Raw genomic sequence first — 57,671 nt, 5'->3', positions numbered from 1 at the left:
CGCAAGTTCCACAGTTCCCGGTTCAAACGCTGGAGCTGTGGTCATACGAGAACCGATTAAGTCAGTTTCAAAAATCGGGAGCTTCAGCATTTGTGCAGGTTCAACAAGCACACCCAATGCAAGAATTTTTGGTGGATGTGTATGAAGAATTGCACGCGCCTTTGGCTGGTTCCGGTAAATTTCTAAATGCATTTCGCCTTCAGAGGATGGTTTGCTTCCTGCCAAAATTTTGCCACTGGCAATATCGACCAGAACAAAGTCTTTTGGCTCAAGGCAGCCTTTAGCGGAGCCTGTTGCAGTCATAAGGCAAGCATCACCGAGGCGAATTGAGGCATTACCGTTGAACCCTGAAAAAAGTCGTCGAGTCCATGCCTTGCTACATATCAGAGTGATTTCGTCGATATCTTCGCGGCGAATATTCACTGGCGTAATCAGGTTAGCTGGCGTTGGTGTCTTTTTGATGTCGATCAGAGGAGTTTTATCTAACGCTTCAAGTAGATCGACACGTAGTTTGTTTTCGGCAATTTCAAGAATTGTTACGGTATGAACCCCAATCGGATTCGGGCGTGATGGGGAGCGGGTAGCAAATACACCGCGTTTAGGGCGTGATCTGTCTCCACGAGGATGAACCTCCAGAGTGGTTCTGTCCGCCTTATGAAACCATGTGAGCAGGTCGATGCTTTGCCCGACGTACAGTTCGGTTAAGCCAGCAGCAAATTCAGGGTTTATTTCAACCCATGCCTCTTTGCCGCCTTCGTTGCCTTGTTTCGGGCATTTTTCCAGATCATCAAATTGGGTACGAACTCTGCCGATGAATTGAACTTCCGCTGTCATGGTATTTTCCTGTTATCAAAAAAATGAGCCACTAGAAGAGATTTGTTGATCGAACGAATGGTCATTGTTTACGGGCGATAACTCGCCTGCACGTTATGCCGGTCAAGGGGGGGCTCCCCCTTGTGGGGTGGAGGGGCAAAGCCCTTCCCCGCCGGAGGCAATAAACTCAAAGATATCCCTTTGCTCGTTAATTACGCGAAATGGTCAAACCCATGTTCTGTGGTGGCTTGTCCATTAACTACAATCTGCCCATTGCTGGTTACGATGCCGAGCTTTTGCATTTGAGGAAGTTTTACAACGAGTTCCGCAAAGATGGAAGCTGGGCACGTTCCCAGAAGCGCATAATCTTCGCCGCCTTTGAAAGCTTCGAAGACGGGATCAAGATTATGCTTCTGTGCATAGGACAGTTGTTCTGCATGCAGCATGTCAGTTGTAATATTGATGCTGGCACCTTTTGTGGACGGTTTGTCAGCTGATGATGCGGTCTTTTCGCCGAGAAGGCGTGGAATATCGCGTGCAAGCCCGTCGGATAAATCCATAAGCGTTATGCTGCTGTAACCAGATAGAATTTGTCCGGCTTCAATTTGAGGCATTGGGCGTAGATGTGCGTTGGTTGCTGCGGGATATTCTTCCATTGCGTTGCGCCCAATGGTTTCGAGAGCGTTAAGTCCTGTGCGTGCAAGCCCGATTGTTCCTATAAGGAAAATGATGTCCCCTTCGGAGCAGCCGGTGCGGTTAAGGAATACAGGTGTGCCGCCTGCGGCGCGTGTTGGTGCGCCCCAGATGGTTACGGATGTTCCTAAAATTGGTGATTTTGAAAGATCACCACCCGCGAGTGGAACATTGTATTGCTGTGCAAGACTTGCCATTCCATTGAAAAACTCATCCCAATAGACCTGATTTCGCCCTTCTGGAACCATGAGGTCGAGAGTAAATCCAAGCGGAACTGCGCCAGAGGCGGCAATGTCGCTCAAACTGACGGCTAGAGCTTTATGGCCAATGTCTGCTGGGGAAAAGTATTGTTCGCGAAAATGGATATCTTCCAGAAACAAGTCTGAAGACAAGCATATGCGCTCAGGGCATGAAAGCACAGCACAGTCGTCACCGCGTCCTACAATAAGGTGAGGATGACTGTTTGGAAAATGGCGATCAATACAATCTAAAAAATCAACTTCGGAAGATAACTTATGCGTCATGGAAAAGCTCCTGAGTGTTGGCGCCCGACAAATTTCTGCAACTGTAAGAATAACGTGTTTGTCGGCATTCGTCATGGATATTGGATTAGTCTTCCATAACCAAGTATGCTTCCATAATGACTTTAAGTCCGAAGCCTGGGAAGTTTACACGGTATTTGTCCGGCGGTAGATGCTGGACAATTTTACCGCGACCAAAAATCTTGTGTGTGCAGTAACCTAATTTACCACCACTGATGGCACTGGATGGTGCTGAGCTTGCGGATGGCTTTGGTGTACTGCTGCTACTCTTTTGTGGTGCACGGTGAGGTGGTGTGCTTGTAGGGCGCGCTGTCTGCGTTACGGTGCCTGAGTAGTTCTCACGCCACTCCTCATAAAGAGAGCCTGGGATATCGCGTACAAACGGGCTTGGAATAGCCGGTTCATTACCACCTGTACCGCGTGCGTAGAGAGAAGATGGAACAAATAAGCCGAGATACTTACGGGCGCGGGTACACGCAACGTACATGAGGCGTCGTTCTTCTTCAAATTCTTCTGCTTTTTGCACAGCATGACGAGACGGGAAGCGGTCTTCCACCAAGTCGATAAGGATTACGGCATCCCACTCTAGACCTTTTGCGGAATGGATTGTGGACAGGGTAATGAGGTCCTGTTCCTCGTCTTCCTGTTTCTGTGTCGGGTCTTCCAAAGAAAGATCGGACAAGAACAGATCGATATCAGAATATCCAGACGCAATTTGCACAAGCTGCTCAAGACCATGCTCACGACGCGGGTAGTCGTCAGGGTAGATAGTTTTGAGTCTTGGTTTGTAATGTACCAACACTTCTTCAAGCAGTTCTACAGGCTCAAGGCGCTGACGACGTAATGAGTCGATTAGGTCGAGGTCTTCACGTAAGTCAGGGTACCTTACAAGCGCTTTCTGCAACTTGGTCGGGTCTTCTGCCTGTGTTGCTTCGTAAATTCGAATAGAGGTTTTTGGGCCTACGCCTTTAATATTGGCAGTGAGGCGATGGAACGCTGGCAAATCAAGCGGGTTAATGAGCAGGCGAACGTAGCTCATAACGTCTTTAACGTGTGCTGCGTCGGAGTACTTCAGTCCACCGAATTTGCGGAATTTTAAACCAAGCTTATTGAGCTGCATTTCCACATGGTAGGACTGGTACCCAGCGCGGAACAGAACAGCAATTTCTTTGTTTTTGTACTTCTTACGCAGCTTGCCGATTTTATCCACGACCATTTTAGCCTGTGTCAGGTCAGAAAGAGGGATAAGCACTTCCGGCTTACGTCCATCTTTCTTGTTGGAGAACAGGTTCTTTTGGAATGCCTGCGGTGCTTCTGCAAGAATGGAGTTGGTTAAGTCGAGAATAGGCTGGATGGAACGATAGTTTTCTTCCAGCTTAACCATTTTGCAGCCCGGGAACAGTTTCGGGAAATCCAGAATGTTCTGCACGTTTGCACCACGGAACGCATAGATTGACTGGGCATCATCACCTACAGCCATAACGTTGCCGTGACCGCCTGCGAGCAGACGCACGATGCGAGCCTGAACGAGGTTGGTATCCTGATATTCGTCTACCATGATGTATTTGAAGCGCTGCTGGTAGTATTCGCGCACTTCTTTATTCGTGGTCAGAAGATGCTCAAGCTTAAAGAGCAAGTCATCATAGTCCAGCAAGCCGTGTTGAGCTTTGTACTGTTCGTATTCAGTACCGATGGTAGCAATGTCATCGCGGTATGCAGCAAGGTGGAATGCTTCACGGCGAAGGATGTCGTGCAGATCCATCTCCTTGTTACGGCTCTTGGATAACATGCCCATGACTGTCTGAATCTTAGGGAATGACTTGTCACCCTTGCCGATAGCAAGCGTATCTTTGCAGTACTTCAGCGCACCATTAGCGTCCGCAGAGTCCATAATGGAAAGACTACCTTCGTATTCTTCCGGAGGATTCTGGCGTAGAACAGAGTACGCAAATGCGTGGAAGGTGCCGCCAGTAATGTTGCCCACAGAGTGTCCAAGCAGCTCTGTGGCACGCTGGAGCATTTCTTGCGAGGCTTTGCGGGTAAAGGTGAGCAGCAAAATTTCGTGAGGCGATACGCCTTGCTCGATCATGTTCGCAAGGCGGTATACCAGTGTGCGGGTTTTGCCGGAACCGGCACCCGCAATAACAAGCATAGGGCCTTCAAGTGTGGTTGCCGCTTCGTACTGGGCAGGGTTCAATTCATTCTTATAATCAATCATGGTGATATTTGGGTTGCCTCCGGCGTGTAGAGCAAAATGTTTTTTTGTCTCCGACGGCTGGGGGAAACCCTTTTGCAAAAGGGTTCTCCCCCAGACCCCCTTCCTAAAAATCTTATTTGTAGACTAGAGGGTCTGGTGGGTTAGTAACAAGATATTGTGGTTAACCAAAAGGTAGTGGTGCATAAGTCGCGAGGCTGTGTATATAACATGCTGTTCTCGCGAGTAAAAGTTTTTGGAGAGTCCAGAGAAGCCTTTTTTTAAAAAGGTTCTCTGGCCACCGGAGGCAACAAAGAAGTATCGCCGAAGGCTCTCCGCTACCTGTCGGTAACATGAAAATGTCGTAAAATTTCAGCGCCAACATCGCGCACCCGTTGATACTGTGCGTTTTGGCTATCATAAAAGAACGTGTCTTGCACTGTATGCGTTCCGGTGCGTCCAAAAAATCCAAATGGTTCGCGCCGGTTGAATTTAGCCTTTAGATCAAATCCGGCGGTGGCCTCGCAGACGAGATTGGGCGCAAATCGCGCCATTTTTCCGGAATAAAGCTCCCGCCCTTTGTGAATTTCTTTAAACACGGGACGTCCGTTGTAGGTTACGGACATGAGGCGTTCTGCTATGTGCTGTTCTAACGCAGGAACATCCGCGTCTGCAACTGGTCCGCGTGCAAAGCGACTGGTAGCGTGGATGTAAATACGTCCTGGGTCAAGTGCAAACGCTTTGCAGTTCGTAGATATTTGTTGCGGGTCAAGCTCGCTGCAAGCTTCCGGCGGCAGGTGTGTTTTGAATAGTTCCATTTGGCGTAACAGGGCGTTCACATCAACTTCGGTGATAAGTCGTGTGAATCCGTGGTCTGCCAATGAGATAAGCCGTTTTGGCTCCGGCAGAGCATCGTAGGATTCAAGCACGTCGCCAATCATAGCATCCCATTCTTCTAACAGACTCAAGCACTCGTTGTGCCATGGGTGGTCTGCTTCTTCCACTGCATCGAAGAGAAAGTGAAAAAGGCGATCTGTTTCCGTGAGGACGAAAATGAATAGATCCCACGCACCGTCTTTCCAGAGCAGGGAAAAAGCATGTTTTCTTGCTGCCAGTGTTTTTCGCAGCTGGTTGAGCAGAAAGGTTGGATTTGTAGCACCTGTGGTCGTGTCTGCTTCGAGCAGGTAGTTTGCGCCGAGTAGGTTCAGTAAAAACTTTGGGTAGACTGCCTGCGATAACTCTTCTGCGACAAAGCCGGATATGAGCATCCCGTTTATTGGGCGTGCAGGGTATGTGTTCGGCAGGTTTATGCTGCGGGAACGGAGTCCTTTTTCTGCAAGTCTGTCAAAGATAGTAGGATGCTGCGGTTGTTCAAAATTGCAAAGCCCCATGGTGTAGCCACGGCTGTGAATTCGGGTGAACCCGTATACGCCATGTTCTCCGGGACCTGCTGCTGTGTAGAAGCTTGTCCAGTTTACTGGGGATAATTCCGGCAGTTCAGCCTTGATCTCTGTTGCATCTGCTGTGAGGCGTGCAAGGGACGGAAAACGCCCTGTGGCTGCGAGACGTTTTGCAAGAGATAGCGGAAGTCCGTCCAGTCCGAGCACGACGAGTTTTCCGTAGTTGTGAGTGTTTTTTTCTATCGATGACATGAGCACGTGTGTATCAGATGGCTATGCGCAGGGCTAGATGCTAATGGGCTTTACTTTGCATTTATGTGAAGACATTACAGATTATTCTTAAGAATTTTTGACTGATAAAAACTAGCATGCTGTTAGGACTTCAAAGTGAAAAAGAAAGCTAACTACAAAGATTACTGTGGTAAAAATGTACTAGTTTTATTTGATAAGGAATATCTATTTAGTAATATTTAAAATAAATTGAAAGCTAATGTTATGAATGTCACGTCGATATGATAACTGATTGTTGCGCTTATTTTTTTCATAAAATCTCGGGGAGTGACATGAAATTATTGTCTAATATTTCAATGAAGCCAAAGTTGATTGGCTATTTTCTTGCCGTTGGTCTGTTGCCGTTATTTGTTGTAGGAATAATATCGATGAATAGTGCGTCTAGTGCATTAATGCACCAAGCGTATTCCCAGTTGGAGACAGTAACAGAGTCAAAAAAACTCGAGATTTTAGATATTCAAGAAGAGTGGAAGAGTTCTTTACGTGGTCTTGTGGGGACTGTTGGGCATTTAAAAGAATCTGCCTTCGAAAAGATGCAGATTATTGAACGCCAAAGAAAGAAGGAAATTGAAGCATATTTTATCGAGCAGACTTCAATACTGACCATGCTTGGTCGTGACTCTGATCTTAATAGAATTACCTACGAGTTTACGCAGCTTTCCAGAGCCGGAGCTAAGGATTCGGAAGCGTGGCGGAGTCTTAATTCCTCTTCAGGTTGGCGGATGCGGAACCTTTGCAGAAAAAATGGCTGGGCGGATGTTTTACTTATCAGCCCTGAAGGGCAGATTGTTTACTCTTCCAAGAAACATTCTGATCTTGGGGAAAGTCTTACGACTGGGCGATTGAAGAGGACAGAGTTGGCGAAAGCTTTTAAAGAGATCAGCTCGAAATCTCACCGCATTAAGTTTGCTGACTTTGAAGTGTACACTCCTGCAGGCGAGCGACCTGTTGCGTTTATCATTACTCGGCTCATTGATGCACAAAGAGGATTAAGCGGATACATTGCTGTAGCTATTCCGGAAACAGCAATGAATTTGATTGCGCAGGAAAGGACAGGGCTTGGTACTTCAGGAGAGGTGTATTTTGTTTCACTTGAAGGCAGAAAGCCTTCTTTACGTAGTACCCTTGTTACTCTTGGTGGCGGTGATTTCGGCATCGGTACTCTTGTGTCCACTGACTATCTGCAGATTGCACAGGAAACTGGTAAGCCCGTAGAAGGATTGTTTGTCGACAGCTTTGGAACATTATGTATGGTTCTTTTAGAACCGTTGAATATTGCAGGTGTAAAATGGGCAGTCGTTGTAAAGATCAACCTCGAAGAGGTGTTGGCGAACGAGAGTGACGGTGGTTCCAGCCTGTTTAAAGATTTTGCTGCTGAGAGCGGGTTTGCTGATTTATATTTGATTCAAAAGGACGGATATATTTTCTACAGTGTTCAACGTGAGTCCGACTATCATACCAACATTGAGACTGGAGAATTCTCTAATACTAAATTGGGAGAAGTTTTCAGGAAAGTAATGGAAACAGGGCAGCCGGTTATTAGCGACTTTGCGCCGTATGGGCCAAGTAATGGTTTGCCATATGCGTTTTTGGCTCAACCGGTTGTTCAGGACGGTGAAGTTCAGTTTGTCGTAGGTCTCCAGATGCCTCTTGATTCAATAAATAAGATTATGAAGCAGCGTGCAGGCATGGGGAAAACAGGTCAGTGCTATATTGTAGGTAGTGACAATCGAATGCGTTCCAGAACTTATCTAGATCCTGACAACCGAAATGTGGCTGCGTCTTTTGCCGGCACGGTAGAAAAGAATGGTGTTGATACAGAGGCGACGAGACTTGCACTGTCCGGACAGAGCGGCACAAAAGAGATTATAGGCTATAGCGGCTCAATAGTACTATCTGCTTTTTCTCCTTTGGAGTTTGGTTCCTCCACATGGGCACTTATTGCTGAGATTGATCAGGATGAAGTTACAACTCCTGTTGCCTTGCTGAAAAAAAATGTCTGGATTGTTTCGTTGGTAATAGGGGGGCTGGTTGCAATCTTTGCGTATCTTATTGCTGTTAGTATTACGAAGCCGTTGGGACGGGTTGTTGAATTTTCCAAACAGATTGCATGTGGTAACTTTGGTGTATCCCTGAATATTGAACAAAATGATGAAATAGGGCAGCTAGCTTCCGCAGTCAGGGCTATTCCGCAGACGTTGCATGAAGTTACCGGGGTAGTTGATTCTGTCAGTGCGGCTGTAAGCCGTGGTAATCTACGCGAACGAGGAGATGCCGGACAGTTTTATGGTGGCTACAATGAGATTATTCGTAATACGAACGCTCTGTGTGATGTGTTTGTGGAATTTCTCGATGCAATGCCTATGGTTCTTATGTCAGTTGATACGAATTCCAATATCTTGTTCATGAATCAGTTCGGTGAGCATGTTGGAGCAGGTGTCGTGCCTCAGGATGCAGCAGGGAATAAGTGTTTTGATGTTTTACACTCTACTGACTGCAGAACAGAGCGTTGTGTTTGTAATCGTACTATTGAAAGTAGAGTAAAAGAGTCTTCTGAGGCAGATCTTGTTATTGATGGTGAAGGCTCGCATGCAAGTTTCTCTGCGATTCCTATTTGTGTTGAAAATGAAGTTGTCGGTGCCCTTAAAATTATTGTGGACCAAACAGAGATTACAAAGGCACAGAATAAAATGCGTGAGCTTGCCGAAAGTGCTGTTGATATCAGCAGCCAGCTGTCTTCTGCGGCGGAAGAATTGTCTGCACAGATTGAGCAGTCGAGCAAGGGCGCTGATATTCAACGTGAACGTGCTTCACAAACAGCAACGTCAATGGATCAGATGAATGCAACAGTCTTGGAAGTTGCACAGAATGCCTCTCATGCCGCGGAGAACTCGGAACAGACTCGTGTAACTGCACAGAATGGTGCTTCAGCCGTACAGGATGTTCTTGAAACTATCGGCGCAGTAAACGCAATCTCACATCAGTTAACGATAAGCATGGAAGAACTGACAGCGCAGGTGACTTCTATCGGTGAGGTTATGGACGTGATTAACGATATTGCGGATCAAACTAATCTGCTCGCTTTGAATGCAGCGATTGAGGCAGCTCGTGCAGGAGATGCTGGTCGCGGGTTTGCAGTGGTTGCAGATGAGGTGCGTAAGCTTGCTGAAAATACTATGAGCGCTACAGATAGGGTTGGTACAGCGATCAAGTCTATCCAGAAGGTTACTCAGCAGAATATGGATGAAGCGCAGCGTACAGTAGAAGCCGTTGAAAGAAGTTCGGCTCAGGCTCAGCGTTCTGGTGAGTTGCTTTCCAGCATTTTATTGTATGCAAATGATTCTGCAGATCAAGTTCGTGTAATTGCTACCGCTGCAGAAGAGCAGTCTGCTGCTGCAGAAGAGGTCTCACGCGCAACTGACGAGATTAATAAGATATCATTTGAAACTTCTCAGGCAATGACACAGTCGGCAAGTGCAGTTACAGAACTTGCCAGTCTTGCAGAGCGCTTGAATAGTTTGATTAGCGAAATGCGATAAGTTGAAAGTGTAATTTGTTTAGAGCCCTATCCCAAATATTGGGATAGGGCTTTTTTATGCATTGTAGTTGTGATGTGTAGATAGGTAGTTGACATAATGTGTCTGTGATGGCTTGTATAGCTTTGGTATTTCATTAAGCAGGAGTCACTGATGGCAACATATGATTGCGAAGTGTTGGGATATGTACAGTACAATTCGGAACTGAGTTATGCAGAACTGATAGAGTGCGAAGATGAGCTTAAGGAAAAGCTAACAGAGACTCTACATGCATGCGGAGCAGAGCATCTAGATTTTTTTGCTCTTGATGATGGGTTGCGAATTCAATTTGTTCTAACTGACTATGATGAAGGACTGTTGCATACTATCTGCGATGCTGTGGTTCCATTTTTCCCGACTCAGACGGTAGCTCGTTTGTACGCTATTCAAAAAAATCTCGAAATGTCTAGCCTTTACCAGTTTACAAACGGGGCATGGAAAGAGTCTGGAATCGATATTTCATCCGGAACTTGTGTATAATGAATAAAAAAAATGAAAAAATTTGCCTAATGAGGTTGACGACTTTCCGTTTAGCGGTATAGAAGGCTTCACCTTTTCTGTGCCCGGGTGGTGGAATTGGTAGACACAAGAGACTTAAAATCTCTCGTCCGCAAGGACGTGCCGGTTCAAGTCCGGCCCCGGGTACCAGAAATAAAAAAGCTCTTACAAGGATTTCTTGTAAGAGCTTTTTTTGTGCCTATCTCTAACTTCTTTTTTGGTGTCAGTAGTGGTGTTGTAAATCTCCCTTGATTGGTTCCACCCGTGAATAGAAATTTTGCAGGGAGAAAGGGCTTCAAGGTATTTGGCAGGAGTCAGATTGCCGAGGAGCTTATGAGGCAGTTCTTTATTGTATTCTTTTAGACACCGTTCCGTTTGTTCTGTGACTTTCCTCAAAGTTGAAAACAAGTAAAAACATAGAACTTCAGCGCTATAGGTTCGGTTGAACCGTTCGATGCACGAATTCTGAGTCGGCTTTCCGTGGTAAATGTGTTCCAGATGTATACCTTTCCATTCTGCCCTATCGATCATTGCCATAGAGACTGGCTCTGGCCCAAGGTCCATTCTGATCTTTTCAGGAATCCCTCGCCACGCATCAATACGATCCAGCACCCGTAATACTCTGGCCGCAGCTAAGCATTCACGACTGAAGTCATTGATGACGTTGAAAGTTCGGAACCTCTGCCCACTCATTAACGCATCGTGCATAAAATTTACCGACCAACAACATTTCGCTTCAGGTGGCACAGCAAGACGTTCTGGATTGCGGGAGGGTAGACGTTTTTTTCCTTTCCTCCATAGATTCATTTTCAACATGCAGTGCACACGATAAACGCGCTTATGGTTCCAGCGAGTTCCATTTCAGCGAATATGCTGAAATAGTTTGTGGAAGCCGTATGTTGGATATCGTTCAGCCAGCTGAAGCAACAACTCTATGACCGCCGAATCGTCTCTCGGATTTGCTTTGTAGACGTAGACAGAACGGCTGTGTTTCAATGCTGCGCATGAACGTCGAATGCTTAGGCCGTGGGCCTGATGCACAAACGTGATCAGTTCATGCTTCTCAGCCGGCTCTAAAGCTTTTTTGCAATAACATCCTTGAGCGCCTCGTTTTCAAGGCTCAAATCGGCAAACATTCGCTTCAAACGTGCATTCTCAGCTTCTAGGTCACGCAACTAATGAGTTTCAGACGTTTCCATCCTGCCATATTTTGTTTCACTTATAGTAAGTGGCTTGACTTACAGAGTGTTTGCGGCAAATTTCAGCAATCTTTCTGACGCATTCAACGTCTTTGAGAATCCGAATTTTCTGACTTTTAGTGAATCGAGATTTCTGCATCGTTCCTATCTTCTTAATAAGATGCAGGTTAACGAAAATATCAACTTTCGGCTGGTCTTATTGTACGGGAGATTTACACAGCCTAAGGCTTATTCTAGACAATAACTTTTGCGTTACACTAATAAAAAAGCACCGATAAGGTGCTTTCTTTATTCGTGGGTTCTTCTGCTAGTCTGTACAGATGGACTATAACAATTTTGAATAGTCGAATAATCTAGTTGTGTGCGGCCAAAGTAGGTTTAGCACCTTACCCTCATAAATTCCAAATACTTTCATACCAATTTGGAATGAGCTAGTCCCCCACCACGATACACATTCATCATCATAGCAGGGTTCGCACGTCTACTATTCATAAGCGGAGCCTGCGCCTCCTTCGCTGTACCTACATATTGCCTTAACAAGCTTTGCTATATTCTTAGATAACAGATTGAAATATTCATTCAGCCAAGCTTCGTGCAGGGAGAGGAAGAGTTATTGATTTATAGAAGCAATATATCAGTATGAAATTACTATATAACCACGGAATTAATAAAATACAAAAAAACTATCATTCATATAAACTTAATATATAAAGTAAATAATATATAATTTTCTCAAATTACTATGCCACAAAAAACATGGCAATCCATTCGAATACAACGCCTTTACTCGCAACCTGCTAATGTTATTGCTAGTTAACATCTTCACAACATCAATAGAAAAAACGACAACACATAACTAGATAAGGCATATAGCTCCTATCCCACTATCAGGATTTGCTTTTTATAAAAAAGTACAAAGTCAATTTACATAAGAATAAAAAACGCTATTTTTTTATAGTTAAATCTTAACAAGTGAACACTGTTACTTTTTTTTTTGTATTCTACTAACAACAGTAAGTACTCACTTCTAAGTCGTTTTTTTACAAGTAAGCACTAACTTTTAACACGCGTTTACTTCAAGAAAAATAAATACTGCAGCCTGAATTTATTCACAGGCATTTTTTCCTCTTTCATTTTTCTATGGTATTACCCCTCCCAAAACCTGCTTTTTAAGAATGGCACGCTGGAGATTGAACTAGCAGGAGAGGGGGGGACCCCCAATATACTGTATAGTTAGAAGATACTGCCACCATGCTAGCCCAAATAAAAAGACTCTTGTGGACGCTTACCGCGCTCACAAAAGCCTCTATTACTGGTTCGCATGTACCTGTCTTCTTCCTATAGTTTGTGTAGCTCCCGCCAGTACAAATAAGGGCACATCGCTAGCGAAACTGTAAACGAGCTGTTTACACAACAACGCCAACATCAGCATGTCATTTTTAACAAGTTGGTCTGTACTACAAACCTATTATCTTTTTTTAAGGCCTTAAAAGGAGAGTTTTTTCATGGCTACTAAGAAGAAAATGAGTAGAGCCCAAAAAGCTGCTGCTGCCGCTGCATTAGCTTTTATCGTAGGTGCAGCACCAGCTGCTGCTTTAGCTGCTCCTGGCGATTTCAACATCGCCTCTACACCTGAGGATATTGGCGCGACAACCACATACACTCAGCAAGTAGGCGTCGCTCCAGGTACTGAGGTTATTAGAAACTTTACTGCTAACGATCTTATCATCACATTTGGCGGTACAGCACAGTCTTATGGTGAAGCTGGGCAAAATCTCAAGTTTGACGCTAAGGCAACTACTGGAAACGAAATTATCCTTAACAATGGTAATACCTTCCTTGGTAACGTTGTATTTGCAGGCGATGCTGCTGCAAATGGTGTAACCTTCACCAATAAAGGTACGGTTACCGGCACAACAACTTTTGGCGCAGGTAATGACACTCTTGTTGCAAGTGGAGTTTTCTCTGACGACGTAACAATGGGTACTGGTGATGATATTTTGACGATCACTGCGGGAAGCTCGACTGCTGCAGGCAAAACTATTGATGGTGAAGCTGGCACAGACATTCTTAATCTTAACGACACCGCCGACCTCCTTACCAGCGCAATAGTTGGTAATGATTTAACTTTTGGCGAAAGTGAGATTAAAGGCTTTGAAACAATTAACGTAGTTGGCGAAGCAGCTACGCCTGTTACCGTAACCAGCAAGCTTACTGCTGCTAAAGACATTAATGTAAAAGATTACGGAACACTTGCTAACGAAGGTATCCTTGGCATTGTAACTGTTGACGGTACCGATGCAGAATTTATCAACAAAGCTGGCGCTACTGTTGGTAAAGCAGATAAAGACGCGACTGTTCTTACAGTAACTGCTGGTGATGCAATTAACGAAGGCTCCATTGAAAATAACAGCGCAACTAAAGCAACAGTAGCTGTTGACGGCGGCACCTTCACTAACAGCGGCACTGTCAAAAACGCTGACGTGACAGCTGCTTCTGTTTCCATCGCTGATAATGCAAACGCAAAGTTTGTTAACGAAGATGGCGGCACCGTAGGTATCGTTAAATTTGCAGATGGTGACAATGGTATTGCTGAAATTAAAGGCGGTACAATTGCTAAAATTGCTGGTGGCACTGGTATTGACACCATCTACCTTGGTGGCGGTACAGTTACGACCATCGACCTTGGTGGTGGAAACGATGTCATCAATCTGATTAGCGACACTACAGACGCAACGGTTACCTTTGCTACAGGCGACGAACTGAATATCAAAGCTTCCGGTGAAATCAATGACTTGCCGGCTCCTGATACTGATAGCAAAAAATTTGTTTTTGGCAAAACCAAACTTGAAGGGTTTACTGCTGTTGCTCTTGCTGGTGCATCTGCTGAAAAAGCAATTGTAGTTACCAACAAATCTACAACTGCACTTGCTACCGAAGTTACACCAACTATTGGCAATTACGCTACCCTCAAAAACGAAGGTACTCTTGGTGCAGTTACTGTTAATGGTACAGGTGCACACCTCCAGAGCGTTTCTGGCGAAACCGGTGCAGTTACTCTTACTTCAGGTAAAGTAACTGTTGACGGCGGCAAGGTTGCTAGCATTACAGGTGATGCGGCTGCAGACTTTGTTACTATCAACGAGGGCAAAGTAACTGGTGATATTGCTCTTAAGGGTGAAGCCGACATTCTCACCGTTACTGGTGGTGAAGTTGTAGGCGCTATTGACCTTGGTGCTGGTGCTAACACATTCACCATGACAGGTGGTAAGGTTGCAGGAGTTACTGGCGGTGCTGATAGCGATACAGTAAGCATCAGTGGTACTTCAGTAGCTGGCGTAATCAATCTTGGTGATACAGCTACAAACGAATTCACCATAACAGGCGGCGAAGTTACAACTGTTAATGGTGGCGACGCAGCAGCAGACACCATTAACCTTGGTGGCGGTAAAATTGGTACCATCGCACAAGGCGGCGGCAATGACATCATCAATTTGATCAGCGATACTACAGACGCAACTGTTACCTATGGTGCAACCGATGTATTGAATATCAAAGCTTCCGGTACAATCACTGACTTGGAAGGAGATGCTGCTGCTAGCAAAAACTTTGCTTTTGGCAAAACCACACTTAAAGAGTTTACTGCTGTTGCTCTTGAAGGCGCATCTGCTGATAAAGCAATTGTTGTCACCAACAAGTCTGAGAAAGCTCTTGCTACCGAAGTTACACCAACCGTTGGCGACCACGCTACCCTCAAAAACGAAGGTAAGCTTGGTGCAGTTACCGTTGCTGGTACCGGTGCTATGTTTGAAAACGTAACCGGCACTGCTGGTGCAGTTACTATGGGTAGCGTTGCTAACGCTGATGCAACTGTAAAACTTTCTGGTGGCTCTGTTGCTAGTATTGACGACACAGGCACTGGTAACAAAGAAGTAATTCTTGCTGGTGGTAAAGTTGGCACAGCCGACACTGCAATTGTAAACTTTGACAAAGATGCTGATGACACTGTTACACTTGCAAAAGATGCAACGGTTGTTGATACAGCTACCCCTAGTGATTTACTCGTACAGGGCGCAGCTACTTCTGATCAGAAGCTCACCCTTAAAGGATTCACTAATGTTGCTGTTGCTGAAAACGCAACCCTCACTGTTAATGATAAAGATGATACTACCGGTAAATCAGACGCTCTCAAAGGTTATGTACTTGACGTCCAGTCCGGTGCAAAGCTCGTTGGCGGTGTAGATGCAGGTTCAGATGCAAACAAAGATGCCATCACTGAAATAACCGACCTTAAAGAAGTTAAAAACGCAGGTGATATTCAGGTTGATGTTGTTATTAGTGATAATGGAGAATACTGCTACGCTGGTGGTACTGCTCAAAAAATCGAATTTGCTGGTGCAGGTGCTGTTGAATTTGTTAAAGATGCAACCATCACCGACCCAACAAAGTCTGATGAGCAGGGCGCAGGTAATTTCGACATTAGCAATAATGGAGGATCCGTTGTAGGTGCGGATGGAATTATTGTCGAAGGAGATGATGAAACAACCACAACTGTGGTTAACAAATCTCAAAAAGCTCTCAATAACCTTTTTGTTACGGTTGAAGAAGATGGCATCTTTGACAACCAAGGAATAGTTTCAGCAGATTCTACTGGCAAAGCTGCTCAAATTGCTGTTGATGGCGGTAGCTTCCTTAACAACAAAACTGTTATATTAACTGATGATGATGCTAGTGCAGGTGATACAGCTCTTTATATTACAAATGACGGTGAATTTATAAACCAGTCTGGTGGCACTGTAGAAATCACCAATGCAACAACTGCAATTGAAAACAACGGAATTTTCGTCAATAAAGGAACTGTACTAACAGATCAGACTCTAGAGGTGTTTGGTGCTGGTACGTTCTTTATCGCTGACGGTAGTTCTGTAGTTGATAGTAGCGATGATAATCAAGACGTCGACCTCAAGGGTACTGGCACTCTTGGTTTCCTCAGTGATACTGCAATTTCTAAATTCAATGCAGCAAACGTTGAAGCAGCAAATACTCAGTACAAAGGCTTTGTTAAAATAGCTGTAGCTGACAAAGCTACATTGACTATTGATAAAGCTCAGATTCATAATACTGTTGGCCTTCAGAACATCAGTGTTACCACCTACGAAGACTCTAAAGCTATCGTAACAGGAACTGTTGATAACGCTGGTCAAGCAATGGCTCTTGCAGCAGAAGATAATTCATCAATCATTGTTGAAAAAGCTGCTGAAGGCGTAACAAATGCATTTGCAGCTTCAACAATTAAAGTTGAAGATAATGCTACTCTTGCAATCAACCGTGAAGTAACAACAACTGGTACCGTTGAGATTGAAGACGCAGCCTCCCTGCTCCTTGGCGCAAACATGACACTTGGTGGTGCCATGAAGGTCAACGCAGAACAAGATGCTGACGGCGTGGCTACTCTTGACCTTGGAACATCAGTGCTCACAGCTGATGCAAATGCCGTTACATTCGGTAATACTACACCAGATCATGAAAGCTCTGCTCAGCTCGTAACTACCGTTGAGTACGACAGCGTTGCTAAAGCAACCAAAAACGGTAAAATCACCACAACAACCGGCGATATCACACTCAATAACACTTCTGTTAACGTAAAAGTAGCAGATAATGCTGTAAGCGAAGACGGTATCGTAATTGCTCAAAGCACTGGTGCTGGTGATATCACTGCTGAAAACATGACTGATGTTAGTGCGAGCTCTGCGTTCTACACCCTTAAAAACTTAGGCATTAGTCAAGATAAGAAATCTCTTACCATTGACCTCGATGTTAAAGACGCTGCTGACTTTGCTGCTGAAGGCGTAAATCCTAACGATGCTTTTGCTATGAAAACAGTATTCGGCAACGATCCACGTCTTGCCAACACTGCTCTTCTCCAAAAAGCAATCGACGAAGCTCACCCAGAACCGTTCTCTGGCGCTGTTACTTCTGTAATCGCTGCTAACGCTTCTGCACGCAACGTTATCAACACTCACGTTGCTAATGTTCGCGGTGATTCTTCCGGTAGTGAAGATGCTCAGTGGAAACTCTGGGGTCAGTTCTTCGGAAACTATGCAGACGAGTCTGCTCATGATGGTGGTACCGCATACGATTCCAAAACTCTTGGTCTCACCTTCGGTATTGACCGCGCTCTCAACGACAACTTCCGTCTTGGTTTCGCATACACCTACATGAATACAAATGTAGACTCTAAAGATTCCGATAACGAAAATGACATCGATACCCATCTCTTTACCCTGTACTCTGACTACACATTTGGTAAAGGTTGGTACCTCGACGGTCACGCATCTTACGGCTTCAACAAGTACGACGTAGATCGCTACATGACCGTTCTTGCCGGCAAAGCATCAGCTGACTTTGATGGTTACACCCTCAACTTCGGTGCTGAAATCGGTAAAGACTTTATGGTTGAAAAACTTGTTGTTACTCCGTTCCTCGCAGCGGATTACAGCTACATCAGCACTGAGTCCTACTCTGAACACGGTGCTGGCAAGTCTAACCTGATTGTTGATGATCAGAACAACAACATCTTCGAAACTGCTCTTGGTGTACGTTTAAGCGGCACTTTCGACAAACTCACTCCTGAACTGCGTGTTGCATGGGTACAGGATTGGGCTGGTGAAAATGTTGTAACTAATGGCCGCTTCGCTGCTGGTCCTGCTCTCTCTGATTCATCTGTTGAGCGTGACTACACCAACATCGCTGTTGGCGCAGGTCTCGACTACCAGATCACTGACGCTTTCAAACTCGGTGCTGACTTCGACTTCCTCGGTAGTGCACACCGCGAAAGCTACGGTGGCGCAATCAACGCTACTTACGAATTCTAATCGTTAGTAAACACATAGAACCGGAAGGGCGTTGCCCTTCCGGACTTCTCAACTCACCCCTTTAGGGGAGACGAGAAGCCCAAACAATAGAGGGCGCATATATGCGCCCTCTATTTTAACCTAATAGTCATAAACGGTTCTCCCGATACAGACTCAGTAAGATAGTTACGTGCATGTGTTGTCCAAAATAACTTCATTAAAATTTTCTTATGCGCATGCACGACAAAAGCCATTTTTCTATCTTACAGAACCTCAAGGCAACACTTATACATTGTACCCTACGCCGAGATGACACACTTTTTGTATAAAATTTTTATTTTCCTCCTTATCCTTTGCTGTAGCAGTTGTGCTGGCGTTTCCAGTTCTTCCTTCTCAATAAGCCAACTAGAACAAACTACACCGTTTACCAAACAAACGTATCGCACCCTACGTTACGATCTTGTTGCTTACACAAAATACGGAATGAGTGAGGATCTTGTCATCTACATTGAAGGTGATGGTAGGGCTTAGTACACACGGTCACGTCCTTCTTCAGATCCCACCCCTGTTCCGCCACTTGCTCTTGCATTAGCCATAAAAGATCCGGCTAAAAATGTCGTTTACTTAGCACGTCCTTGCCAATTTACAGGCGGGATAGACGCACGAAACTGCGATACTAATGTTTGGACATTCGCTCGCATGAGCGACGAAGTTATTGTCAGCATGGATGAAGCTATTTCCATAGCAAAACGACAAAGCGGGGCTAAAAACATTCATCTGGTTGGTTACTCTGGCGGGGGTGGTGTAGCCATTCTTATAGCAGCCCGCAGAGATGACATTGCATCTATCAGGACTATTGCTGGGAATATCAACACACAATTATGGGTTGATCTACATGACATTACACCACTTTATGACTCCCTTAGTCCCGAGAATTATGCACATAAAGTACGCCACATCCCTCAAGTACATTACGTAGGGGCAGAAGACGAAAATATCCCGATCTCAATTGCACGATCATTTGTTAATCGCTCTAAAGCAGATTTTTTAAGAGTTATTACCGTGCCAGAATGTTCGCATACAAAAGGGTGGGAGACAGCATGGTCAAAGCTATTACAGCAATATGATTCTACAATTGTAATTAATTAATCGTATTGATTTAAAAAACATAAACACAACAGGAACATACTATGCCTCAGACAAACCGTTCGAAAATTTCAGCGTTGTTGGCAGCTATCCTTACCCTTGCGTTAATCTCAACTTGTTGCATTGGCTGTGTTAAAAAAAATCAAACACCAACTATACAGGAAACTACTATGAGTAAAAAAAACAAACAAAAGAAAGTGGCTAACAGCACCAAAAATATGACTTTCACCCTCCTGCAGCCAAGTATGGTTCCAGGCAATATTACAAAAAGTATTGCAGAACTCATGCATGGAAAATCTCCATACAAATTTGAACTGCTTCGTTCTAATGAGAACCAAGATTACTACATTATGAAGTATGACATTGATTACAGCAAACTCAATATTCCTAATTGTACTGTTGTGGTAGATACTCTTCTTCGTAGTTTTGACAAAAAAAACAATACAGCATTAGTGAACATTATTCGTGTGCGAGCCACGCCACACATCAAGCCAATGACTTCTGCAGCTGCAAAAAAACGCTTCGCAGATTTTTCAACAGAATGGCATAACAAAAACTTAGTTCCACAAGGCCTGTACACCAACGATAAAGGCAACATTGTTTTGTCTTGGGACATTCCTGTAACCGCAAGTGCTCCTGTTTTTCCTAACCAAGTTTCATATGCTGTAGCAGCCTTAATTGAAAGCTGGGGCGCCATGGGGCCAGAAATGAAAGAATCTGGTGTAATTAAATAGCGATTGTGTCTGTTTAATACCACTCTGGGATGATGAACACTCTCTAGTGAAAGGTAAGATTTTGTGGAAGATAATAGTAAGATAGAGATTTTCTTTACAGAGATTCAAGCACAAGTTTCGCAAGCTAACAGCCTAACATCACAAACAAAAAAGGCTTCTGAACTTCTTAAAATTATAAACAAACTTGATGAAAACATATCCCTTTTCATTAACAAAGAAGCTCGTGTAAACGACTACTGCAAGATTGTACGACTTACCTTGCCGACTCTTCTCATGTGCAATGAGCTACAGGGAGCATTACAAATATACGAATCACTCACAACGCTATGTGATGAATACGAATATAGCATGCTACACTCAACCTTGTACTCCATTGCAGCAACGACAGCGATTGCGGCGTTAAGTACAAACAACATGGACATTGCAAATAAACTCTATACAGACCTGCAGATATGTGAATCCTATAGTGGAAGTATTGAAGCAGCCAAGGAGCTTGCACGTGTAGCAACCAGCCTTATGACCACTTCACTCACAATGGAAGATCATGAGGGTGCCGCAGGTCTTTTTGAGGATATTTGCAATCTTTGCCGCAAGCATAAACACACCAGTGTACGCATTTTCCTTGCTGATGCTGCACGCAGTTTATACATCATTAGCAGGCAGCAAGACCAACACCAAAATGCCTCTCAAGCATACATTATTCTAACTGACCCAGAAAAGGGGCTTATTCGTCACAAAGAATGCGCTCCAGCCATTGCTGATGCATTGTTGCAGATGTATCAGTTAGAACTATTCTTAAAGGGGGCGCGAGCTAAGGCGCTATACTCCCTGTTGATGCTTGTCACAGAAACAGAATTAGAACTGGAAAACGAAGAAGCTACACGTAAAGCAATACAACAGCTGTTACTTATTCATATCAATGCAATTGCTTTTAATCTTGTAGATATACAGCCTGATTGCGAAACATTTGCAGAACTGATCCCAGCTCTTTTTACTAAAGGTAGTAAGGCAAATGCTACAATCCAATATTGGATTGTATATACAGAGATTGCATCTGCAGGGTTCCTACATTTTGCTAAGCAAAATAAGGTGCAAGGATGTATAGATATTCTTGCAAACGTACGGAACGTTTTTGAAGCTCTTCCTAACGAAAAGAAAATTGCTGACCCGTATGCGACCATGATTGCAAATCTTATTGCAGCAACGACCCCAGAAGACAACATCATATCTATCAAGTTATACAAAGAGCTTATTACAAACTGCTTAAAATATCCAACCCCACAGTTGCTTTACCCAGCTCTATGGGCCTGCAGTATTATTCTTAAGAAACGAACAGGCCAACATGTCGTACCATTAGGTACCATGCTTAAACATATGAATGGTCTAAAAGCTCACTGCGTTGAAAATGAAGCTTTGCTTGCACGATATGCAGAGTGCTACAGCGCATTCCTCTTCTTTGCGCTTACTCCAGAAAACGAAGAACTTTCCTATTCACAAATCAAAAATGAAATAAACTCACTTTCTGAGCTTATTAAAAGTAACGAAGAAGCAGCGCGAATAAAACTCAATATAGAAAACGCTGAAAGCGTCCGCTGTGCAGAACAAGGAGATTTTACAACTTCCAGTGTTCATTTCGAAAAGGCACAGAGTATAGCAGAATGTTTTACAGACTCTTTAATAGTTGGAAAAGAGTATGCAAAAGTGGCATATAATCATGCCATTATCAGCTCAAAAAATGACAGTTTGATAGAGTACCAACGCGCGTACAATACTCTTAGCAAACTGTGCGATACCCAACCCCAAAATGAACTTGCTGCGGAATTTCTTTCAAAATCAGCTATCTCCTTTGTGCCGATGCTGAAAAATACATCTAACGATGAAGCCATAACTTTTATTATTGGACAAATGGAAATACTTGAAAAAGCATACCCAAATAACACGACTGTACAATCTATGTGTCAAGCCATGAAGCAGCTAACAGCTTAAGGCTTATTCTAGATAATAACTTTTGCGTTATACTAATAAAAAAGCACCGATAAGGTGCTTTTTTATTAGTATAAACTTTCATCTAACATGCACTTGTAGATTAAGAGATGAATTGCCACCATTTTATTAGAACCCTATAATATTACTAGCAAATTTTTTTTTCAAATTTAATCGGTAGCAGGTTTCCATTGTGTCCATGCCATCGAATTGGATTGTAGAACATTTCAATGTAGTTGAAGATATTCTTACGGGTAGTTTCTCTGTCTTTGTAGACCCGTCGTTTAATCCGTTTTCGTTTTAAAAGCTGAAAGTACAGCATTGTCATGACAGTTTCTTCGCCTACTCATACTGCAACGAGATTGTGCGCCTTTAGGAAGGATAATCAGTCATGATTTGTGTACTGGCTTTCTTGATCGGAGTGAATCAGAACGCTATATTCGGGCTTTCGTCGCCACAATGCCATCAGTAGGAATTTCAACATTAGCTCTACCGTTATCTATGGTTTCATAGCCCAACCAACAACTTGTCTGGAAAAGAGATTTATAACTCTAGATAAGCACTACCAGCCCTATGGGTTCGAATATACGTAATTTTCGTCTCCCACACTTTCTTTGGATCGTCTGTACTAAACTGCTGCTTTAGGCGACTGTCAGTTTGAATAGCGGTGCGTCAGCTTTGACGCGTGGTTTTCTATAGCCGACTTATGCTTTAAGTTCCGCTTGCTCCATAAGTCGAGCAACACGGTTTTTACCGCATATTTCTCCGATTTCGCATAAATCTTGGTGGCTTTTCCGGTAACCATACACGCCGCCGCTTTCCAGCCAGAATTACTTAATTAGATTTTCTTTTTGCCGTGGTGAATTCGGGTGTTTGACCCAAGCGTAGAATCCGCTGTGATGAATTTGCAGGGCTCGACAATAGATCGGACAGCAAACTTATGTAGATGGGGCTTGGTGAGCGCAGACTTCACAGGGGCTCTTTGGCGAAGTCTGCTAAGAGACCTCGTTTTTCCGTTACACGCTTTAGTTCAGCTCGTAGAGGCTTTATTTTCGCCTGCTGATCATTGATAGAGCCTGCCGAAACTACACCATCACCATACTTCTTTCGCTACAAATGTAGGCTGTGCGAATTTACTCCTAACCGCTGAACAACATTTTGGATAAAATAGCCATGTTTTGTGATGTGCTTCACTGCTTCAATTTTGAATTCATCAGGGTAACGCTTATCGCCCATCGTATCCTTCTGAAGTTACAAATACATAACTAAAGAGTGTCTACGAAAATAGGGGCGATTCACATTACAGCCTTCTTGTTCACTTCAACTAGTAACATCTTCATAGCTTATATGATTGTTATATCAAGAGTTGATGTCTCAATGTTTTTTTTGGGCGTTGGGGTGATCATGTTATTTGTTAAGAAAAAATTGGTGTTTTTCAATTGTTATATTTTGAAATTCGTTAGGCAGTCTTATGACAAAAAAAATGAGGCGGTAATATACTGCTTGTTGTGCTAGCTATGAGATAGAGTCGCTGATTGACAATTGTCTCCTCATGGGGTTTCTTTCCGTTTCCGAGATTGCTTGATACAGCGCGTAACGTTCTTTTGGGGAGCTAAAACTCGCTGGTAGAGCGTTTTTGTTTAAGTGCTTTAGTATGTAACATTTTACTTCTGTTATATGTTTAGGAGTTATGTTGCTTGATAGAGTCGGTGCAAAGACAGTGTGCCGTAATAGTAAAAATAATGACGCCAAGCTGTAGTGAACTCCCTCTATAATGTGGGAGTGAATTACGTGTTGGTTTTCGAATAAGGGTCAATAATAATGAATATTATTTTTGCCACAGAAATATGGGGAAAGACTCCGTATGTAGACGGGATGACGTCTTTTTTTGAAGATATTACGAGCAGTATTACAGTTGTTGATCCGTATGATGGGACAGATCCCGCATTTGCTAGTGAAGAAGATGCATATGCCAGATATGTTGCTGAGTGCGGGCACGATAATTATGCCCAGAAGGTTATCGAAGCGGTACAACAGACAACAGAGCCTACTTGCCTTATTGGCTTCAGTGCTGGTGCAGGAGCTGTTTGGTCTGCTGCTTGTGCGGATAATGTAGGGGCAGTTGTGGGCGCAATATGTTTTTATGGTTCACCTATTCGTAATATGATGAATTACATGCCGAAGGTGCCTGTAGATTTGGTTTTCTCAGACAATGAAAAATCGTTTGAGGTAGAACCTGTTGCACGGTCGCTTCAGGATTTGCCACTCGCGCAGTGTTACATTACCCCGTTTGCCCACGGGTTTATGAACCCGTTATCAGCTAATTTCCATAAGGATGCATGTCAGTTCTGGTTACAATGGATTAAAGATCAGATTGCACCACAGGGTGCTGCTCAAAGCTAGGCTGCTTGTGCCATTATATAAAATACGCCCCGTAACTATTGGTTACGGGGCATTGTTTTTTGCATGGTCGAAGGCCGCTTGCAATATTTAAATGAAGTATCGTGAGTTACGGTAGAATGGCGATCGCACGGATAGGAGAGCCGTCGCTTTCAACAATTTTGAGTGGTAACGCCACAAAGGTAAAGATTGGATCTTTGATTTGATCTAGATTCTTCAAGTTTTCGATGAGGACAAGTCCGTTGCCGAGAAGAATTTCGTGAATGAACAGGGTAGTTACATCCATAGTATCAAACGAGATAGCATCAATGCCAAGACCTTTTAGGTTCTGAGTTGAAATCCATTTTGCAGCTTCTTCATCTAACGTCGGGAACGGGGAAAAGTATGCTTCAGTTCCCCAATGTTTTTCATGACCGGAAGAAAAGATGACAAAGTCGCAATGGCCGATGCGGTCTTCATGTAGCTTTAAGAAATCGAGTGTGATGTGAGCCTGACCGGAGACATCAATAACGCATGCAGGCCCTGTAAATGTTGAAACCGGCAGTGCATCCAGCGTTTTTTTATCCTCAAAAATATGTGCCGGAGCATCCATGTGGGTACCCACATGTGAGAAGAATGTAAGCTTTTTTTCGGCAAAGCCTTCTTTAGCAACCGTGGTGCCCTGTTCAATTATCGGAGCATCCGTACCGGGATATACTGGCATGTCTTCAGTAATTGTATGTGTAAGGTCAACTACATTGGCTTGTGAGTAAGGAGTGGTCATATTCGCTCCAATATATAAAGTTAACTATAGGTATGGCAAGCTTTGTAGCGCTACACAATGATGAAGAAAAGGTAAAAAAAGAGGCAGAAGATATAAGTATCTCCTGCCTCAATCATTAGGAAGATTTATCCTGTTGCTGTTTGGCGTAGCAGGCAGGACAGAAGTCACCACTAAAGGTAACTATAATATCCTGCGCCACAACTTCTCTTCCGCATTTGTCGCACTGGTAAACGGGTTTACCATCAGGTGCTTGAGTTGTTGTCAGCATAAGACTCCTCAATTCCCAAACAGCGCTACTGTTGAGCTTATTAGAAGCTTGCACAAGCGTGCACCACCATCAGCTTCCTGAAGAAGTAGAGCTGTTTGAGCATACAATTAAACAAATCGACCCACTGTACTGCCAAAAGACATTTTTTGGCAACCGAATTGGTAATGCAGTAAAAAATAACGGTGACACACTTGATAAGCGGTTACTCACAGTGTGGAGCGGCTACTCTCAGGCTAATTATGCCGGTTGATAGAGTGCAGTGAATGTGTGTAGTGTGTTTTTTGTAGTAAAACAGTGCCGGATTTTTTTGTCCGGATGATACTTTGTTGGAGAGAGAATGGATCTTTCAATTGCAAAAATGGCTAAAAGCCCGTTTCGTTGTGCAACATACGGGTCTGATATAGAGGCATTTACAGCAGCACATGGCGGTTCCCTTAGCGGCACCATGCATTGCGCCCGTTACTTTGGTAAGCGTGTGTTTATCGATGGTGTGACAAAGGAAGTTATTGACTCTGAAGGCGTAGCTCTTTCTGGAATGGAGCATCTTATTGAAGAGTTTGATAAGTTAAGTGAGCTCCTTGGCGAAAAGATGCAGGGGCCTTTTCACGCAGACGGCGTAATCATTCCTGTACAAAAAGGTAAGCCGCATTTCCGTATTTACGATATGTATGCACCGGATGCGGAAAGTCCGTTTACTCTTTGGACGCAAATCAACATGCTTGCAGACGTGTTTATGCTTCTGGACAAAGTGACAATGTATATGCGTCCTGTGCAGTATTTCCACTCCCGTTCGTTTTCCACCCAGAAGGCGTATGATCGTTGGATTAAGACGTGGACTAAACGCGCAGGATGCGGTGGCGTTATCTTTAAAGGTGCTGAAATGGTTTACGAGCCGAATACCGTACTGTCGGATGCCTGCGAAATCGCAGCACGATAAGAGATTGTTGCCTTCGGTGGAGATATCCATCGGAGGCTTTTTTATGCTCTCCCAATAATGGTATGTGCATTCCAGCCACAGGCAGCAGCCTGTTCTTCCTTAGGGTTTTCCTCGAATGCTTTCCTCCAGACTGTGATTGTTTCCAGAAACTGTTCCAGCGTTTCTTCAAATGTTTCAATTTCCAGAGTCTCTATAGATAGTCTGCGCATGAGCGCCAGCACATTAATGTTGCGTAGCAGAACAAATCTACTTCCTTTCAATTGGCCCCAGAACAAGTTTAGTTCCAATGCATCTGCATAGAGATCTTCATGTGCCTCAATAACAGGACTGATGATGAAAAGACTTTCTGTTGTATCATCAAGTTCCAAATTTACCTCGATATGCTTATCGAAAAATAGCCTGCAGCTTCCGTCTTTGTTCAGTTTAATTGACTCCAGTTCAACATGCTTACTGAACTCTGTCAGGATGTGTTGTACTTTTTGACGATTGTTCATAGATTTCACCATTTTGTAAAAGATGAGAAATTAAGAAATCTGATGGTTTTGTCTATTGTACCATTAGCACAAGTACTGTACCAGACATGGACAAAATGTGTGTGTAGTCTTTTTTTCAGGCATTAACTTTCTGATATAGTAATGATGTTAGTTGCGAATTGCTTGAACGAGAAAAAGACTTTGATAGGATAGTTTCCAGTCTTATATATAAGACTGTGACGCCGGTTGCATGGGCAAAGTGGACAATATCCTGCACGCAGTGGCAATTTTGAGACAGGTCCTTTGTTTCCAGAGTAAGGGCTTGATAAAGCTTCTTGACGGCGTGTGTGGTTCTCCCTACTGAGTTGCCATATAACAATGCAGCATTACATAAATTGCCTGAAGTGATCTTTCAGCTTATAATATGACATCAATGATCTTCTACTAAATAGATTTAAGTGAGATGCAATGACAATGAAGAAAGAATGGAATGAATTTATTGCTATTCTGAACCGTGAAGTTGTTCCGGCGCTGGGGTGTACCGAGCCGGTAACTGTGGCACTGGCTGCTGCTCATGCGGTTGAAGCACTGGGAACAAAGCCTCAGAGCCTTCTTGTTCAGGTCAGTGGTAACCTGCTGAAAAATGGCATGGGGGTAGGCGTTCCGGGGACCGGCATGACAGGGCTTGATATTGCCGCTGCAGTTGGGGCTCTTGGTGGTAAAGCAGAGTTGCAGCTGGAAGTACTGCGCGATTTAACACCTGAGATCGTGGAAGAAGCCAAGCAGCTTATGGCAGACGGAAATGTTAAGGTAGAATTGGCAGAAACAGACGAGCTGCTGTTTTCCAAGGCTATTGTAACGGCAGAAGGCCATACTGCTTCTTGCACAATTGCCCGTACTCATACCGGCGTCATTGAAGTCACTAAAGATGCTGAAGTTCTTGAAAGTAATCCGTTGGTGGAAGAAGATGCTTCTGACGAATCATGGCCGCTTTCTATGGCTGCAATTTATGAGTTTGCAAAGGATGTAGACTTTGAAGATATTTCTTTCATTCTCGAAGCAGCTCGCCTCAATGAAGCTATTGCGGCAGAGGGGCTCGAGCATGATTTTGGTCTGAAAGTAGGCCGCTCTATGGATGAAGATATTGCACTGGGCTTGCGTTCAGATGATATTACATCCTTTGCAACCCGATTTGCTGCAGCTGCATCTGATGCTCGCATGGACGGCATTATGCAGCCTGTAATGAGTAACTCTGGCAGCGGAAACCAAGGTATCACCGCGACTATTCCAGTAACTGCATTTGCACGCCGACTCGGTAAGTCTGAAGAAGAGATGGCGCGTGCGCTTATTTTAAGTCATCTTACCGCTATTCATTTGAAACATCATCTTGGAAGACTTTCTGCTCTGTGCGGCGCAATTCTCGCTGCAACAGGCTCTGGATGCGGTATTGTTATGTTACTTGGTGGTGGACTTGAAGAAGTAGAGCGAACTATTAAGAATATGATTGGAACCATTGCCGGTATGATTTGCGACGGTGCAAAAACTTCTTGTGCACTAAAAGTTGCTTCCAGTGTAGAAGCTGCAATCAACTCTGCCTTACTTGCGATGAAAGGTACTTCTGTACCGGGCACTGATGGTATTGTGGATGACAATATCGAAGTGTGCATCAAGAACCTTGGTCGTCTTGGCACTGCAGGTATGATTGAAACAGATAAGGTTATTCTGGATATTATGGTACATAAAAAGGATCATTCTTAATTTTTAAGATGATTTGATAAGTAATACGAAAGGTGTGTGCGCAGAGCTTCTGACGCTGAAAAACTATACACCGTGTATACACTCCAAGAAATAAAAAAAGGGTGGCTGTTAGCCACCCTTTTCTATTTTGTTTTAAAAACCTGCTGACAGACTGTGCAGGTATAGGAGTCTCGGGGGGAACAGTATTGTCCCCGTACGTTGAAGCATTCTTCTGCCTGCATTAAGGCGACCGCCTTTTCAGCAGCTTTGTTTTTCTGTGAAGTTGCCCCGTTTATTCTGTCGATATTTCCTTTAATCCAGCGCTTAAGATAAAAGCGTCTGCCGCCTGTGGTCATATGTGAGGCTTTATGTTCAGCAATGCGTAGTTCGGAAACAAATTCGCTTGTGAGATTGCGGTTGTCCATCTGTACTGCGTACTCGAGTGCCTCAAGGGGATTGAAGTTCGCAATACGTACTAAGTTGCCTGCAAGCTGTTTTGGGCAGTTTTCGTAGCGTTCTTTTTCAATAACGATAAAAGCCACTTCATCAGGAAGTATCTCTTCTTCGTTTTTTGTTTTTTCTCGCTCTTCGGAATGGTCGAATACATGGACAATCTCAACGTTGAAGACACTGTTTGCGTTGATGTCTTGTATGGCAATATGCAGAAATTCATCGATAAGCTTGTATTCAGCAATTCGGCTGGACATTCCTAGAAGATAGGCGAGTTGGGTTATTTTGAATATGCCGTAATCGCGCCCGATGAGGTTGGCTAATATGCGGAGTGCCTGAACAGAGCGGAGTGTGGAGAAAACAAGGTACGGCTTGAGCAGTTCCTGTGCCTGTTGCAAGTGAGGCATAGGTCTTCCTGTTACGCGGGTAAGGTCATCCTTGGATGGGCGTTTTAGAGGATTTGCTCCGTAGTACAGGCTTCGGGATGTCGGGGTGCTCATATTGTTCTCCAAAATATGCGGCAATCGTAGATACTGTGCATGTGTATCAGCTTTTTACTAAGCCTGCTATAGCGTACCTTGTCGGCCCGTATTTTTAGAACACTGAAGAATGTTGCAAAAATACATCTTCATAACATATTGTAAGTGTTGTAATAAAGATGGCACTCTAAAGTTCTAAAGTAAAAAAGTGCAGAAGACATCAATCGCTCATTATTTTGTACCTGATAAGGGTAATTAGAAAGTGTGACTTAGGTAGGTTGACGCAGTGTTCTTGTGGTGCATTTTTTCAGAATTTTGTTTGTGTACACAATCATATGTGCTATCACAGCGCCAGTCATTCTGGAGAAGAGTCTGAATAATTGCTTGCTGCCTCTTCTCGTTTAATTGCGGATTGACCAGTCAATCCGCAATTTTACTTGATGATTTATTCAATTTTTTTGCAAAAAGTTTTTGCCAATTATGGCAAAAAAGTATGTCGAATGCATATTCAACATATAGTAATTACTAACTTTTGTTTTATAAATAATTAAAACAAAAGCTTGGAATAAAAGGCTTGTGAAAAAAAGAACTTTTGTATATCAATAAAACCAACTGATTAACAAGTCAGGTCTGTGCGCCAACACAGAACAACAAATAACATAATAGTGAGTGAACAGTATGATGCAGCAAGCAACACTGATGAAATCATCTGTTTGGTCCCAAAACGGAACACAACCTAGCGTGCTCGTTGGGGTCGGAAACGACCATACCAAACAATACGGTATTCGGTTTGTACGTGACTTTTTCTGCCAGGATGAACTAGCAAAATTTACACTTTTTCATCTGCAAGATGCTAAAACAATTCAGTTACTCGGCACAAATGAACGGTCTTCGAGCGCCAAAGAGACCGTTGCTGAAGAGTTTTTAGCTCGAACAGGTGAACAGCTGTCATGCTTGATGACTGCTCAGGAAAGCCTGAAGCAGGTAGGTATTTCAAGTAACCGTTTGTCTCTTCTTTCTAGACTGCAGACCCATTCTAAGGCTTGGGATCTGATGGAAGAAGCTGCAAATAGTAACCATGACGCTCTCGTTCTCGGCAAACGCGGTAAATCATGGTTTGAGAGCATGATTAATGGCTCCACCGATATTACAAAAGAAGTTATTGAGCGATCCTGTGCAAGACCGGTTTGGCTTGCCCCTTCATCGATCCATGGTCGCAGGAATGTGCTGTTGTGTGTGGACGGCTCACGTTCCTCCAGAAACATTACAGAACATGTAGCTAAGATGGTTGCAAATAACCCAATGCATACCATTACTGTTCTGCATGTCGCTCCCGGTAAAAAATATACTACCGCTTCTCCGAGTGTTGCGTTTCTGAATAAGCAGTCTCGCAATCAGCGCAAGGCGCAGTGTTTTATTTCTAAAGCCAGCCACCAGGTTGTAGCGGAAGCAGTTTCTCTGCTCGTTGCAAACGGTGTGAAAGAAGATGCCATCAAAACCCAGTTGGCACATTCTAACGATCCTGCTTCTGTTATTATGGAAACCTCTGATCAAGGCAACTTTGCAGTAGTGGCAATGGGTCGTTCAGGTACTGGAAACAGCTTTATGCGTCATATGCTCATGGGCTCTTCCGTAGCTCATGTGTGGAAAAAGCTTAATAACGCTTGCTTGTGGTTATCGTGTTAGGAACCTGTTAATGGTAACTTCGCAACACCTCAAGGTAACTCCTCAGTCTTAGACACCCCCGACCGTGCAGAGAGGGCCCATCTCTCTACACGGTCGGGCTCCATACAAAAAAGGGCTTTGTAAAAAATACAAAGCCTTTTTTTGTATGGAGCTGTGTTGTCCTGCTAAGGCAGGATGCGGATATTTTTATGCAAATAAAAACCGCAGCACACCAAGGCATACCATAGCGTAGAGTCCAGCCAGGACGTCATCAATCATAACCCCCCAGCCGCGTTCCAACCATTTTTCAGAGTCCCTTATGGGATATGGTTTTGCTATGTCGAAGACTCTGAACAGGAAGAATGCAATTACCATCCACCAGAAGGATAATGCCGCAAACGGCAGAATTGTTATCCATTGTCCTACCAATTCATCAAGAACAATTTCTCCGGGATCCTTGCTTCCTAAAATTTTTTCAGCGCGGGTAATCTGAATGCTTCCCCAGAAGAACAGAACCGCGATAAAGGCAATGCGCATCCACATAGGAAGCGGCATAAAAAAGATTGGTGCAAGCAGGACGGCAACTGCAGAACCCACAGTTCCAGGAGCGAATGGAGAAAGTCCGGAAGGTCCCAGGCGGGAGGCGTGAACTGCAATTTTGTCGCTTAGTGATAGTTCTGTCATCATGATAAAGCCCCTAAGTTGGTAGCCGTGCAGCTACTATTGTGCTGAAGGAGAAACTACTCCGGCAGCTTGTAATTTTTCCAGCAACTCGGTTACCGGCAGTCCTACGACATTTGACCAGGATCCGCAGATTAATTCCACGAGAAATGATCCAATTCCCTGAATTGCATACGCTCCAGCCTTGTCTGCAGGCTCTCCGGTACGGATATACGCTTTTAAGGCATCTGCTGAATATTGTTTCATAGTTACAGCTGTTTCAACAGCATATGTATCAGTAGTGCCGTCAGGATACACAAGCGCAGTGGCAGTAATTACCTTGTGTGTATTGCCGGAAAGTCTACTTAGCATATCAAGCGCATGGGCATCATCTGTTGGTTTTCCCATAATTTCGTCACCGAGTACAACAATTGTGTCTGCGCCGATGAAACAGGCTGTGTCGCGTTGTGTAGAAACTTCGCGTACGGATAATGTTTTGGTAAGGGCGCAGCGGCATGCAAACTCTGCTGGCACTTCATTAGCTTCTGGCAGTGGTTCATTTCCTGCGTGGGTTTCTACTGTAAATATTATGCCGAGTTCAGACAGAAACTGGCTTCGTCGCGGTGAGCCGGAAGCCAGAACAACTGGCTTTAATGTGGTGTAAACAGGTGTACTCATATATTAATGTCATTTCCGGTTATAATGTAGTTATAATTGGTGCACTGTGCTGTATCTATAGAACATTTGTCAATAATTTGAATTATGAACAGATGTAGCCGAAAGGCAAGGGCTAGATAGAATCTATTGCTTAAGTGGATGGTGTTGATTGCCCTTAAAATACAAATTCTTGTAATAAAATGATGGTCATCAAGATTCTAATGAGTATCAGTCTAAAGTTTATCTTTAGGATGTCGATACCGACTATTAAGAGAATAGCGTCATGACAGTACAATCATTTTATGTGCAAAACATGCTTCGTAAGTACAAGAAGCAAATAACTACTGCCCAGTATATAGCTCGGGCAAATGGTTCGGCGCGTAATTTGCATGTTTTTAATCAGAATGATGACGCTCAATTATCTGACAAGGAGCGTCGCATTGCAAATGCAAGGCGGCAGGGACTTGTTGAGCGAGTTGCCAGGGAAGTTTACGAAAACTTACTCTTTTCCGGCAGCGATAATCCAATAGTGGAAGAAATTAAGGCGCAACTGGAAATTGATTTAGGGTTTGCCGTACTCTTTCGAAATCCTTTCCCAAATCTTTCTTTGCAAATCTATAAAGAAACTGATTTAGGGCCGATAAAGGTTACAAGCGATGAGAAAGAAGAAATAATGAACAGACTCTGGGCAATCTCTTTAGACAAAGTCAATGCGACCATGTTATAAGCGTGCCGTTGACCGGGAGGTAGGAATGAAAGTTTATGATTACAACGCAAAGCTGGATTACGGTTCTACGCTGAAAAAAGGCCAGCGTGCCGAACAGGCTGGACGTGAACAAGCCGGTCGTGAGCAGACTTCTGTTGAAGCTGAACCTCAAGGCGATAGGGTTAGCTTCTCTGATGAGGGACGCTTACGCACTGAAGCATATAAAGAAGCGATGAACACACCGGAAGTGCGCAAAGATAAAGTGGCTGCTATCAAAGCCCAGATTGCGTCTGGTGAATATGAGATCGACAGTAAGAAGATTGCTGAAGGCATTCTTCGCGACGAACTCGATCTGTTCATCTAATTTGTATTTCTGACAGTAGTTAGAAAATAATAAGCCGCTCTCATAAGAGAGCGGCTTTACTGCGTTGTGGTGTCTTGTAAATTTGTCACGGAATCAGCCACGCAGGGCTTTTATGGTCATCTTTTTGAAGTCGTCGGTGTTAAGAGTTATCCGCTCTTGTGTCACTCTTCTTTCTACTTGTCTGCGTACTTTTGCGGCTATCATTTTAGCCCGTAATTTACGTACCGGCATGGTAAGTTCGCGTCCTATATCCTGAACATATTCAGGGGTAATGGTGGTTTCTGCATTGGTAATAACTGAGTGTTTGAGTGCATAAAAATCCTTGGTAAATCTGTTTGGCTTTGCCATGCGCTTGTTTACTTCCATATTCATGGTCTGAAGACGGCACCATGATGCATTATGTTGTAATGACTCATGCAGAGCGCGTTCTGTCATGCGAATGATCTGGTTTCTCGAGAAAACACCTTTGCGTTTTGTTGCACCTACTTCCTTAAGAAGGCGTGCGGTAATATAGTCGATACGGGCTGTGTTAAGGCGAGCATGGTCTTCATTTATTTCATCCATCAGAAACAGCAGGTTTGCCTTATTGCCGACAAAGTCGATTACGCGTTGGTGATTTTTTATTGCGTCAGTCAGTCTTGCAGTATGAGGATGTTCCGGTTCATACAATTCGGTTTCATGCTCAGTCATTGGAACACGTTGATGAAGTTGTTGTGATTGCTTTTCGCGAAGTCGCGAGATTGCTTTAGCCTGACTTATAAGTGAAGATACTTCTCCGCAGGTTAGACTGTCAGCACTTTCTGCGGTTGTGCGTTCAATAATGCCTTGTCTTAATTTGATCTCGTCCATTCCGCGCATGCTGGGGTCCGTTTTGTAGAGCGCTTCCCGAGCGTTATCCAGACCGTATTTTTTGACCAGTCCTTTCCATAGTGTCCATGCTGCAAGACGATTTTCTTCTACCATTTCGTGTTTAGTTTTTTCATAGTACTCCGTAAACATTCCGAGCGGTTCCAGTATAGAGACAAGATGCCCTTTCAATGTGTTGCCTGCTTTGAGTGTTCCATCTTTTGAAAGACGCACTATTTCCTGACTGCTTCCGATATGTTCAAAACCTTTCAGGTCGTTGTCGGTTACTTTTTTACGTATTACTCGCATACATTCCTCCATGAGCCTTATTTATTCGACTAGTGGAAAGCACCTATGTTTGTGTATTAAGCAAATAAATGGGCTGTAGTAACTATTCAATAACCAAAATAAAAAAAAGGTAATACTTCTGTGCGTCATGGAACGTTTGCACTGCCCACTAGTATACAATGTTTTACAGTAAAATCGCAAAGCGTGTTTTCATGATATGGTAGCTGCGTTTTCTATGTAGTCAGTAATATTGTCACTTTGTTGTGTAATATATTGTTACTGCTTAAAATTATTCATGATGCAACATTTGTTGCATAGATGTGTGTTAAAACACGGTATGGTTATCTTACTGTGTTTATTCGCATCAGATCTCTTAATAGATACAATATTGTCATGTAATGATGACTGTTCTGATTAGATGAAGGCACTCGAACGCCATGCCAAATTTTTGGTAGAGTGCCTTCATTCTTTTGAGACGGGAGTTATCGTTTGAAAGTGAATATACGGGTGGAGTTCGCGAGTGCGAGCAATGAAGTTCCCACGTCAGCAAATACGGCTTCCCACATGGTGGCAATGCCAAAAATGCCAAGTGTGATGAAGATGCCTTTTACAGCAAAGGCAAAGAGAATATTCTGCCATACAATGATTCGTGTCTGACGGGCAATAGAAATGGCCTGCGGTACCTTTGACGGCGAATCTGTCATGAGCACTACGTCTGCGCTTTCAATGGCGGCATCACTTCCCAGTCCTCCCATGGCGATTCCAACATCCGCACGAGCGATGACAGGTGCATCGTTGATACCATCACCTACAAAGGCCATATGACCGTCGTTGTTTTGTAGCATCTGTAGTTTTTCTAAAAAGGCTACCTTCTCTTCGGGTAGCAACCCCGCATGATATTTGTCGAGTTTGAGTGATTCTGCAATTGTACGAGCTGCCTTTTCATTATCCCCTGTCAGCATAATAGATTCTATGCCTTGCTCTTTCAGTTTCTGGATGGCTTCAGCCGCATCATCGCGCAATGCATCACCAATAGTTATAGTTCCTGCGAAACTCCGATCAACTGCAACATAGACAATAGTTCCCTCTTGTTGAGATTGAGGAAAGCTGATTTGCTGCTGTGCAAGCAGTGATGCATTTCCTGCGAGAATATTGTGACCTTGGTAGGTTACGTTGGTTCCTTGGCCGGAAATAGCTTTAGCTTTTTCCAACTTGTTTTCGTTTAGTGCTCCATCGTTTGCTTTGAAGTATTCCAGAATTGAAAGTGCAATGGGGTGTGTGGAATTGAATTCGGCTGCTGCAGCGTATTCCATAAGTTGATCTTTAGAGAATCCTTTTGCTGGCTGAATGTTTTTGACTACAAAAATACCGTGCGTGAGAGTGCCTGTTTTATCGAAAGCAACGGACGTAACGCCCGCAAGGGCATCTATGAAGTTTGATCCCTTAATTAGAATTCCAGAGCTGGAGGCGCGCCCTATGCCGCCAAAATAGCCAAGCGGGATACTGATCACCAAAGCGCATGGGCAGGAGATAACCAGCAGGACAAGAGCCCTGTAGACCCACTTGGTTAAATCACCCCCCATAATCAGTGACGGAATGAAAGCCACAGCACATGCAATCAAGACAACGTATGGGGTATAGTATCTTGCAAACGTGGTAATAAATTTTTCGGTTTTAGCCTTTCGTTCCGTGGCATGTTCCACCAGATCCATAACTTTGGCGATGGATGATTCTTTGAACAGGCGGGTAACGCGGAGGGTTATTGCGCCGTTTATGCAAATTTGTCCTGCCATAACTGAATCACCCTTGTGCGCAGAGATAGGTACGGACTCACCTGTAATAGCTGCCGAATTAACTTGCGAGCTTCCTTCCAGAATGACGCCATCCAGAGGAACTTTTTCTCCTGGGCGTACAGTCACTTTTTCTCCGACAGTTACATCTTCCGGTATGCGTTCAACAATGCCTGTTGCGGTTTGAACCCGCGCTGTTTCCGGTTTTGATGCCAGAAGTGACTTAATAGAGCGTCGAGAGCGTGCAACCGCCAGTGCCTGCATTAATTCCCCCACCTTAAAAAAAATCATAATGCCGATGGCTTCTGCGTAAGCATGAATAGCAAGTGCTCCCGCTGTAGCAATGACCATTAGGACGTTTTCATCAAAAAAGTCACCCCGTAGGACGGTCTTGGCGGCGTTCGTTAAAACAGTTCCTCCGGCAAGTACATATGCAGCCAAAACAAAGATAAACTCCCAGAAGTGGAGATTATGTCTGTGAAAGAAATCTTCTAAAAACAGTTCCAGCAAAAAGAGCACAGCTGCTGTATAGAGCATGATTGCATCGGTATTAAAAAACAGGCTGTTCCGTTCTTGGCGGGCACGTGTGGAGCATGTTTCGCAATGTGCTGCTTCTTCAAACGTGGAGTGACGATGTGTAGTGGGGGCCATGGCGTTGTCCTGTTTAAAAATAGTCGGGAGGCTGAATACATGAAAGTTGCTTCTTCATTTTTAGCAAAGCTCTGAAAATGTTACGATGCTAAATTTTTATAATATTCTGCCCTTGGAGTCGGAATACGTTTCCAAGACGCGGTTCTGTTGAAAAAAAAGCACCTGTTTAACTTAGTGATATATTCCAGACAATTGTCGCACCACATACCTGTTTGTTGTATTATTGAGTATTCCCATGTGTCTCATGGAATTGCATAGGAGTTTAGTATGTTACGCAGGTGTCTTATTACATGGTGCAGTATTCTGTTGTGGGTAGGTGTGGCATGGAGCGCTGTGCCGCCGGAAATGTCGCCACAAAGGTATCCGGCAGTGGGGAAAGGATGTCTTTCTGGAGAATGCCATAGTGGGCATGCGCCCATCCGTGCGCACGATTCTGACATGGCAAAGCAGATTTACATGCTCGGAGCAGCACAGGGAGACCCAAATGGTTGTGTAGTGTGTCATGGTGGTGATCCAGTGGCGTTATGGGAACGTCGACTGCATCATGGAGCACCTGCGGAAAGTTTGCTTACCGAATTTACTGCTACTCCGGCAGCAATGTCTGTTGTCGATAAAACCTGCGGTCAATGTCATAAAGGACGTGTTTATAATTTGCGTCGTTCAGGGATGGCTACAGGAACCGGACATATATCAGCAATCCTGCAGGGATGGGGAATTAAGCCGGAGCAGCCAGTAGGTGTTGCAACTATCTTAGATTTTGACGGTGCGCTTCCGTCTGTCGGGACGCCAGAATATCAGGCGTACATGATTGGGCTGGATCAGCGGCAGAATGGAATTTTTGCGGAACGGATTGTCGCTGTTCCTGAACAGAATTGGAGTGATATTGAGACGAATCCTGCTTTGGCTGGCTATAAGTATGTACGTTCAGAATGTACGTCTTGTCATATCGGTACACTTAATAATGGTGAGAAAGGGTCTGGTTGTGCCGCTTGCCACTTGCGATATGGAGAAGATAAAAAAGTTGTTACGCATTCGCTTCAGGGAACTAGAAAGAGTAAAGTTGTAGTCGATGGAAAGACTACAACAGGTATTGCTTTGGAAAGTTGTGCACAGTGTCATTCAGAAGGTAAAAGAATTGCAACGTCGTATGCAGGGTTGCTTCATTTACCCGAATTAAGAAAGTATCGCGCTATGCGGGACGATGTACACCATAATGGCATGAACCGATACGGTAACCCCCTTGGTGGCCTGCTTTGTCAGGATTGCCATTCCACGCGTGCAATGCATGGAACAGGTAACATAGCTCTTTCAGGCAGGGTAAATGTGGAAATAGAGTGTTCAGACTGTCATGGTACAACTGACAAGTTTCCGTGGGAGCTTCCTGTAGGCTGGCAGGATGAATTTGGTTCTGTTCTGGTACAGGACGATACGCGCGGTACTGCGGAGATTCTTCCGTTCGAACAGCAGGTAGGCACAGTATATCGTTCTGAGGGCGGCTACTTACTTACAGCCCGTGGAAATCCGTTTGGTAACGTCATTCGCAGGGGACAAGCCGTTGTGGTGCATTCAGCATCAGGTCGTTCGTATGAGGTCCCCCTGCTGAAAAGCATTGCTCAGCGATATGCATGGAAGACACCTGCACGGGCGATTGCAGCTAAGATATCACATCCAAAACATTTCGAATCGCTGGAATGTTACAGTTGTCACAGCGCATGGGCACCACAAGAGTACGGAACACACCTGTTGGTTGATTTTAAACCTTCAGATGTACTGTACACAGCGCGGCGAACAGAGCAGTTGCAATGGCGGAATCCCGTTCTCGGAATAAATGGGGAAGGACGGGTAAGTCCTTTGATACCGCTGCAACAGCAGGATGTAACCCTTGTTGCTCCTGATGACGCAGTTCTTTTGCGGAGACATATTTTTAATGCCCATACCGCTCAAAAGAATTCAACGACAATCTATAACGCCCTTTACAAAAGTATCGAAGACCTACTTGTTCATCGTGTGGATACTAGTAGAGAAGAAACTGCGCTTTCCGTGTACGATTCAGCAAGTGCCTACGCAGAGCAGACTGTTCCATTACGCAACTTGCTCTCCACCTCGTTTACTATGACACCGCTTGCGCCTCATACGGTGACGCGGAACGCAAGGCCATGCGAGTCATGCCACGTTAGTTCTAAAGCCTTAGGCTATGGTGATGATTCAGGTTTTGGTGTTGCATCTGCACCGTTAAAGGAATCGTGGTTACAGGCTGCTTTGCGTAGCGGCAGTCAGACAGAGATATTGGATCGAGAAAGTGCGAGGCGAATGGTTTCGCGCAGAAGCGGGCACATCTCCGCGCCGCAGGTGCCATATACGCAGCTTGTGACGCGAAAAGGAAAGCAATTACAACAGGTGGGATTTCACTGGGAATTGAGTTCACCACTTTCGGAAGCGCAGCGGGATATAATGGAGGAGCAAAATCCATTTGCCCGTTTGCGAACTGGAAGTAATGTTACGGAGGGCACTATTATGGTTGTTGGTAAGTATGAAATTGATGCAATTGCAGCCTCGGCAGCAATTTTGGGGATTATCCTTTTCGTAATCGTCTCGGCATTTATGTACACCCGCAGGGGCAGGGATAAAAATGACCCGAATTAGGTCGAGAAGTTTTTGGACTCCATCGGGCTTGTAATCTTTTCTACCTTGTGAACCGTCAAAGCTTTACAAGTGATTCTTGGGAGTTTCCGAAAGCTATTGTTCGCAAGGTGCCTAGATTGTTACGTAGCCTCGCGGGCTTTGCTTCACTAGTTTTTTTATGAAAAGAAAAAGGGCTATTCGGCGAAATGCTGGGTAGCCTTTTGTTTTTTAGAAGGGAGCAGCGTTAGCTGGTAGGTATCGAAGAAAGAATTTGAGGTAAGCAGGGATCCGTGCGGAGTAATTAGCAGGCGTAAGTAAGTTTTCGAGTCTTTATTAAGAGAAGATCCGTCCGAGGAGGTGGCTGCATAGAAGGAAATAGGTCTCGCAGCAGTGTAGGTAAAAATTATTTTTGGAGGTACGAAATAGCTTCTTTGATGGCAAGTAACGCTGAAGGAGTATCCGCCAAAATGTCTGGTTGTTGCGGTATAAGCACTTGCAGTAACTCTTCTGGCGTGGTTGCCTTGGTGTTTGGATCTTTTTCTTGAGCAAGTGTTTGTAATTCCGAGAGAATTTCTTGTGGGATTTGATTTTCTGATGCTTGCATAAGGCTCTCCAGAGTATAAAAAAACAATAGGTTGTAGAAGAGTTACAGAAAAGGGGGTGTTTGACAACAAGTTGGTGTCGAAACGTGCGGGAGAAAATTTTTTAAGACATCTGTCATTCTTTTACATATACGAGAGTCGTTGCTTGTTTTTTCAGTGTTCCAACTGCTTGCCATAGCCGAAATTATTTCGTGCTCCTTATGATGTGACAACTAATGGGCAGTTGTTACAGCCTTCCAGACAAGGCAAAGTAGAATTTTTTTGGTCACGACGTTTTGGTACCCCCATGTGTCAAACGTACCCATGGCTACCGCATGGAATGCTGAAACATCGAGGTTTTTAACCTCACTCACGGTAATAGACTGTGTTTGGTGAACAGATCATTACTGTGCATGTTTTTAGGAGTTCTGCTTATGCAGAACAGACTGTCCAGAGTAAGCCGCTTCAGTGCCGGAAGCGGTGTGCGGAAAGATAGTTTTTTTGGCTAAGATCCCCTCTGTTGGCGCTAAGGGGATCTTTTTCTTTTACGACATGACACGCAACAATCCGCGTTTCTAGCCCGAACCTCATGTCGTAAAAAGAAGTCCGCCCCTGTCAGAGGAACGACAAGGGCGGACTTATCTTTTTTCTTTCGGGTACTCTTCATAAAAGACTACGCCGTCCAAAGCAGGTGAAATAGTAATAGTCCATGAGGGGTACTTGCCTGTGAATGGCTCTACTTCTTTCTGGTGGACGAGTGGTCTGCTCGTGATGGCTTGATGCGCCATACAGGAGTAATATTCAATCCGAACAATACCTGATTGTTATGGCTTTGTAGATCGAATCTTTTCAATAAGTGCTGTGGTAGAAAAGCCTTTTAAAAGAGGAAGGCTGAGCACAGTACCGCCATCCCCTTCTACAATGTCTTTTCCCACAATAGAGTCAATTCCCCAGTCTCCACCTTTGATGAGCATGTTAGGACGTACAGCGTCGATAAGTTCGTACGGTGTAGATTCATTAAACTCTACAACGTAATCAACGCTTGCAAGGTGTGCCAGCACATAGGCACGGACTGCAAAAGTGTTAACAGGTCTGTCATCTCCTTTACCCAGTGAGCGGACAGAATCATCGCTATTTAGACCAAGCACAAGGATATCGCCTTCTGCTTTGCAGCGGGCAAGAAGATCCACGTGTCCCGGATGCAGGATGTCATAGCAGCCGTTAGTAAAAACAATGCGTTTCTCGCGTTTGTCTGCCAGTGCGGCAAGCAGGTCGTCCCACTGGTCTGCACGGAAAATTGCCGGATGGGCTGGAATACCGTTCTTCATGCTCATATCAGTGCGTAATTACGCGGTGTGTGAAAGGGTTGTACTGGCGCCGAAGAGGATAAGTTCCATCCACTCCATAGCAAAGAGAAGGCGTTCCTTCTCGTCAGTCATAATTTTTTCGCGGCGTTCTTTCGGCACGTTCACTCTATCCATCAGGTTCATGTCTTCCATAAAACCCTTAAAGTGGTCGAGCTGGTAGAAGGCGAGTAACGCCATCTGAATACGCTGCTGTGTCAGTTCAAGGTCTGTGTCGATAAAGCGGGAAATGATGCTCATGTAGCGGTCTGCAAAGTAGTTATACTCTTCCAGTCCCTGATCTTTGAGCCATTCCTGCGCAGTCCATTTTTTGGACTCGGCAAAGCCTTTGCAGTGATCTTCCTGAACAATAACGAACTGCTCTACAACAGCGCCGTCTTCATCAAGGTGGGTTGCACGTCCCAGCGGGTAGGTGCGGCACGCAGCGGAGCGGTGCTCGTATACGGTACAGCCCTCTTTGCTGAGAAACGGACATTCTTGTTCGATATTGTCTGACATTTTTAGGAACAGTACAGGGAAACCGGAGTTAGGGTACTGCTCAATTACAGTGTATTCTTTGATAAAAGCTGTGCTGTCCATGCCCAGCCCCTGACGTAAGCGCAACACGTCGTATGGAGAAAGAGGCATATTTAAGTCGCGGCAGCATGCATTAAAGCAAGATACACCAGGATGACACGCAAAAGTGAAGGTGTCGCCGTCTGCCAACTGCGGCAACGATTCAAGATACTCTAATGTGTCTTGAACTGCGGAATCATCATCTGGGCCTGCATCATGTGGATCTACGAACATAAAACTTCCTGAAAGCTAAAGGGCGGGCTGATGCCCGCCCTTTGTTGATTAAAAATCAAGGTTCATAACGCTGCGAACCATTTCCATGGTTTCGCGAGCCATTTTGCTGGCGCGTTCGTTACCGTGTGCGAGCACTTCCTGAACGAATTTAGGATTTGCATCGATAGCTGCACGGCGTTCTTGAATAGGGGTAAGGAATTCTTCCATGGATTCAAGGAGAATTTTCTTACAGTCAACACAGCCGAGTCCAGCAGAGGTACAGCCTTTACGGATTTCAGCCTGTTTTTCTTCAGATGTCATGAGCACATGGTACGGGAAGAGGTTACAGATGTCTGGATCGCCTGGATCGTTTCGACGCACGCGGTTTTTATCTGTAAGCATGCCACGAACCTTAGGCTGGATGTCGTTCATGCCTTCGCGAAGGAAGATGCCGTTGTTGTAGCTCTTGGACATCTTGCGGCCATCAAGACCCGGAAGTTTTGCTTCTGGAGTCAGTTTGCCTTCAGGCTCAGGGAAGATATCACAGTTGTACATGTGGTTGAAACGGCGAGCGATTTCGCGTGTCATTTCAATGTGTGGTAACTGATCCTGACCTACAGGTACGTATGCAGGGCGGTACATGAGAATATCAGTAGCCATGAGCACTGGGTAGCCGAGGAAGCCGTAGTTGCCGAGGTCCTTGTTGCTGATTTGGTCGCGCTGTTCTTTGTAAGTAGGGCAGCGTTCAAGCCAGCCAAGAGGTGTGATCATGGACAGCAGCAGATGTAGTTCAGCATGTTCTTTTACTGCGGACTGCTGGAAAATAGTACATTTTTCAGGATCAAGACCGGAGGCAAGCCAATCTTTAACCATTTCCGGAACATGAGTTTTGAGACCACTGGTGTCTGCGTAATCACTTGTGAGCGCATGCCAGTCTGCTACGAAGAAGTAGCAATCCATCTCATGTTGCATTGCTACCCAGTTCTTAAGAACGCCAAAGTAATGGCCAAGGTGTAGGGCGCCAGTAGGACGCATACCGGAAACGGTACGTTTACGAGTCATTTCTTTCCTCCGGATATATTGTCAGGCTCTAGATCAGGAAAATTAATTGTTGAATCAAGTCGGCAGATCCTGTGATAAGCGGACTGATGATCCTTCCTAAGAAGCCTGTTGCCAGCAATAAAATTATAAGAATAAATCCATAGCGGGATAAGCTTTGGAATTTATATGAAAGGCGCGGCGGGAGTAAACCTGCCACGATATGACTACCATCCAGCGGTGGGAACGGCATAAGGTTGAACCAGCCGAGTGTCAGGTTAATCCAGACGCCGGCTACACACATGTTGTGTAGAAAATCATACACAGAGGCGTACAGAGAACCTGGTGTAGGTGCGCTCTGAGCTACAAAAGCAAAGAGTATCCCAAAGGTGACGGCAAGGAGAAAGTTGGTAAAAGGTCCCGCTACAGAAACGAGGATCATACCTTTTCTCGGGTTTTTGAACCAGCGGCTATCGACCGGAACCGGCTTTGCCCACCCAATAATAAACGGGCTGGTAAGCGCTGTGAGTACAAACATGGCTGTACCCATAGGATCAATATGTGGAGTTGGGTTCAGCGTCAGGCGGCCCTGCGATTTGGCGGTGGGGTCACCAAGTTTATACGCTACCCAGCCGTGCGCAACTTCGTGGCATACCATACCAAGAAGCATAGGAATAAACGCAATGGCAATCTTAGTCACACTTGCTGCAATATCGGTAGTAAACATAACTTTTGCGGCTACCACGAACCCCCCTGCGAAGCAAGTAAATTCGCGGCTCCGAAGGTTTTACGCTAAAGAGCTAGCTGTTTTGTAATAGTGGTTTTAAACGCATGTCATTTTGTAGGTGATCAAGAAGCTTACGATGTCCTGCCGGTAAAGTGACCTTGTCTAGCTCCTCCATTTTGACCCATTGATAGGCTGTGGCAGCATGGAGTACAGGCTCTGCTGAGTGTTCCTTGGCAAAGGTAAGGAAGTAGCAGTGCATAGTTACACGGTAGGTTGTGTAGCCGTGTTTCACTACAAGAATCTTATCTTCAATTTTTACAGGAAATTCTGTTTCTTCCATGAATTCGCGAACAACGGTCTCTTCAGGTGCTTCACCTTCTTCAACAGAGCCGCCGGGGAGTTCCCAGAAGCCTGCCCATACGCCGAAGTCCGGCCGCTTCTGAATATAAATTTTTCCCTTGTGCATTAAAAAGCCGGTAGCGACATCAATATGTTGAATTCCTTTTTTTGCCGTAGGCACAGGGCGTTCATGCGGAATGCCGAGGTGGTACGCTTCGCAGTATTGCTGAAGCGGACAGCGTTTGCAGTGTGGCTTTTTACTGCACACTAATGCACCCAGCTCCATAAGGGCTTGATTAAATTCCCGCGCATGGCCGGATGGGAGCACTTCTGCCACGGTTTTGCGTATAAACTCCATGTTTTGCTTTTGCTTAACCGGCGTATCAATATCAAAAATTCTTGAGAATACGCGCTCAACGTTAGCATCAACGCAGATCACGTTCTGATTAAAGGCAATGGAAGCAATCGCACCTGCTGTATAATCACCAATGCCCGGGAGCGCTCGAATATCCGCGTAATTTTCCGGAAAGGTGCCATTATGTTCTGCAGCAATAATCTTGGCAGCCTTATGAAGGTTGCGGACGCGGGAATAGTACCCCAGCCCTTCCCATAACTTGAGAAGAGTGTCTTCGTGCGCCTCAGCAACAGCAGAGATGTTAGGCAGTGCTTCCATCCAGCGATGAAAATAGGCTACACCGCGTTCCATCTGGGTTTGCTGTAACATGATTTCGGATACCCACACTCGGTAGGGAGCGTAATCTTCGCGCCACGGTAGGGCGCGTTTGTTGGTATTGAACCACGAAAGAAGGTCGCTAGCGAAGGTGGGGTATTGGTTTGGTGAAATCATTTTTTATCTCGTTCTCTGCTTGCTTGGTGTTTGGTGTGTATCCGTCGTAGCGTTTGCAAAACTTTGAGTAAAGAGTTGAGTTAGATGAAAAAAGCGTGGTGAGCGTGTAACTTCTTTTAGACATTGGGTATAGTACATTGTATAACATTTAGCAGAATAACGAACTTAAGTGCGGAAACCGTGTTGAGGAACTAACGATGCAGATTCCTAAAATTTGCCCGAACTGTAATGGAAGCAGAACACTCCTTTATTTTGATGCCATCTACTATTATGTAGCTTGCGAACAGTGCGGTATGACCGGTGCCCGTGCCTTGAGTGAAGAAGAAGCATTAAGCTTGTGGAATGAACGTGGGGATACTGCGTTTACGTATGAAGTCGTGCAGGACAGTGATAAGCTTGTGCGTATCCTGCAGTGCGATACGCAGCGTGTAAGTAAACGGTATCCGATTAACTTGCCTATAGTACTCACTCTTTCCCGTCCGAATGGCAAAAAGATTACGGGTGTAATGCGTAACGTTTCATTTTATGGCGCTTTTTTGCAGCTTAAGGGCGGTAACATGAGCGCTATTCCGGCATCGACTGAAGAGTTAGCTGAACAGAGGATGTTTGTGTATTACAAAAATCCTGTTGTGAAGCAGCTGAATGAAAAAGGTGAATTTGTTGCGCCTGTTGAATCTAATCCGATCCAACAAATTGAGTTGATTCCTAAGCACATGTTACAAACGAGTCAGGTAGTTGGCGTTGGCGGTTGCTTCAAAAGCCCGAATGCTGAACAGTTGAAGTCTGTTCAAGGGCTGGTAGAGTTTGCCCGCGGTCAGTAATTGATCAATACAACAGTTCTCATTCTTTGTTTTGTAGAAAAAAGGTCGATACACCATGGTGTATCGACCTTATTTTTTAGAAAGGCTGCTATGTATTAGTCTGTCTGGTCTTCTTTTTCAGAAGCCCAGTACGGGTGCTGTAAATCTTCAAAGGCTGACATGGCTGCCACGGCGCCGTCGCTGACTGCTGTAACAATCTGGCGGACTCCGCCGTTCACGTCGCCAGCGGCATATACGCGGGGAATATTGGTGCGCATTGCAGCATCAACATGGATTGTTTTATCCGGATTGAGTGTTGTCCCGATTTTTTCTGCAAGCTGAGAGTTGGGATTCATACCAATAGCAATGAAAACGCCGTTGCACGGATGTTTCGTGATTTCTCCGGTTTTAGTATTTTTTAGTGTTACTCCTTCAACTTCTGTATCGTTTCCATATACCTCTTCAACAACCGTATCGTAGATTGCAGGGATTCTTTCTCGCTTCAGAGCGTCCTGTAAGGCTTTTTCTGCACGCAGGGTGTCACGACGATGAATGATGACGACATCAATACCAAGATTTTTAAGATGCAGTGCATCTGTTAGTGCGCTGTTACCGCCTCCGACCATGACCACGTGTTTGCCACGGAACATATATCCGTCGCAGGAGGCACAGTGGCTAACGCCTGTGCCGAAGTACTTCATCTCACCTTCTACCCCCAGTGGTCGCCATTTTGTTCCAGTGGCAAAGATAAGTGCTTTTGTTTCGTACATTCGCTCAGGAGTATGTACCTGAATGATGTCTCCGATAATCACATCTTCAATGCTCTGATTTTCGCGGATGTTTGAGTATTCGCGCGTATGTGCGGTGAGTATTTCTACAAGGGCTGTGCCACCCACACTTTTAAATCCGGGATAATTTTCTACCACAGGTGTTGTAAGAACTTGTCCGCCAATCATGGAGTTATCAAGCACAATGGCGTCGAGTCCGGAGCGTTTTGCGTAGATTGCTGCAGTAAGTCCAGCTGGACCTGCACCGAGAATAAGCAGGTCATATACTTTTCCTTCCTCTTCTTCAGGTTTTGCGACCTGTGTTTGTTCGCGTAGCACTTCCTCAGCATCACGCAACATGAGCAGTTCCAGACAGAAACGCTCCTGCGGTAACAGGCCGACACGAGAATACTGATCACTGAATACTGTGTGCGGAACGGAGCCAACATTGAACTGTTTCGTGAGGTCGGGGAATTCATCGGAATCAATGCACTCGGCACGGATGAGTTTAGGTTGTTCAATTGTGGCCTTAACTGCATTCATGAATTGCTCCGGACAATACGGGCATCCCGGAGAAGAGAATACGCGAATGTGTCGTGGTTCGGAAAGTTCTGCCAGAATGGTTTTGGATGTTTCGGAAAGTGCACTCACACCAAACGAGATATGCAGTATTGCCTCTACGAAGGCTTTTCCCTCCTCTCCCAGCGGGGCTCCGGTGAATCGGATGTCGAATTCTTCAGGATTAAACAACATGGACGGTGAGTGTTGTACATCGTGCTTTTGAGAAAAATCGTCACCAAGGGTGTGCTGTACAAATGTGATCTGTTCGGAAAGTCTGGAGATATCACGAGCAAATTGCAGGGTGATATCGTTGAACATATTCTGCGGGTTTGTGTCTGTTACTACATGAAGCTCCACAGTGTTTTTGAGCTTTTGGAATATTTCGGAAAGACTTGCACGAGCCTCTTGCGGCAGCAGCCAGCGATCTTCATCATGGGGCGATGGTGTGTTTTGAGTGCTTGAAAAATCATCAGGGCTGGTCGGTGGTACCATATGTCCTCCACGAACAATCGTTTCAATATGAAAGGATTAGGCGATAGGTCAGAATACCACGCTCAGTAGGTTCTGCAATATGGGGATAAGTAAAAAATAGGCGCAGGTACGGGAAAAGTGCGGTATGTTTGTCTGGGTAATTATAAGGCATATAGTACCGGAGAAGTGCATGCATGATAAACCGATTCTAGTTACCGGAGCAACAGGGTACATAGGCGGCAGGCTTGTCCCTTTGTTATTGTCACAGGGGAAGAAAGTTCGTGTTCTCGTACGCTCCAGACGTAAGCTGGAAAGTAGACCTTGGGCTTCGCACGAAAACTTGGAAGTAGTTGAAGGAGATATGGTTTCCGGAAAGGGGACTATGGACGCGGCGTGCGGGTGTTGTGCTGCATATTATCTTATTCATTCGATGAATCCTGCTCAGAAAGATTTTCGTGATGCTGACCGGAAAGCTGCGTACAATATGGTGCAGGCTTGCCGGATAAATCGGGTGGGACGCATTATCTATCTTTCAGGTGTTGTTCCGGATGATCCGAATATTAGCAAGCACCTTGCCTCCCGTGCAGAAGTGGCGCAGATATTGTCTCTTTCTGACGTGCCCCTTACTGTACTCCGTGCGGCACAAATAATTGGCGCTGGAAGTGCTTCGTTCGAGCTATTACGGTATCTGGTTGACCGGTTGCCGGTCATGATCACCCCGCGTTGGGTTTACAGCAAGTGTCAACCTATCGCGGTATCTAATGTTCTTACGTATCTTACAGGCGTGCTGGATGCGCCGGAGACTGTGAATAAAACGTATGACATTGGTGGACCTGATATTGTTACCTATAAAGAATTGTTTGAAATTTATCGGCAGGAGGCTGGGCTGCGTAAACGTCTTATTATTCCCGTTCCTGTTCTTACTCCTCGCTTGAGTTCCTTATGGATTAATATCGTAACGCCCGTACCTACGAGTATTGCCCGTCCGTTAGTGGAAGGATTGCGTAATAATGTAGTTTGTGCAGAGAATTCTATTCGGGATATTATTCCTCAGGAGCTGCTAACGGTAAGGGAATCCATAACGCGGGCACTGGAACGAGTAAGGCAGCACACTGTTGATACAAGTTGGACGGATGCAGGAGAACCGGAAATTCCAGAATGGGTTACATGTGGCGATAGTACTTATGCTGGTGGCACAACTCTCTATTCTGCCCATGCTGTGCATATTAAAGATACGATGAATAATGTGTGGGGAGTAGTAAAACGCATCGGCGGAACAACAGGGTGGTATAAAGACGATTACCTGTGGCGGGTACGAGGCATTATCGACAAGCTTGTTGGTGGTCCAGGCTTACGGCGTGGGCGTCGTGATCCAGAAGAGTTGTTTATTGGTGATGCGCTTGATTTCTGGCGTGTGCTTGATGTTCAGAAAAATCGTCGGTTATTGTTATTGGCTGAGATGAAATTGCCTGGTGAAGCCTTGCTTGAATTTACGCTGATGCCTGTGACTACAGGGGCAGAAAGTGTTACTGAATTACGGATGATCGCGTATTTTCATCCAAGGGGGATATGGGGAATGATGTATTGGTACGCGTTGTTTCCTGTGCATCTGATTATTTTTAGCGGTATGTTGAAAGCTATCGCAAAAGCGGTAGACGGAGATATAGTAAAAGGACCGTGGCGTATTAAGCATATAGCTCTGCAACGTTGCTCACTTGATACGGTGCATAAGATTACTGTTGCTGAGGCAATGAAGCGCAATGATCACACGCCAAAAGAATCATAATAGGCTGCGAATAATCTCAATTGACACTCATACACAGCACACCGTACCATGCGGCGCTAATGTAAGGAGTAAGCATGTCTAAAGAAGCACCAAACTATGTTATTCGCGGCATTTTTATCGGGGCGTCCATCGGCGTCATTGGATATCTGGTCGGTTTTTTACCTAACCTTCCCCGTGCGATTGCTCTAGGCATGGTTCCTGGCTTTGTTGCTGGAATTACTCTTGCCAGAGCTCATAAGACAAAAAATAACGATGAGTCTGAATAGTTGAATGTAAAGAAGGCTGCCCTGTGGGTTCGGGGCAGCCTTCTTTTATGTTTGTTGGATGCTGTCAGAGGGGTGTGGGTGTCTCATCAGGCAACCAATCGGGATCCCATTAGGACTTCAGTTCAATAACAACTTGTTGAAGTTTCAGGGACATTTCTGCAAGCTCATTTACTGCAATGGCGGATTCGCGCATGGCAGAAGCTGTTTCCATTGCAATACGGTTAATCTCGTCTGAGCTGCGTCCAATCTGTTCAGAGGTTGCAGACTGTTCTTCACTTGCAGATGCAATAGAACGAACCTGGTCGGCGTTAGCAATAGCAACTTCAACAATTGACTTGAGAGAGTCGCCAGCATCGCTTGCAAGTCCTGTAGAATGGACGACAACGTTTGATGTCTCCTGCATACCCTGAATGTTTTCTTTAGAAGCCATTTGAATAGCCTGAATTGCTTCTTCAACTTCGCGTGTTGCCTGCATGGTTTTTTCTGCAAGCTTGCGCACTTCGTCCGCTACTACCGCAAAACCACGTCCAGCTTCACCGGCTCGTGCTGCTTCAATCGCTGCGTTTAATGCCAGCAGGTTTGTCTGATCGGCAATGTCGGTAATGACAGTCATAACGCTACCGATGTCTTCAGCGCGCTTGCCAAGGGTGCCAAGGCTTTCTGTAAGGCTTATAGAGCGTTCACTTACTTCATCGATAGATTGGACAACAGAAGAAACAACGTCCTGACCTTCTTCTGCCTTTTGTTTTGTATCATCTGCGTGCGAAGCTGCAGCCGTTGCATTGCGGGCAACTTCAAGCACGGTCGCATTCATTTCTTCAATGGCAGTAGCAGTTTCACTAGTGCGTTCGAGTTGGAGCTCTGCTCCTCGGCTGGATTCATCGATCTGCGCAGCAAGCTCGGTTGCTGTGGTAGTAATGTGTTCAACGATGGTTTCCAGTTGGGCTGCCGCTTGAAGCATACCTTCCCGTTTCGCCTTTTCTGCTTCGTTACGCGCCTCCTCTGCTTCTTGCATGGCGATATGTGCACGTTCCGATTCTTGTTCTGCTTCTGATGTTTTTTGTTCTGCAGTTGCAATCATTTGACGTAAGTTTGTCGACATTTTTCGTAAGGCGTTTGCAAGAGTTCCAACTTCGTCATGTCGTTCAATGTTGAGTTCTTGATCTAAAGAACCTTTGGCAATATTTTCTGCAAAATTTACACATCTCGTGATTGCCATAACGATTTTATGAACAATGAAAAAGAGAACAATACCTGTAAGAATTACAACAAGTGTGGCTGTGATTATATTGGAATTACGGATGGAAGAGATAGATGAAAAAATATCGTCAACATTGGTGCCGATGCCGATGCGCCAGCCAGTGATAGGTTCTTTGCGGAAGGTAACAATTTTTTTTGTTCCACGCCATTCATAGGTCACGACGCCAGTATCCATAGAAGCAACCTTTTTTCCCCAGTCAAAATCAGTGAGTTTTGTTTTAAGGATTAAGGAAGCATCTGGGTGTGCGCAAAGGTAACCAGATTTTGCCAAAAGAAAGGCATATCCGGTTTTTCCCATCTTGATTGGACTAATGTAGCTTTTAGAGAATGAGCTTAAATTTACTACACCAATAATAGCACCAATGGCATTTCCATTATTCATAATTGGTGTTGCAGATACAAATACTGGTTTACCTGTAACCTTACTTTTAATGGCATCGGAGATGGCAGGGGTACCTTGCATAACCTTTTTAAAGTAACCACGAGTGCTGATATTAAGTTTTCCGACCATGGTCGTGTCGGAATATGCGGTGGCAATGCCTTCCTTATTTATTATGCCGACACCTTCATAGTATGAATACTCTTTTTTCATATTCTGAAGCATAGCTGTAGCACGGACACTTGCAGAATAATTTAAACCTTCACTGAGTAGACTTTTTTGAACAGCATCGTTACTTGCAATCATTGAAAGATCTTGATTAATGTCTTTAACCCATGCTGTGATTTGGTTTTGTAGACCTTTTGCTATTTGGTCAGATTGTTGTAACATGGTCTCTTTTAGGCTAGATTCTGCTGCTCTAAAAGATAAAAAAGACGCTGTCCCCATTCCAACAATAATAATCAGCAGTGTTGGAATTAGGAACTGTGCTTTAAGATTCATTTTCATGCATCCCTCCCGCATAGTAGTGTGTTGAAAGACAGTTTTTTTTGTCAATTGCAATTAGCGCTAAACAGCGTTTACAGCACCCCCTCACAGAAAAAATATCGGTTAGAAGTAATAAAACGTTATGTTTTACTTTAAAAAAATGAGTAAAAAAATAAATTTTATTGCATTCGTTTATGCTTCAATAATAAAAAAAGGGCAGCCTTACGGCTGCCCTTACTTTTATATGGAATGATGAGCGACTAGTCTTCAACGCCGAAACGGCGGGCAATTTCCTGTGCTGCTTTGCGGCCTGCACCCATTGCAAGAATAACTGTTGCTGCTCCAGTAACGATGTCACCCCCTGCATATACATCAGGAATGGAGGTCTCGTTAGTTTCTTCGTTTACTTCAATGTAGCCCCATTTGTTTAACTTCAGGTCTGGCTCGTTCTCGAGCAGAACCGGGTTAGGACGGGTGCCTACAGCGATAACAGCGAGGTCTGTTTCCAGTTCGTATGTTTCGCCTTCAAGCGGAAGAGGACGACGACGACCGGATTCATCCGGTTCACCCATTGTCATTTTTTGCAGTGTTACAGAGGTGAGGTTACCGTTTTCGTCGCCTTTGAACTCAATTGGGTTCGCGAGTACTTCAAGGATAATACCTTCTTCCACTGCATGTTCAATTTCCTCATGACGGGCAGGCATTGCGTCGGCTGTACGTCTGTACACAATGTGTACGGATTCTGCGCCAAGACGCTTTGCAGTACGTGCTGCGTCCATTGCTACGTTACCACCACCGTATACAGTAACCTTGCGGCCTTTGATGATTGGGGTGTCGTAGTTAGGGAAATCGTAAGCACGACCCAAGTTTACGCGAGTGAGGTATTCGTTTGCGGAGAATACGCCACAAAAGTTTTCGCCTGGAATATTCAAGAAGCGAGGAAGACCGGCGCCAACACCAACAAAAATTGCTTTGTAGCCCTGTGCTTTCAAGTCTTCGATAGAGAAGGTTTTGCCGCCAACGTAGTTGGTTACAAAATCAACCTGAAGGTCTTTAAGCGCACCAACTTCTTTAGCAACAATATCTTTTTTAGGCAGACGGAATTCAGGAATACCATAAACGAGCACGCCGCCCACTTCGTGAAGTGCTTCAAATACAGTTACTTTGCAGCCACGGCTTGCAAGGTAACCTGCAACAGTAAGGCTGGATGGGCCAGAGCCGATACAAGCAACTTTTTTCTCTTCATCAATGTAAGGACACTCTGGCTTTGCAGAGATGAGGTCACACGCATCCATGTACATGTATTCGTCAGCTACAAAGCGCTCGAGACGACCGATAGCAACCGGTTCACCTTTAGCACTCAGAATACAAGAGCCTTCACACTGGATTTCCTGCGGGCAAACACGGCCACAGACAGCAGGGAGGCTGTTGGTGCTTTTGATAATAGCGTAGGCTTTTTCAATATCGCCTTTAGCGACTTCAGCAATAAAGTCAGCAATTGGTACCTGTACTGGACAGCCTTGAACACATTTAGGCTTTTTACAGTTCAGGCAGCGGGAAGCTTCTTCCATTGCCATTTCTTTGGTGTAACCAAGAGCCACTTCTTTAAAGTTGCGGGAGCGCTCATCTGCCGGTTGGTTTGGCATTGGAACGCGCGGAGCAATCTGTTTTTTTGTCTTTTTACTTGTTGTCATTGCACTTGCACCTGCAGTGATGGTCGAAAGATTCTTTTTCTTGGCATTTAAATGCTGCCAGTCTCTGTCGTAATTCACCAAAGTCAACTTTGTGGCCGTTAAATTCAGGGCCGTCTACACAAGCAAACTTGGTTTCTCCACCTACGGTAACGCGGCAAGCACCGCACATACCAACGCCGTCAACCATAATGGAGTTGAGGCTTACGGTGGTCGGAGTTCCGAAAGGTTCGGTGGTTTTGGAAACTGCAGCCATCATAGGTACTGGGCCTACAGCTACAACTTCGATAACAGAGTCATCTTTTTCAAGACGTTCTTTCAACAGATCAGTTACAAGGCCGTGATGACCATAGGAGCCGTCATCGGTAGAGATGAGAACTTCCGGACAGAACTCTTTGAGTTCATTTTCAAATAGCAAGAGGTCTTTGGTTCGGGCACCGATGATAGCAACAACATGGTTGCCTGCTTCGTGATGGCCCTTAGCAATATGATGCATAGCAGCAATACCGGTACCGCCACCAACACAGATAACTGTGCCGCCGGTGTGCAGGTCAGTCGGTTTGCCGAGCGGTCCGCAAAGGTCGAGGATATCGTCGCCTTCGTTTAATTCTTCAAGTAAAGCTGTGGACTTACCGAGTACCAGATACACGATAGTGATGGTACCGTTTTCAGTATCAGTGTCAGCGATAGTAAGTGGAATACGTTCGCCCTTCTCTGTTACACGCAGGATAACAAAGTTGCCGGGCTTAGCTTTAGCCGCAATATGCGGTGCATCAATAACCAGCTTGCTGGTTTGTCCTGGGATTAACTGTTCTTTTTTAACAATTTTATTAGCCATAATCATACCTGTTCCGCTGTGAGAGACAATACAGCGCCAGCGGAAATGTTAGTGCGTTTGTAGCGCATGTCAGCCTTGTAAAAAGGCCGAACTGATTGCAGCCGATTACAGTACGTATCGGGGCCTAGAACAATTGTCGTTTGTTAGATGTCATCTGTGAAGATGGCTGTGAATAAAGATACAGGAAAACCCCTGACAAGTTTTGATGTATCTGGATGTCGCAGCAAAGTGCGGCCTGAAATGCGGGGGATGCCCCCCGAACGCACCGGACTAACGTACGACGTGCAGCAAGATAAGTATTCTCCTAACACGGCATTCATTGACTAGTGAAGCATTAACATGCAGCCAAGAAGCATGAACAGTGTTAATTGCCCCGAAGACATTGAATTCCGTGGTCGTGGGAATGGACGTTTCGTCTGCACAAATGGCTCTTTTGGGCTGAATCGCGTTACAACGAACCGTGCTAAATTCCCAATTATGGTTTGTAATGTGTTGCTCCGGATTGCTCCGAAGCAACACTGTTGTGGTCTACATAAACAACAAAGCGAATGTGGTTAGCATTCCGTGTCATGTATACGTAATGGCACAACACATATCTTTACTGTTCACAATGGCAGATTTCTTGTGCGCACTTCAGCACAAAAGAGTACTACTGTTATTGCTTGATTTGTTGTGTTACAGGTCGTAGTTCGGCTTTGCGTACTGCTCATTGCCGTGAGAGTCGTTCACCACAAGAAGCGGGAAGTTTGTCACGGTCAGTTTGCGGATTGCTTCCGGTCCAAGGTCTTCAAATGCGATGACTTCAGCTGCATCAATGCACTGTGACAAAAGCGCGCCTGCGCCGCCTGTTGCCCCGAAGTACACGCCTGTGTAGTCTTCCAGAGCCTTGCACACTTCTGCACTGCGCTTACCTTTGCCTATGGTGGCTTTAACGCCGAGGCTGTGCAGGCGAGGAGCGTAGGTGTCCATTCGGTAACTTGTAGTTGGACCAGCGGAACCGATAGGACGGCCTTCCGGTGCAGGGCTTGGACCGACATAGTAGATAACGGCACCTTGCAATTCGAACGGCAGTTCTTCGCCTTTGTCGAGCATATCGCACAGGCGCTTGTGTGCTGCGTCGCGAGCTGTGTAGATTGTGCCTGAAAGCCTTACTACATCTCCGGCTTTAAGCTTCTTCACATCGTCATCACATAACGGGGCTGTCAGTTCGTAGGTAGCCATTAGAGTTCCACCTCCTTGATACGTGATGAATGACATTGAACATTTACGGCAAGTGGGAGGCTGGCAATGTGGCACGGACGCATTTCGATTTTTACACCGAGACTCGTTGTTTTGCCGCCAAGTCCCATAGGGCCGATACCGAGCTTGTTAATTTCTTCAAGGAGCTCTTCTTCCATTTTTGCCAGTTCCGGATCAGGATTCGGCTCGCTGAGCGGGCGGAAGAGGGCTTTTTTTGCTAATGTCGGAGCAAGGTCGAAGGTTCCGCCGATACCGACACCAACAATGGTAGGTGGACAGGGGTTAGGACCTGCTTCTGCCATGCGTCGCACAACAAATTCTTTAATGCCTTCCCAGCCCTGTGCCGGAGTAAGCATGGTGCAGCGGGACATATTTTCAGAGCCGCCGCCTTTTGCCATGTGTTTGATGCGGATTTTGTCGCCCGGAACAATGTCCACATGCACAACAGCCGGAGAGTTATCGCCTGTGTTGGCCCGGGTAAGCGGATGACATAAGGATTTGCGGAGTAATCCTTTATCGTATCCTTCGACCATGGCGTTGTTGATAATTTCAACAATGTTACCTTCAACGTGAACCTGTTCACCAAGTTCCACGAAGAAAACGCCGACACCGGTATCCTGACATAACGGAAGTCCGGAGCTTGCAGCGAGGTCTGCATTTTCCAGCAGCTGCCCAAGGATTTCCTGTGCGGACGCGGAGTCTTCTTTTTCACGTGCGTCAGCAATTGCCTGTTTTACATCTTCAGGCAGGTAGCGCGCAGCAGTAAGAACTAGGTCTACCACTGCATCATGAATTATTTCAGCTTTGATGGTTCTCATGGCAACATCCCTTATGCGAGAGTTTGTTTATCAGCGATTTCGGCAGAATTCCTTTTACGGAGTGCAGAGCCAGCATACGGCGCATTATGCCGAGCTGGTCCTGCAAAGGAATATGTTTAGGGCAGACATCTTCGCAGGCAAGCAGTCCCATGCAGCCGAATACACCTTGATCGTTGCCGATAACTTCGTAGTAGTTCTCCTCGTTTCTCTCGTCGCGAGGGTCTAAGTAAAAGCGGGCAACGCGGGCGATGGCAGCTGCGCCGAGGAAGTCTGGACGCATACGGGCCGTACCGCAAGCAGAGATACAACAACCGCATTCCACACATCGATCAAGCTCGAAGATTTCGTTCGCAAGGGAATTTTCCATGCGTGCTTCTTCCTGTGTTGGATCAAAGTGCTCATCATCGTTATGAACCCACGCTTCAATGCGCTTTCCTGCATCACGGAACCACACTCCTGTATCAACAGAAAGGTCACCGATAAGTTTGAATACCGGTAACGGATGTAGAACAATATGATCCGGAAGATCCTTGGTCTGTGTGTGACATGCAAGGCCGGGGCGTCCGTTGATCACCATGCCGCAGGAACCGCAGATACCTGCGCGGCAACAGAAATCAAACTGCAGTGTCGCGTCGTGCTGATCGCGGATAATATTCAGCGCGATAAACAGGGTCATGGAGTCATATTCATCAATGAAGAATGACTGCATGTGCGGTACGGAATTAGGATCAAGCGGATTATAACGGAATACTTCGATATGGAGACGACGGCTCATAATAAGCTCCCTTACTTTGTCTTTTCCGCAGATGCGGTTTTTTCGGATGATGCAGCCTCAGGGACGCGTAGCTTTTCAGCCGGAATGTCGGCCTGAATAATCTTTCCGCCGCCGTATCCACGTTCTCCCGGAGGAATTTCAAAGTAAGGTGAGGCATCTTCGTACTCAAGAGTCGGCAAGGAATCGCCTTCT

General features: G+C 45.0%; 43 protein-coding genes, 1 tRNA gene and 2 pseudogenes (2 of these 46 cut by a window edge). 18 read left to right on the top strand and 28 right to left on the bottom strand.

The annotated features are described in order from the left end of the window. The 4 genes from tsaA to BUR09_RS15615 all read right to left on the bottom strand — a co-directional run. A protein-coding gene (gene tsaA / locus BUR09_RS15630; RefSeq protein WP_074217882.1) for a tRNA (N6-threonylcarbamoyladenosine(37)-N6)-methyltransferase TrmO crosses the window boundary here: on the bottom strand, positions 1-834 show its 5' portion. It extends 150 nt beyond the left edge of the window; the window shows 834 of its 984 coding nt (coding positions 1-834); its start codon is at positions 832-834; the stop codon falls past the left edge of the window. 191 nt (positions 835-1,025) lie between these two features. After that, positions 1,026-2,030: a thiamine-phosphate kinase gene (thiL, locus tag BUR09_RS15625; protein ID WP_074217881.1), complete on the bottom strand. Its 1,005-nt coding sequence runs from the start codon at positions 2,028-2,030 to the stop codon at positions 1,026-1,028. An 85-nt stretch (positions 2,031-2,115) separates the two neighbouring features. Beyond that, the gene (locus BUR09_RS15620; protein ID WP_074217880.1) at positions 2,116-4,266 is read right to left on the bottom strand and encodes an ATP-dependent helicase; all 2,151 of its coding nucleotides are present in this window, start codon (positions 4,264-4,266) and stop codon (positions 2,116-2,118) included. Between the two features lie 314 nt (positions 4,267-4,580). Further along, positions 4,581-5,849 (bottom strand): alkaline phosphatase family protein, encoded by a 1,269-nt coding sequence (locus BUR09_RS15615; protein WP_322788062.1) that lies wholly within the window; start codon positions 5,847-5,849, stop codon positions 4,581-4,583. Between the two features lie 356 nt (positions 5,850-6,205). On the opposite strand from BUR09_RS15615, the gene BUR09_RS15610 reads away from it, so the two are divergent. From BUR09_RS15610 to BUR09_RS15600, 3 genes are all read left to right on the top strand, one after another. After that, positions 6,206-9,472 carry a methyl-accepting chemotaxis protein gene (locus BUR09_RS15610; RefSeq protein WP_175566052.1) on the top strand — a complete coding sequence of 1,089 codons (3,267 nt, stop codon included), beginning with the start codon at positions 6,206-6,208 and terminating at the stop codon, positions 9,470-9,472. 150 nt (positions 9,473-9,622) lie between these two features. Further along, positions 9,623-9,988 carry a hypothetical protein gene (locus tag BUR09_RS15605; RefSeq protein WP_074217877.1) on the top strand — a complete coding sequence of 122 codons (366 nt, stop codon included), beginning with the start codon at positions 9,623-9,625 and terminating at the stop codon, positions 9,986-9,988. Between the two features lie 81 nt (positions 9,989-10,069). Then, positions 10,070-10,156, top strand: a tRNA-Leu gene (locus BUR09_RS15600). A gap of 105 nt (positions 10,157-10,261) precedes the next feature. Here BUR09_RS15600 and BUR09_RS16610 read toward each other — a convergent pair. Further along, positions 10,262-11,344 (bottom strand): annotated as a pseudogene (locus tag BUR09_RS16610) (IS3 family transposase); the annotation flags it as partial. A gap of 1,366 nt (positions 11,345-12,710) precedes the next feature. On the opposite strand from BUR09_RS16610, the gene BUR09_RS15585 reads away from it, so the two are divergent. The 4 genes from BUR09_RS15585 (at position 12,711) to BUR09_RS15570 (ending at position 21,925) form a co-directional block, all read left to right on the top strand. Beyond that, positions 12,711-18,080, top strand: coding sequence for an autotransporter domain-containing protein (locus BUR09_RS15585; protein ID WP_074217875.1), 5,370 nt, complete (start codon positions 12,711-12,713; stop codon positions 18,078-18,080). Between the two features lie 678 nt (positions 18,081-18,758). Then, complete coding sequence (locus tag BUR09_RS15580; protein ID WP_074217874.1) at positions 18,759-19,208, top strand: alpha/beta hydrolase family protein; 450 nt, start codon at positions 18,759-18,761, stop codon at positions 19,206-19,208. 167 nt (positions 19,209-19,375) lie between these two features. Beyond that, complete coding sequence (locus BUR09_RS15575) at positions 19,376-19,939, top strand: hypothetical protein (RefSeq protein WP_139296875.1); 564 nt, start codon at positions 19,376-19,378, stop codon at positions 19,937-19,939. Positions 19,940-20,002: 63 nt separating this feature from the next. Beyond that, positions 20,003-21,925 (top strand): hypothetical protein, encoded by a 1,923-nt coding sequence (locus BUR09_RS15570; RefSeq protein ID WP_074217872.1) that lies wholly within the window; start codon positions 20,003-20,005, stop codon positions 21,923-21,925. Between the two features lie 145 nt (positions 21,926-22,070). Here BUR09_RS15570 and BUR09_RS16605 read toward each other — a convergent pair. Next, positions 22,071-23,158, bottom strand: a pseudogene (locus BUR09_RS16605) (IS3 family transposase). Between the two features lie 585 nt (positions 23,159-23,743). Between BUR09_RS16605 and BUR09_RS15555 the strand changes: the two are divergent. Beyond that, complete coding sequence (locus tag BUR09_RS15555; RefSeq protein WP_074217870.1) at positions 23,744-24,325, top strand: dienelactone hydrolase family protein; 582 nt, start codon at positions 23,744-23,746, stop codon at positions 24,323-24,325. A 106-nt stretch (positions 24,326-24,431) separates the two neighbouring features. Here the strand turns inward: BUR09_RS15555 and BUR09_RS15550 are convergent, their stop codons facing one another. Next, entirely contained in the window at positions 24,432-25,085 is a 654-nt protein-coding gene (locus BUR09_RS15550) for a cyclase family protein (RefSeq protein WP_074217869.1), read from the bottom strand. A gap of 115 nt (positions 25,086-25,200) precedes the next feature. Next, positions 25,201-25,353: a hypothetical protein gene (locus tag BUR09_RS16930; RefSeq protein ID WP_175566051.1), complete on the bottom strand. Its 153-nt coding sequence runs from the start codon at positions 25,351-25,353 to the stop codon at positions 25,201-25,203. A gap of 31 nt (positions 25,354-25,384) precedes the next feature. Here BUR09_RS16930 and BUR09_RS15545 point away from each other — a divergent pair, with 31 nt between their 5' ends. Both BUR09_RS15545 and BUR09_RS15540 read left to right on the top strand, forming a co-directional pair. Beyond that, positions 25,385-25,603, top strand: coding sequence for a hypothetical protein (locus BUR09_RS15545; RefSeq protein WP_074217868.1), 219 nt, complete (start codon positions 25,385-25,387; stop codon positions 25,601-25,603). A gap of 87 nt (positions 25,604-25,690) precedes the next feature. Next, positions 25,691-26,290, top strand: coding sequence for a hypothetical protein (locus tag BUR09_RS15540; protein WP_074217867.1), 600 nt, complete (start codon positions 25,691-25,693; stop codon positions 26,288-26,290). Between the two features lie 41 nt (positions 26,291-26,331). Here the strand turns inward: BUR09_RS15540 and BUR09_RS15535 are convergent, their stop codons facing one another. Beyond that, on the bottom strand, positions 26,332-26,784 hold the full coding sequence (locus tag BUR09_RS15535) for a type III secretion system chaperone (protein WP_074217866.1): 453 nt from the start codon (positions 26,782-26,784) through the stop codon (positions 26,332-26,334). Between the two features lie 453 nt (positions 26,785-27,237). Between BUR09_RS15535 and BUR09_RS15530 the strand changes: the two genes are divergently transcribed. Then, positions 27,238-28,521 (top strand): L-cysteine desulfidase family protein, encoded by a 1,284-nt coding sequence (locus BUR09_RS15530; RefSeq protein ID WP_074217941.1) that lies wholly within the window; start codon positions 27,238-27,240, stop codon positions 28,519-28,521. A 122-nt stretch (positions 28,522-28,643) separates the two neighbouring features. Here the strand turns inward: BUR09_RS15530 and BUR09_RS15525 are convergent, their stop codons facing one another. Then, a complete protein-coding gene (locus BUR09_RS15525; RefSeq protein ID WP_074217865.1) occupies positions 28,644-29,450 on the bottom strand; it encodes a hypothetical protein in 807 nt (268 codons plus the stop codon). A 678-nt stretch (positions 29,451-30,128) separates the two neighbouring features. Here BUR09_RS15525 and BUR09_RS15520 point away from each other — a divergent pair. Beyond that, positions 30,129-31,115: a universal stress protein gene (locus BUR09_RS15520; RefSeq protein ID WP_175566050.1), complete on the top strand. Its 987-nt coding sequence runs from the start codon at positions 30,129-30,131 to the stop codon at positions 31,113-31,115. A gap of 186 nt (positions 31,116-31,301) precedes the next feature. Here the strand turns inward: BUR09_RS15520 and BUR09_RS15515 are convergent, their stop codons facing one another. After that, positions 31,302-31,781 (bottom strand): phosphatidylglycerophosphatase A family protein, encoded by a 480-nt coding sequence (locus tag BUR09_RS15515; protein WP_139296874.1) that lies wholly within the window; start codon positions 31,779-31,781, stop codon positions 31,302-31,304. A gap of 33 nt (positions 31,782-31,814) precedes the next feature. Continuing rightward, entirely contained in the window at positions 31,815-32,432 is a 618-nt protein-coding gene (locus BUR09_RS15510; RefSeq protein WP_074217863.1) for a Maf family nucleotide pyrophosphatase, read from the bottom strand. Between the two features lie 262 nt (positions 32,433-32,694). Here BUR09_RS15510 and BUR09_RS15505 point away from each other — a divergent pair, with 262 nt between their 5' ends. Both BUR09_RS15505 and flgM read left to right on the top strand, forming a co-directional pair. Further along, on the top strand, positions 32,695-33,138 hold the full coding sequence (locus BUR09_RS15505; protein WP_074217862.1) for a DVU0524 family FlgM-associated protein: 444 nt from the start codon (positions 32,695-32,697) through the stop codon (positions 33,136-33,138). Positions 33,139-33,163: 25 nt separating this feature from the next. Beyond that, positions 33,164-33,481, top strand: a complete 318-nt coding sequence (flgM, locus tag BUR09_RS15500) for a flagellar biosynthesis anti-sigma factor FlgM (RefSeq protein WP_074217861.1) — start codon at positions 33,164-33,166, stop codon at positions 33,479-33,481. Positions 33,482-33,574: 93 nt separating this feature from the next. Here flgM and BUR09_RS15495 read toward each other — a convergent pair whose 3' ends face one another. Then, positions 33,575-34,636: a hypothetical protein gene (locus tag BUR09_RS15495; RefSeq protein ID WP_074217860.1), complete on the bottom strand. Its 1,062-nt coding sequence runs from the start codon at positions 34,634-34,636 to the stop codon at positions 33,575-33,577. 461 nt (positions 34,637-35,097) lie between these two features. Then, positions 35,098-37,056, bottom strand: coding sequence for a heavy metal translocating P-type ATPase (locus tag BUR09_RS15490; protein WP_074217859.1), 1,959 nt, complete (start codon positions 37,054-37,056; stop codon positions 35,098-35,100). Positions 37,057-37,323: 267 nt separating this feature from the next. On the opposite strand from BUR09_RS15490, the gene BUR09_RS15485 reads away from it, so the two are divergent. Beyond that, on the top strand, positions 37,324-39,699 hold the full coding sequence (locus tag BUR09_RS15485; protein WP_074217858.1) for a hypothetical protein: 2,376 nt from the start codon (positions 37,324-37,326) through the stop codon (positions 39,697-39,699). A gap of 382 nt (positions 39,700-40,081) precedes the next feature. Here the strand turns inward: BUR09_RS15485 and BUR09_RS15480 are convergent, their stop codons facing one another. The 6 genes from BUR09_RS15480 to mutY form a co-directional block, all read right to left on the bottom strand. After that, complete coding sequence (locus tag BUR09_RS15480; RefSeq protein ID WP_074217857.1) at positions 40,082-40,282, bottom strand: hypothetical protein; 201 nt, start codon at positions 40,280-40,282, stop codon at positions 40,082-40,084. 801 nt (positions 40,283-41,083) lie between these two features. Continuing rightward, a complete protein-coding gene (locus BUR09_RS15475) occupies positions 41,084-41,587 on the bottom strand; it encodes an adenylyltransferase/cytidyltransferase family protein (protein ID WP_074217856.1) in 504 nt (167 codons plus the stop codon). Positions 41,588-41,605: 18 nt separating this feature from the next. Beyond that, a complete protein-coding gene (locus BUR09_RS15470) occupies positions 41,606-42,412 on the bottom strand; it encodes a YkgJ family cysteine cluster protein (RefSeq protein ID WP_074217855.1) in 807 nt (268 codons plus the stop codon). A gap of 48 nt (positions 42,413-42,460) precedes the next feature. Beyond that, positions 42,461-43,453, bottom strand: a complete 993-nt coding sequence (gene trpS, locus BUR09_RS15465; protein ID WP_074217854.1) for a tryptophan--tRNA ligase — start codon at positions 43,451-43,453, stop codon at positions 42,461-42,463. A 28-nt stretch (positions 43,454-43,481) separates the two neighbouring features. After that, positions 43,482-44,156 carry a site-2 protease family protein gene (locus BUR09_RS15460; protein WP_074217939.1) on the bottom strand — a complete coding sequence of 225 codons (675 nt, stop codon included), beginning with the start codon at positions 44,154-44,156 and terminating at the stop codon, positions 43,482-43,484. A gap of 73 nt (positions 44,157-44,229) precedes the next feature. Continuing rightward, positions 44,230-45,342, bottom strand: a complete 1,113-nt coding sequence (mutY, locus tag BUR09_RS15455; protein ID WP_074217853.1) for an A/G-specific adenine glycosylase — start codon at positions 45,340-45,342, stop codon at positions 44,230-44,232. A gap of 197 nt (positions 45,343-45,539) precedes the next feature. On the opposite strand from mutY, the gene BUR09_RS15450 reads away from it, so the two are divergent. Continuing rightward, positions 45,540-46,163, top strand: a complete 624-nt coding sequence (locus BUR09_RS15450; protein ID WP_074217852.1) for a Lar family restriction alleviation protein — start codon at positions 45,540-45,542, stop codon at positions 46,161-46,163. A gap of 95 nt (positions 46,164-46,258) precedes the next feature. On the opposite strand, the gene BUR09_RS15445 is transcribed toward BUR09_RS15450, so the two are convergent. Beyond that, positions 46,259-47,962 carry an FAD-dependent oxidoreductase gene (locus BUR09_RS15445; protein WP_074217851.1) on the bottom strand — a complete coding sequence of 568 codons (1,704 nt, stop codon included), beginning with the start codon at positions 47,960-47,962 and terminating at the stop codon, positions 46,259-46,261. A 169-nt stretch (positions 47,963-48,131) separates the two neighbouring features. On the opposite strand from BUR09_RS15445, the gene BUR09_RS15440 reads away from it, so the two are divergent. Then, the gene (locus BUR09_RS15440) at positions 48,132-49,727 is read left to right on the top strand and encodes an SDR family oxidoreductase (protein WP_074217850.1); all 1,596 of its coding nucleotides are present in this window, start codon (positions 48,132-48,134) and stop codon (positions 49,725-49,727) included. A gap of 74 nt (positions 49,728-49,801) precedes the next feature. Beyond that, the gene (locus BUR09_RS15435) at positions 49,802-49,993 is read left to right on the top strand and encodes a hypothetical protein (protein WP_074217849.1); all 192 of its coding nucleotides are present in this window, start codon (positions 49,802-49,804) and stop codon (positions 49,991-49,993) included. Between the two features lie 109 nt (positions 49,994-50,102). Here BUR09_RS15435 and BUR09_RS15430 read toward each other — a convergent pair whose 3' ends face one another. From BUR09_RS15430 to BUR09_RS15400, 7 genes are all read right to left on the bottom strand, one after another. Continuing rightward, on the bottom strand, positions 50,103-52,139 hold the full coding sequence (locus BUR09_RS15430) for a methyl-accepting chemotaxis protein (RefSeq protein WP_074217848.1): 2,037 nt from the start codon (positions 52,137-52,139) through the stop codon (positions 50,103-50,105). Positions 52,140-52,378: 239 nt separating this feature from the next. Continuing rightward, entirely contained in the window at positions 52,379-53,812 is a 1,434-nt protein-coding gene (gene gltA / locus BUR09_RS15425) for an NADPH-dependent glutamate synthase (RefSeq protein ID WP_074217847.1), read from the bottom strand. After that, positions 53,799-54,647: a sulfide/dihydroorotate dehydrogenase-like FAD/NAD-binding protein gene (locus BUR09_RS15420; RefSeq protein WP_074217938.1), complete on the bottom strand. Its 849-nt coding sequence runs from the start codon at positions 54,645-54,647 to the stop codon at positions 53,799-53,801. The genes gltA and BUR09_RS15420 overlap by 14 nt, the downstream gene beginning before the upstream one ends. Before the next feature lie 675 nt (positions 54,648-55,322). Further along, positions 55,323-55,868 carry a Fe-S-containing hydro-lyase gene (locus BUR09_RS15415; RefSeq protein ID WP_074217846.1) on the bottom strand — a complete coding sequence of 182 codons (546 nt, stop codon included), beginning with the start codon at positions 55,866-55,868 and terminating at the stop codon, positions 55,323-55,325. After that, a complete protein-coding gene (locus tag BUR09_RS15410) occupies positions 55,868-56,704 on the bottom strand; it encodes a fumarate hydratase (protein WP_074217845.1) in 837 nt (278 codons plus the stop codon). The genes BUR09_RS15415 and BUR09_RS15410 overlap by 1 nt, the downstream gene beginning before the upstream one ends. Further along, positions 56,685-57,479 (bottom strand): fumarate reductase iron-sulfur subunit, encoded by a 795-nt coding sequence (locus BUR09_RS15405; protein WP_074217844.1) that lies wholly within the window; start codon positions 57,477-57,479, stop codon positions 56,685-56,687. Before BUR09_RS15405 ends, BUR09_RS15410 begins: the two co-directional genes overlap by 20 nt. An 11-nt stretch (positions 57,480-57,490) precedes the next feature. After that, positions 57,491-57,671 carry the 3' end of a fumarate reductase flavoprotein subunit gene (locus BUR09_RS15400; protein ID WP_074217843.1) on the bottom strand. It continues 1,709 nt past the right edge of the window, so 181 of the gene's 1,890 nt are visible here — the last part of the coding sequence; its start codon lies off the right edge, out of view — the gene reads right to left on this strand; its stop codon occupies positions 57,491-57,493.

Source organism: Halodesulfovibrio marinisediminis DSM 17456, assembly GCF_900129975.1.
Classification (GTDB): Bacteria; Desulfobacterota; Desulfovibrionia; order Desulfovibrionales; family Desulfovibrionaceae; genus Halodesulfovibrio; species Halodesulfovibrio marinisediminis.
This window is presented reverse-complemented; position numbering and strand designations above follow the sequence as displayed.

Coding starts and splice junctions, on each gene's coding strand:
- BUR09_RS15420 (WP_074217938.1), bottom strand. CDS start 54,647: ATGGCTAATAAAATTGTTAAAAAAGAACAGTTAATCCCAGGACAAACC.
- BUR09_RS15410 (WP_074217845.1), bottom strand. CDS start 56,704: ATGAGAACCATCAAAGCTGAAATAATTCATGATGCAGTGGTAGACCTA.
- BUR09_RS15505 (WP_074217862.1), top strand. CDS start 32,695: ATGACAGTACAATCATTTTATGTGCAAAACATGCTTCGTAAGTACAAG.
- BUR09_RS15405 (WP_074217844.1), bottom strand. CDS start 57,479: ATGAGCCGTCGTCTCCATATCGAAGTATTCCGTTATAATCCGCTTGAT.
- BUR09_RS15475 (WP_074217856.1), bottom strand. CDS start 41,587: ATGAAGAACGGTATTCCAGCCCATCCGGCAATTTTCCGTGCAGACCAG.
- gltA (WP_074217847.1), bottom strand. CDS start 53,812: ATGACAACAAGTAAAAAGACAAAAAAACAGATTGCTCCGCGCGTTCCA.
- thiL (WP_074217881.1), bottom strand. CDS start 2,030: ATGACGCATAAGTTATCTTCCGAAGTTGATTTTTTAGATTGTATTGAT.
- BUR09_RS15510 (WP_074217863.1), bottom strand. CDS start 32,432: ATGAGTACACCTGTTTACACCACATTAAAGCCAGTTGTTCTGGCTTCC.
- BUR09_RS16930 (WP_175566051.1), bottom strand. CDS start 25,353: ATGCTGACAACAACTCAAGCACCTGATGGTAAACCCGTTTACCAGTGC.
- BUR09_RS15605 (WP_074217877.1), top strand. CDS start 9,623: ATGGCAACATATGATTGCGAAGTGTTGGGATATGTACAGTACAATTCG.
- BUR09_RS15520 (WP_175566050.1), top strand. CDS start 30,129: ATGAAATCATCTGTTTGGTCCCAAAACGGAACACAACCTAGCGTGCTC.
- BUR09_RS15485 (WP_074217858.1), top strand. CDS start 37,324: ATGTTACGCAGGTGTCTTATTACATGGTGCAGTATTCTGTTGTGGGTA.
- BUR09_RS15495 (WP_074217860.1), bottom strand. CDS start 34,636: ATGCGAGTAATACGTAAAAAAGTAACCGACAACGACCTGAAAGGTTTT.
- BUR09_RS15515 (WP_139296874.1), bottom strand. CDS start 31,781: ATGATGACAGAACTATCACTAAGCGACAAAATTGCAGTTCACGCCTCC.
- BUR09_RS15610 (WP_175566052.1), top strand. CDS start 6,206: ATGAAATTATTGTCTAATATTTCAATGAAGCCAAAGTTGATTGGCTAT.
- flgM (WP_074217861.1), top strand. CDS start 33,164: ATGAAAGTTTATGATTACAACGCAAAGCTGGATTACGGTTCTACGCTG.
- BUR09_RS15620 (WP_074217880.1), bottom strand. CDS start 4,266: ATGATTGATTATAAGAATGAATTGAACCCTGCCCAGTACGAAGCGGCA.
- BUR09_RS15580 (WP_074217874.1), top strand. CDS start 18,759: ATGAGCGACGAAGTTATTGTCAGCATGGATGAAGCTATTTCCATAGCA.
- BUR09_RS15540 (WP_074217867.1), top strand. CDS start 25,691: ATGGATCTTTCAATTGCAAAAATGGCTAAAAGCCCGTTTCGTTGTGCA.
- mutY (WP_074217853.1), bottom strand. CDS start 45,342: ATGATTTCACCAAACCAATACCCCACCTTCGCTAGCGACCTTCTTTCG.
- BUR09_RS15530 (WP_074217941.1), top strand. CDS start 27,238: ATGAAGAAAGAATGGAATGAATTTATTGCTATTCTGAACCGTGAAGTT.
- BUR09_RS15440 (WP_074217850.1), top strand. CDS start 48,132: ATGCATGATAAACCGATTCTAGTTACCGGAGCAACAGGGTACATAGGC.
- BUR09_RS15450 (WP_074217852.1), top strand. CDS start 45,540: ATGCAGATTCCTAAAATTTGCCCGAACTGTAATGGAAGCAGAACACTC.
- BUR09_RS15585 (WP_074217875.1), top strand. CDS start 12,711: ATGGCTACTAAGAAGAAAATGAGTAGAGCCCAAAAAGCTGCTGCTGCC.
- trpS (WP_074217854.1), bottom strand. CDS start 43,453: ATGACTCGTAAACGTACCGTTTCCGGTATGCGTCCTACTGGCGCCCTA.
- BUR09_RS15550 (WP_074217869.1), bottom strand. CDS start 25,085: ATGACCACTCCTTACTCACAAGCCAATGTAGTTGACCTTACACATACA.
- BUR09_RS15535 (WP_074217866.1), bottom strand. CDS start 26,784: ATGAACAATCGTCAAAAAGTACAACACATCCTGACAGAGTTCAGTAAG.
- BUR09_RS15460 (WP_074217939.1), bottom strand. CDS start 44,156: ATGTTTACTACCGATATTGCAGCAAGTGTGACTAAGATTGCCATTGCG.
- BUR09_RS15430 (WP_074217848.1), bottom strand. CDS start 52,139: ATGAAAATGAATCTTAAAGCACAGTTCCTAATTCCAACACTGCTGATT.
- BUR09_RS15480 (WP_074217857.1), bottom strand. CDS start 40,282: ATGCAAGCATCAGAAAATCAAATCCCACAAGAAATTCTCTCGGAATTA.
- BUR09_RS15470 (WP_074217855.1), bottom strand. CDS start 42,412: ATGTTCGTAGATCCACATGATGCAGGCCCAGATGATGATTCCGCAGTT.
- BUR09_RS15415 (WP_074217846.1), bottom strand. CDS start 55,868: ATGGCTACCTACGAACTGACAGCCCCGTTATGTGATGACGATGTGAAG.
- BUR09_RS15525 (WP_074217865.1), bottom strand. CDS start 29,450: ATGAGCACCCCGACATCCCGAAGCCTGTACTACGGAGCAAATCCTCTA.
- BUR09_RS15445 (WP_074217851.1), bottom strand. CDS start 47,962: ATGGTACCACCGACCAGCCCTGATGATTTTTCAAGCACTCAAAACACA.
- BUR09_RS15555 (WP_074217870.1), top strand. CDS start 23,744: ATGAATATTATTTTTGCCACAGAAATATGGGGAAAGACTCCGTATGTA.
- BUR09_RS15490 (WP_074217859.1), bottom strand. CDS start 37,056: ATGGCCCCCACTACACATCGTCACTCCACGTTTGAAGAAGCAGCACAT.
- BUR09_RS15575 (WP_139296875.1), top strand. CDS start 19,376: ATGAGTAAAAAAAACAAACAAAAGAAAGTGGCTAACAGCACCAAAAAT.
- BUR09_RS15435 (WP_074217849.1), top strand. CDS start 49,802: ATGTCTAAAGAAGCACCAAACTATGTTATTCGCGGCATTTTTATCGGG.